Consider the following 57,190-nt stretch of genomic DNA (forward strand, 5'->3'; position numbering starts at 1 on the left):
GACGCGACAGCCGGGCCACTGGCTTGCCCGCACCCCATCCAACAAGCCGAAACGGCCCACCAGATGAAGCGGCAAGCCGTCACGAAAGATCGAGGCTAGTGAACAGGCACAAGAGACCGGGGTATCGATGATGAGCGAGTCTTTGAGGGAAGTCGAGAAGTACCTGCAGGCGCTCTCTCGGGTGCGCGGCACTGTTCAGCTCCGCTACCCGGGGCCCCAAGGGCTGGCCGTTCTCCTCCACATGTACCGGTCGCGCTCCATCGACAAGTCTGGGCTTATCCTCGACGGGCTCGGATACAGCGTGCATGGCTCTGGGTGCCTCTTCGTTGAAGGAAATGGTGCCGAGGTTGATGTCGATTTCCTTGAGGGAGGGGTGGAAGTCTTTGATTCTTGGAGAATCAGACGGCTTTCAATGAGTGCTGGTGAAGAGTATTCGGGAAGCCTTGAAGAAATCACTGCTGCATGCAGAGATTTGGTTTCTCAAGGGTGCTTGACGGAGCCGCGTAGTGGATGGTTCTCGCGGGTCAGATAGTGCTCCCTGTTGCCCATGCGATAGTCAACTAAATAGCCATCATGAAAATGCGGTGGCGTAGTGAGGCCCCCTCTCCTCGATTGCTTGGGGAGGGGGCCTCGCGACGAATTCGAACGGGCACGGGCTTCCACTCTGCCCGCAAGTCGACGGTTCGCGCGTTTCGCCCCGCTGAATTGCTGGCACAGGTGATACAGCGGAGCTGGTCCTCAACAGCAACGGTGACGGCAACGTCATCCCGTGCCGTGGCGTGGCACGGCGTTCCTGCTTAGGGCCAACTCCCCTGGGACCAGTGTCCCTGCGGGTGAAGTAGGCCGATCTTCGTGCCTCATGTGACCTCGCGCCATACTCTGCCTTTGACGTGGGTTGCACACAGAGAGGCAAGGCCATGCCGTCCGATGTCACCCCTGCCCCCTTCACCGAGCCCATCGCATTCGGCCAGCGCATGCAGGTCCTGCGTACCCGCCGTGGCATGAGTCGCACCGTGCTCGCCGGACTGGTCGGCAAGTCTCCTAGCTGGGTGAAGCAGGTGGAGGGTGGGCAGTTGCAGATGCCCAAGCTCCCCATGGTGCTGCGGGTCGCCGAAGCGTTGCGCGTACGGGATCTCTCCGAGCTCATGGGTGATCAGACTGTGCCCGTCGCTTTGTTCGTCGGTCCGGGCCATGCGCGGCTTCCTCAGGTGCGTGCGGCTATCGATGCGTATCCGTTCACAGCTGACCACGAGGCCCCGCCTGTCTCCCACTTGGAGGCTCGTCTCGTGCGTGCCTGGCGGGCTCGGCACTCGGCTCCGAACCACCGAGAGGTCATCGGCTCTCTGCTGCCCGAGCTGATCCGCGACGCGCAGCTTGCCGTGCGGCAGTCCGAGACGGCGGCTGAGCGGCGCGTCGCACAGGCGTTGCTCTCGCAGGCGTACAGCCTGTGTCAGTTCTTCATCGCCTACCAGCCCGACGCCGCACTGCTCTGGCGCGTGGTCGAGCGAGGGATGGTCGCGGCTCTGGAATCGGAAGACCCTCACACGCTTGGTGTGGCTGCGTGGCTCACCGCGCAGGCGCACCGTGACAGCGGCCCGGGTCATTTCGACGCGGCTGATGCGGTGACCCTGGGGACCCTCCGCTACCTCGAACCACTGCTGCCGGAGTCGGGCGATGATGTGCTGGCGATCGCGGGGGCCCTCCAGTTCGAGGCGGGGTACACGGCAGCACGACGTGGCGACACAGGCTCCGCTTGGGGGTATTGGGACATGGCACGTGCCACGTCCGAGCGGCTGCCGGCCGACTACTACCACCCCGTTACGTCGTTCTCACGGGCCATCATGGGCGCGCACGCGGTGACCGTCGCTGTTGAGTTGCACGCGGGCGGGGAGAGCGTCCGTCAGGCCGTTGTGGCTGATGCGTCGACGATTCCTTCCCGCCCCCGACACGCTCGGCACCGCATCGAAGAGGCCCGTGGGTATCAGCTGGACAGACAGCCTGAAGCGGCTTTGGCGGCTCTGGACAAGGCGTACGGAGCTGCCCCGGAGACCATGCGCTACAACGGCTACGCGCGCCGAATCCTCCTCGAGGAGGCGGAGTCGAAGAGCCCGTACCAGCGGCGGCGCGCCAGCGAACTCGCTGTGAAGGTCGGCATGTTGGCGGCCTGACGGATGGGGCAGGCACTCTGCCCCTCCCCCCTGCCCAGGGAGCCTACGGTCGGTGGTCGTACGACTACCGAAGACCCCCGCGGCCGCTGTCACGGCCCGGGGGCGTGGTCCACCTGAAGAGAGCAGGTCGACGTGCCGCACTGTATCGCCCGTATCTTCGAGCAGTTGCTGATTCTGCTGTTACCCGCCCATGGCCGACACCGGGGCTGCTGCTCGATGCCCAACGACGTACCCCCGGCCGCCCCGCCCCCTCTGCGGGGTGAGGACTGCGCGCTCGTTCGCCCCTATCTCGTTGCTCATGAGCAGCGATTGCGCAAGCAGCGCCGCCGTGTGTTGTTGTTCGCGTCGTTCGGGATTGATCTCGACACCCGGAACATCCACTCGCTGGGGGCGATCTGATGACCGGGGATTCCGCAGTCCGGCTGCTTCCTTGGCCCGGCCCTGAGGGCAAGCCTTGCTATGTGCTGACTGACGGCAACGGAGGGTTCGTCTCTCGGGTCGCCGACCAGATCGAGTGTGTGCAGCTCGGTATGGGTGCCGAACTGCTCGGCCATGCCGAGGCATTGCTCGACGAGCCCCGGGCCGACAGCAGTGAGCTCCGTTTTCTCTCGTCCCGACTGGTTGAGGCGCTGCGGGACGCCTTGCGCGTCGCCGAGAGCCGTGGCGCTCGACTACCGAAGCATGCTTCTGTGCCGTCACCCGAAACCTGATGGCCCCAGGGGCGGCTCATCCGAGTCGCCCCTCACGAAGTCGGGACCCAGCAGGCCGGACCGCGAGGAGTCCCTATGGACGCCAAGACCTACGATCGTCTGCGCACCGTCGCCGACGAACTGCCCATCGAGCCCCCGGTCTGGGCCATCGAGATCGATGACGCGGGCATCACGTTGATGAGGAGTCTGGGTAAGCGCCACGAGCTCATCACCCTGCGGCTGCGTCGACAGTTGGACGCCCAGTTGCTCGCCACCCACCCTGGGGTGGTCGCTCACAGTGGGCCGGAGATCGAGTCGCCGGCCATACAGCGCATGCGGCGGCCCGACCTGCTTGTGCTCCCCGAGTCCGCCCTGGACGAGGGCGACGCCTACGTGGATCCGGCCGATGTGCTGATGGTGGCGGAGATCGTTTCGCGCTCGAATCCCGATAATGACTACGAGGACAAGGCTCGGGACTACCCGGCCATGGGGATCCCTGTCTACGTGATCATCGACCCCCGGAAGGGCACGGCTGCGGTTCTCATTGACCCCGGCCCCGGGCGGAGGGCATCCGGTACCGGTCCAGGCACGACTACGTCTTCGGCGACACGATGACCGCCGGAGCCTGGGTTATCGACACCGGACAGTTCCCGACCTACGAGAGTCCGTAGTACCGGAAGCAGGACAGGGCCCCTCCGCTAGGGGAGGGGCCCTGTCACTGCCAGCTACTTTGACAGATTCGCCGACGGCGCGATCGGCGTCGCCGCCATCGACTGCGGCGACGTCGCCGACGCGTACGCCGACGGTGCCGCCATCCCCGCCGTCGGGTCGAGCGCCGACGCCTCCTCCGTCGCCGGCGGCAGGCCGCCCACGATGCGGATGCCCGCCGCGTCGAAGGCCTGCTTGATGCGCCAGCGCAGTTCCCGCTCCACGCCCAGCGCCTTGCCCGGCATCGTCTTCGCCGAGACCCGGATCGTCATCGAGTCCAGCAGCACCTCGTTCAGGCCCAGCACCTCCACCGGGCCCCACAGCTGCTCGTTCCACGGCTCGGACTTCGCCAGGTCGTCCGCGACCTCGCCGATCACCGAGCGGACGTGGTCCAGGTTTTCCGAGGAGCGGACCATGACGTCGACCGTCGCCGTCGCCCAGCCCTGGCTGAGGTTGCCGATGCGCTTGATCTCGCCGTTGCGTACGTACCAGATCTCGCCGTTGTCGCCGCGCAGCTTCGTCACACGCAGGCCGACCTCGATCACCTCGCCGGAGGCGACGCCCGCGTCCACACTGTCGCCGACGCCGTACTGGTCCTCCATGATCATGAAGACGCCCGAGAGGAAGTCCGTCACGAGATTCCGCGCGCCGAAACCGATCGCGACTCCCGCGACACCCGCCGAGGCGAGCAGCGGGGCCAGGTCGATCTTGAAAGCGCCGAGGATCATCAGGCCCGCGGTGCCGAGAATCACAAAGGAAGAGACCGAGCGGAGTACGGATCCGATGGCCTCGGAGCGCTGCCGGCGTCTCTCGGCGTTGACCAGCAGACCGCCGAGGGCGGTGCCCTCCACGGCCTGGGCGGAGCGGTTCATCCGCTCTATCAGCTTGGTCAGGGCACGGCGGAGGAGCATGCGCAGCACCAGCGCGACCACCAGGATCAGCGCGATGCGCAGACTGGTGTTCAGCCAGGTGGACCAGTTCTCCTCCACCCAGCCCGCTGCGTCGCCGGCCTGCTTGGCGGCCTCGTCGAGCGAGACGGGCTCGGGTGACGGATCGGCGGCCAATAGGACGGACCAGGACACGGGGGGAACCTCCAGGCATTGCGGTAGCAGACCAACCACCCTAACGGGGCATCCGGTGTGTTCCGGTGCGCTGTTCGAGGGAGAGACGAGGCTCACCTGGGGATGAACCTGTCGAAGGCATGTCGAGGCACGTCGCGGCACGTCGAAGGCATGTGGTCGAAAACACCTCGAGCCCGTTACCTGCACGTGGTGGCGCTCGGACCTGGCATGAGGAGAGACTGAGAGCAGATCGTCCCGGCGCGAGCCACGCGCCGCCGGCGTACAAGGAGGCATCCACCGTGCCGCACGTCCTGGTCCTCAATGCGTCGTACGAGCCCCTCGGTGTCGTACCGCTCCGCCGCGCGCTCATCCTCGTCCTGGAGAACAAGGCTCTCTGCCTCGAGGAATCCGGCGCCTTCATGCACAGCGCGACCCGTGTCATCGCCGCCCCCAGCGTCGTACGTCTGAAACGGTTCGTACGGGTCCCCTACCGGGGGCCTGTTCCTCTCACCCGCAAAGCACTCTTCGCCCGCGACGGCGGGCGCTGTATGTACTGCGGTGGCGTCGCAACCAGCGTCGACCATGTCATTCCGCGCAGTCGCGGCGGACAGCACGTCTGGGACAACGTGGTGGCGGCCTGCCGCCGCTGCAATCACGTCAAGGCGGACCGGCATCTGCGGGAGCTGGGGTGGCGGCTGCGCCATCAGCCCGCCCCGCCGAGCGGGCTCGCGTGGCGCATCATCGGGACCGGGCATAGGGATCCGCGCTGGCTGCCATACCTGCAGCCGTACGGCGCGGACGACGCGATGGCCCGGATCGACGGCATTTCTGCCTAAGATCCGGGCCTTCGTCGTCCCTTGTCCGGGCTGTAACGGCTCGCTCACTCTGCGACGGCGTATGCCTCCACCGACCAGAGTGAGTAGCCGTACTGCGTTGCGCGCCCATCGCCCTGGACGCGGATGAAGCGGGTGTCGCGGCTGTCCATGCGGACCGCCTCGCGCCCGCCCCTGCCGTCGGTCACCGTCGCGGCCGTACGCCAGGTGCGGCCGTCCGCCGACGCCTGGACGCGGTACTTCGTCGCGTACGCGTCCTGCCAGTGCAGCACCACCTGGCCGACCCGGGCGGGCCGCTGCAGCTCCAGCTGCCACCAGGCGCCGTCCTCGGCGGGCGAGGACCAGCGGGTCTTCGGGTCGTCGTCGAGCGCCGAGGCCGCCGGGAAGTCGGCCGTCTCGTCGCCGGACGAGGAGGCGACGGAGCCCGCGGCGCGCGCGAGGTCGGGGCCCGCGGTGCGCGGATAGGCACGCACCGTGAGCGTGCGCTCCTGGCCCCCGAAGGACAGCGGCACCTGATACTCCCCGGCCGGCGTGCCTGCCGGGACGGTGACCTCGACCGGCACGGTCGTACGCAGTCCACGCGGCACCGTCGTCTCCTTCGGCACCGACACCTTGATGCCCGCGGGAGCCTTCGCGGTGAGCGCGCCGCGCACCTCGGCGGGGCGGCGCGGGGTCAGCCGGATGCCCGCCCGCTGCGGACCGCCGCCGATCTCGGCGTCCGTCTCGCCCTGTACGAGATCGAGGCCGGCCGGCGGCTCGTCGGCGAACCAGGGCACCACGGACCGTACGGCGACGGGCTCGTCCCCGTCGGACGCGACCCGCACCGCGTCCATCCGCAGGCCCTTGGCGTCGGCGTGGGTCCAGCCGCTTGCCGAGAGAGGGCCGAGCGTGCGCCAGCCCTCGCCCGGGACGTGCGCCTCAAGGCGGCCGGCGGAGCCCGAGCCTCCCCCGGAGCCCGAGCCTCCGCCGGGGGTCCCGCTCGCGCCCCTGCCCGGGGTCCCGCTCGCGGCCCCGGAGACCGCCGCCCGGCGCGTCGGCTCCGACATCACCGTCACCGCCGCCACCGGCCTCGCCCGGTCCAGCCACACCGTGTCGTCGCCCGCCGTGTCCTTGACGCGGTCCGCGCCCGTCCAGGCCGCCGACTCCTTCGCCGCCCGGTCCAGGAACGGGTTCAGCACGCCCTTGCCGACCGTCGCCCGGCTCGCCCCGAGCCTCTTGCGCAGCGGCTCCAGGTCCAGCGAGGCCCGCCAGCCCCTCTCGCCGTCGCCGCGGGCCTGCGCCTGCAGCATGTCGACGGACAGCTCGCCGGCCCGGCCGTACCGTGCCAACTGCTCGAGCCATGGCCGTACTTCGTCGCCCAGACGGCCGTCGGCGGGCCCCTTCAGCCGCTGCGGTGCCTCGCGCATCACGGTGAACGCGGCGCGCAGCGAGGCCGCGGCCCGGTCCCTGGCCGCCACGTCCGTCGTCGTACGCGACCACCAGAAGTCCTTCAGCAGCGGCTGCAGATAGCCGGACTCGGCGGGGCTGAGGATCGAGGAGGCGTGGTTGCCGGCCAGCGCGCGCAGCGCCTCACGGGTCGAGGCGTCACCGCCCGCGAGGTCGTTTATCGCGGCCTGCCAGGACTCCTGGGGGCGGTAGCTCCTCGGGTTCCAGGCGTAGTCGGCGGCCGTGAACAGCGGGATGCGGGAGGCGGACGCCTGCTCCATGGCGTTGGCGAGCAGGGCGGCCGAACCGCTCGCCACGGCGGGCTCGCGGCCCGTGTAGGGGCCGAGGAACATCCGGTCCTGTGCGTAGTCGTTGACCGGGTAGTTGTCCATGGTGACCAGCGGGTGCTTGAACACGTCCCGCGCACCCACCAGTTCGCGCCCGGTGATCGTGCGCGGCACCACGCCCACGCCCGTCCACGCCACCTGGACCCGGCTGTCCAGCTCGCTCGCGAGCGCCTGCCGGTAGTCGGTGGCGCCGTCCTGGTAGAACTCCGTCGGCATCAGCGACAGGGGCTCGGCCCCCGGATACCGGTCCGCCAGGTGCCGGGCCACCGCGCCCGCGACCCTGGCATGTGCCCTGGCCGCGGCCTCCGGGCCCGAGCCGAAGGCGTCCGCGTCCTTGTCGCAGTGCGACTCGCTGTAGCTGACGTCCTGGAACTGCAGCTGGAAGGCGCGCACCCCCAGCGCCCACATCGCGTCGATCTTGCGCGTCAGCGCCTTGACGTCGCCGTTCTTGGCCAGGCACATCTCCTGCGCGGGTGCGACGGCCCAGGCGAGCGTGACGTGGTTCTGCCGGGCACGCTCGGCGAGTTCGCGGAACTCGGCGCGCTGCGCGGCGGGGTACGGGTCGCGCCAGCGGGCCTGCCGGAAGGGGTCGTCGCCGGGCGCGTAGAGGTAGCGGTTCTGCTTGGTACGGCCCATGAAGTCCAGCTGCGACAGACGCTGTTGATGGCTCCAGGGCTGTCCGTAGAAACCCTCCGTCAGGCCGCGGACGGCCGTGCCCGGCCAGTCGCGTACGAGAACTCCAGCGACAACTCTGGCGACGGTCTTCTGGCCGGTCCGGGCGGCGGCGTTCCGGTCGGTGATCAGCTGGCGCAGCGTCTGGACGCCGTGGAACAGCCCGTCCTCGCCGACGCCGTCGAGCGCGACCGTGTCACGGCCCTCGACCTGGCCGACAGCGATCCGGTAGCCCCCGGAGGGCAGGTCGGCGCGTTCGGGCGCGCGCAGGGCGCGCAGCGCGTTCTGCGCGCCGGTGCCGCCGATGCGCAGGACGGGGCCGCGGCCGGGCAGTTCGGTGTGCACGGTCCGTACGCCGGACTCGCGCAGCAGCTCCTTCAGCCGCTCCACGGCGTACGGATCGGCGGTGCGGTCCGCGACGACGGTCACCTCGTCGCCGAGCGGCACGGCGGAGCCGGCCGCACGCATCGACTGCGGGCGCGGCCACACGGACGGCAGCGCGGCCTCGCCCTCGGGGTCCTTGGCGGTGCTGGGTAGGGAGACGGGGTCTTCGGGGGCCGCGACAGCGCCGTGCGCGCCGCCGAGCAGGCTGCCGATGACAGCGACCGCGACGGCTGTCGCGGTGCGCCTCCTGCGCGCGAGCCGCACGCCCGTCTCCCCTCGTTCTCCCCGTGCCGTTCCGGTCGGTTTCGAGCCCACCACCACCACACTGAGGGTGTCAATGCGCATGGCCGTTGTGCACCTTTTGCCTGAGGCGATGGGTGGTTTGCCGCAATGCGACTCAACTGCTTGGCGAGGAAGGGAATGTGGGGAACGGAATGTGATGCGGAACACGTTGACTGATCGTGTACGTCTGCCGTCGCGCCCGCTGGGTAGGGCGTCTGTGTCCCACTACCGTCAGCTTGGAGTGACCCCCATGGCCGCATCCGCACATCTGCTGCTCTCCGCCCTGTCCAAACAGGTCCCGGGCCCCGGCCCGCTGACCAGCGAACCCCCGCTCGCCGACGCCGCCCCGCTGACCAGCGAGCCGCCCCTCGCCGACACCGCTCCCCTCACCAGTGAGCCGACCGCGCCCGGCATGGCCGGCGGCACGGAGTCCCCAGGAGTCTGAATGGGCCTTGCCCGGCTCGCCGCGCTGCACGGAGTCGCCACCGCCTACGCGCCTTCGGAGGGCGTCACGGTCCCGGTCCCCGACGCCACGGTCGTCGCGGTCCTCGCCGCGTTGGGCGTCGACGCGTCGACGCCCGCGGCGTTACGCGACGCCTTGAACCACGCCGAGTCCGCGGCGTCGGCCCGCCTGCTGCCGCCGACGGTGGTGCTGTGGCGTGAGGGCGCCCAGGAGCTCCCACCTGTCCTGACGGCGCTCCCCGCGGGCACGAGTGTGCGGGTCGAGACGGAAGGGGGCGTGGCGGTCGAGTGGACCAGCCCGGGTCCGGCCGACGCTGCCCAGCAGGACGGGGCGGAGCCGAGCACCACGGCCGATGCGACGCCTCCCGTCGATGCGACGCCTCCGGCCGATGCGACGCCTCCCGTCGATGCGACGCCTCCGGCCGATGCGACGCCTCCCGTCGATGCGACGCCTCCGGCCGATGCGACGCCTCCCTTCGACGCGGCGACTCCCGCCGATGAGTCCCGCGTCTGGTCGCAACTGCCCCTCGGCGTGCACCAGTTGTCTGCCCGCGCCCACGCCCCCGACGAGCGCGTCGCACACTCCACCCTCATCGTCGCGCCCGCCCGTGTGCCGCAGCCCGACCGGCGTTCGTACGGCTTTCTCGTGCAGCTCTACTCCCTGCTCTCCGCCCGGTCCTGGGGCATGGGCGACCTCGGTGATCTGGCTGAGCTCGCCACCTGGTCGGGGCGGGCGCTCGGAGCCGGGTTTGTGCAGGTCAACCCGTTGCACGCGGCTGTGCCCGGGACGCCCACCGATCCCTCGCCGTACCGGCCGTCCTCACGGCGGTTCCCCGATCCCGTCCATCTGCGGATCGAGGACATCCCCGAGTACGCGTACGTCTGCGCCCGCGACCGGCAGCGGCTGGACGAGCTCCGTGACGAGGCCGCGCGGCTGCGTGAATCCGTGCTGGAGAAGGGCGCGTTGATCGACCGGGACGCCGTGTGGGCGCTGAAGCGCGCGGCCCTGGAGATCGTGCACGGTATCCCGCTCGGGCCCGGCCGCCGCGCCGCGTACTGCGACTTCCTGGCCGAGCAGGGCCAGGCCCTGGAGGACCACGCCACCTGGTGCGCCCTCGCAGAGGTGCACGGGCCCGAGTGGCACTCCTGGCCCGCCGCGCTGCAGGACCCGCGCTCGCCCGAGACCGCGCGGGCCCGGCGCGAGCTGATGGACCGGGTCGACTTCCACGGGCGGCTCGCCTGGCTCACCGACCAGCAGCTGGCCGCCGCCGGGCAGGCGGCGCGCGAGGCGGGCATGGGCGTCGGCATCGTCCATGACCTGGCCGTCGGCGTGCATCCCGGCGGCGCGGACGCCTGGGCGCAGCGGAAGGCATTCGCCGCCGGGATGTCGGTCGGCGCGCCCCCGGACGCCTTCAACGCACGCGGTCAGGACTGGGGCCTGCCCCCGTGGCGGCCCGATGTGCTGGCCGCGTCCGGTTACGCCCCGTACCGCGGACTGCTCCGCGGCCTCCTCCGGAACGCGGGCGCGCTGCGCATCGACCATGTCATGGGCCTGTTCCGCCTCTGGTGGGTCCCGGAGGGCACCCCGCCCACCGACGGCACGTATGTGCGGTACGACGCGGAGGCGATGCTCGCGGTCCTCGTTCTGGAGGCTCACCGCGCGGGCACGGCCGTCATAGGAGAGGACCTCGGCACGGTCGAACCGGGTGTGCGTGAGGCACTGACCCACAGGGGCGTTCTGGGCACCTCCGTGCTCTGGTTCGAGCGCGACTGGGCCGGCACGGGCCGCCCGCTGCCGCCCGAGCGCTGGCGCGAGGGCTGCGTGGCCACCGCGACCACGCACGATCTCCCGTCCACCGCGGCCCGCCTTACCGGCGAGCATGTGGCGCTGCGGCACCGCCTCGGTCTGCTCACCCGCCCCCTGGAGCAGGAGCGTACGCAGGACGCGGCGGATGTCGCCGAGTGGCTCCGCCTGCTCACCGGCCTCGGCCTGCTGCCCGAGGGCAGGGGCGACGAGGAGGGCCAGATCCGCGCGGCCTACCGCTTTCTGCTGCGTACGCCCGCCCGCATGGTCGGCGTCTGGCTGCCGGACGCGGTGGGCGACCGCCGACCGCAGAACCTCCCGGGCACCTGGGACCAGTACCCGAACTGGCGCCTGCCGGTCGCGGACGCCGAAGGCCACCCGGTCACCCTGGAGGAGCTGGCCGCCTCGCCCCGCCTGCACGAGCTGATGGGGGTCTTCGGGCCCCGTACGGCACCCCCGGACGCGCGGCCGGGATAGCCGTTCGCTACGTTGGCACCGTGGACAAGAAGAACGCTTTGCGCGCCGGCGCCGTCGCGGCCGGTACGACGCTGATGATGCTGCTCCTGTCGTCGCCCGCGCTCGCCGCTGCCCCCGGCGCCGACGACGGCTCGGACCCGGGCCCGGGTCTGAGCGTGATCGAGACGCTGGGCCTCTATGTCGCGGCGCCGCTGGTCCTCTTCCTGGTGATCGCGGGCCTGGTGATGGCTCTCGACAAGTCCAGGAAGCAGAGCTGACCGGCTCCGAGCTTCACCTGCTCCACTAGCTCCACCGGCTTTCCAAGGGCGCCTTGGGTGTGTACGCACCCCCAGGCGCCCTTGCCATGCCTGCTGCCCCTCGCTCCTCGACCTTTCAGTTTTGCTTCAAATAATCGTCGAACCTAAGGGTTCACTCGCCGCGACGCTGGCTCCACAAGCTCGCGTCCGCAGCAGTGAGACGACCACGGCGGGGAAGTTTCGGCAGGCTTCCGGCCTCGGGCTGCTGCTCGCCGTCGTCGCCATGGTCGTCCGGTCGGGGAGCTTCGTCACCCTACGAGCGTCTGACAGGTTGACGGCGGACGCCGCGTCACGCGTCCCGGGGCTCGACCGTCATCGGCATACGGTCCGGGTGCGCCACCGCCGAGGCCACCTCCCGAGGCGTGTGGCCCGGGACCGGGCGCAGTTGCCAGCGCGCCAGGATCGTCGCCAGCGCGATGGTCGCCTCCGTCCAGACGAACGCGTCCCCGATGCACTTACGGTTGCCCGCCCCGAACGGGATGTAGGCCTGCCGCGCGATGTCCGTCCGGCGCTCCGGCAGCCACCGGCCGGGGTCGAAGCGGTCGGCCTCGGCGTACAGGCTGGGGTCCCGGTGCAGCGCGTACAGACTGAACGCGACCTCGGTGCCGGCCGGGAAACTGAACCCGCCGAGCTCCACCGGCACGGTGGCCCGGCGCATCAGCATCGTGACCCCGTGGAGCCGGATCACCTCGTCGAGCACCCGCCGGACCGCTTCTAGGCGGGGGACGTCCTCGATGGCCACCGGCCGGTCGCCGACGACCTCCTTGATCTCGGCGACCAACTGCTCCTCGACCTCGGGATGGCGGGCCAGTTCGTGGAAGGTCCAGGAGAGCGTGGAGGCCGTGGTCTCGGCGCCGGCGAAGAGAATGGTGCTGAGCTCGTCCCTGACCTCCGTGTCGCTCAGCGACTCGCCGGTCTCGTCGTCCTGCGCGGCGAGCAGCACCGACAGCAGGTCGTTCCGGTCGGTCTTCCCGGACCGGCGGGTGATGGCGACCACCTCGTCGATGACCTCGCGCAGATTCGCCGCCGCGGCGTCGAAGTCGCGGTTGGCGCGGATCGGCAGCCTGTCCAGGAACTTGGGGGACGCCGCCCGTATCAGCATGTTCTTCAGCACGACAGGCAGGTTCCTGCGCACGGCCTCCACGGCCGGCAGCCCGATGTCCGTGGAGAACATCGTCGACGCCAGCGTCTCGATGGCGTACTCATCGAGATGCGCTGCGGGTGGAACATCGGCTGGATCAGCCTGCGGTGCACTTCACCGTTGGCCGTCGCCAGACCGTTTCCCGCGAGCGGCCGCAGACGGTCGAACAGCCGGCCCTTCTCGAAGCTGCGTGCCTGCTTGACGGTCACCTCATGGACCAGCTCGGCCGAGGTGACGACGTACATGGGCATCGTTCCGAGGTCGACCCGGACCAGATCGCCGCTGTCCCGCAGCGACTTGAGAAAGCCGAGCGGGTCGCGCCACAGCTTCAGGGCGTGCCCGAGAAGCGGTACTGCTCCGGGCGCGCGGGGAACCGACTGCAAAGCAGCCGCACCTGACACTGACACCGAAGAATCCATTGTTCTAGGCCGCGGTCTCTTGCACCGGCCGGCGCAGTGCGCGTGATGCGGTCTCGTCGGCCACGAGGCCGGGCACATGGTCGGGCACCAGGTCCCACCACCAGGACACGGCGGGGATGTCCAGCGGCTCTCGGCTGTCGTCGGTGGGCGTATCGCGGAACACCGAGGGGAAGTCGGCCGGATCGTCCGGCGTCGTGTACCGCACGGAGCTGATGCCCCAGTCCTGGGCGCCGCGTATGAAGCAGGCAAGGCTGTGCAGATACCGCCGCAGCTGCGGGCTGGCCTCCGGCTGCAGGTGTGCGCTCAGGCGCATGAAGAGAGTCATCACCCGGTCCCGCTGGGAGATCGCCGTGTCCAGCGCCTGGGCGGGGGTGAGGCCGTGCTGCTGCTCCAGCACCCGCAGAGCGTTGAGGTAGTAGCCCGACCCGTTGCGTTCCTTGTGGTACGAGAAGATGTCGTTGTCCCACGTGATGATGAAGGACGCCATCTCGGCCGTGGCACGCACGGCGGTGTGGTCACGCTCGTGCGGCTGGAGCTCGTAGCCGTGTCCCATCTCCAGCAGCGGCAGCACCACGGACGTCGCGCCGTCGTAGAGGCGCATCAGGGTGTAGTCGTTGAGGTCGGGCACGGTGTCCGCCCTGCGGTGGGCCGCCTCCCACACCACGGAGAAGAAGTACTCCCGCAACGCGTCCACCCAGCGCGCTGCCTGCCCCGCAGTGCCGTGGCGGCTGACCCGGAGCCGCAGGTCCCGCAGTCCTGCGGCCAGCGGGTCGTCGAGCAGCATGGGGACTTCCGGGTTCTGGGCGACGCGCAGCAGACGGTGGAGCAGGCCTGCCAAGTCGCCCGGCCGGTGGCCGAGTTCCCCCTCTTCGCAGTGTCCGTCGTCCACGCCGAAGAGCCACAGCACGAAGTCCGCGAGGAGAGAGACGACCTCCTCACTCCCTTCCGGCAGTATCCGGGCGGAGAACGTGCCGATGTCCTGCATCACGAGTCTGCCGCGCAACTCGTCGGACCCGATGCGAAACGTTTCGGCCCAGGCCGCGGTCTGCACGTCTATGTCCGCATGGCGCGGATGGATCGCCGGCGGAATGGGAGAGAAGATCGGTGGAACTATCAGCTCGGGCCCCACTGCGGCCTCCCTCTCGTTGGGGGGCGACGCGAACTCTGCTTTCACAGACGCCACTTGCACCCCATAGTGATCAACTATGGCGCATAGTAATGACTCCGAACGGATGGTCCAATAGGACAATCCCTAAGGTATGCGGCATTGCGGCACTGCTCATCGCCGTGACCGGAACAAGCGGCCTCCGCCAGGACGTACAGGCCGGACGCCACGGCGAAGCCGCAGGCGCCGCCGCCGGAGCAGTAACCGGAGCAGTAACCGGAACCGTGTCCGCAGCGGCCCGGGCATCGCCGACGCGCAGTCGACGCACAGTCGAGGGGCAGTCGACGGGCAGTCCAGGGCGCCTTTACGCCACCCGGCCCTCTCCGGTCCCGGGCGTGCTCACGACGCTTCCTGCGTCGTGGCAAGTCTCTGCAGATAGCGCATCAGCGTCATCAGTACGTCCCGGCTGGACGCGCGCTGCCGGGCGTCGCACATCACGATCGGCACCGCCTCGGGCAGATCCAGGGCGGCCCGCAGCTCATCCACCGGATGGCCGGGCGCGTCCGGGAAGGAGTTCACCGCCACCACGAACGGCACCCCGCGCTCCTCAAGGCGCCCGATGACGTCGAAGCTGACCTCAAGGCGGCGGGTGTCGACCAGTACCACCGCACCCAGCGCGCCCTCGAACAGACCGCGCCACAGGAACCAGAAGCGCTCCTGCCCGGGCGTGCCGAACAGATAGAGCACCAGCTCCTCGTTGACACTGATGCGGCCGAAGTCCATCGCGACCGTCGTCGACGTCTTGCCGCCGATGCCCGCCGTGTCGTCGACGCCGACCCCGGCCTGGGTCATCGTCTCCTCGGTGGTCAGTGGCCGTATCTCGCTGACCGAGCCGACCAGGGTCGTCTTGCCGACCCCGAAGCCGCCCACGATGACCACCTTGACGGCGGCGGTGGCGGTCGCCGGCAGCGCATCCTCGCTCCGCGGCCCGGCGGTGCGCGCCGGCTGCTCAGAGCCTTTGAAGTCCATCGATCACTGCCTCAATCAAAGCGCGGTCGGGAAGTCGGGCGGGTGGGACGGGCGCGCGGGCGACGACCCGGTTCTCGGCGAGCAGATCGCCGATCAGGACGGTGACGACGCTGAACGGGAGACCGGTGTACGCGGAGACCTCGGCGACGGACAGCGGCGCTTCGCAGAGCTCGATGATCGCCGCGTGCTCCGGCTGCATTCCGGGCTTCGGCCCGGACCTGGCCACGATCAGGGTGACCAGGTCCAGCGTGGCGGGGACGGACGAGCCGCTGCGGCCGCCCGTGATGACGTAGAGCCGCTCGGGACTGTCCTCCCAGTCCCCGCCGCCCGCGTCGCTCACCTCGGCTGTCCATCCTGACGCGGCGGGGTGCTGAGGTGCTCACCGATCCGCAGAACGAGGTCCCGCATCCGCTGGCCCATCAGCCCGGCGTCGACACCCTCGTCGGCGAGCACCGCGAGGAAGGCCCCGGAGCCCGCCGCCATCAGATAGAAGAAACCGCCGTCCATCTCGATCACGACCAGCCGCATCCGGCCGTCGCTGTGCGGGAGTTCGGAGGCGACCGCGCCGGCCAGGGACTGCAGCCCGGCACAGGCGGCCGCCAGCCGGTCGGCGGTGTCGGTGTCGGTTCCGTACTGGGCCATGCGCAGACCGTCGGCGGAGAGCACGACCACATGCCGGGTCTGCGGCACGCCCTCCGCGAGGTCCTTGAGCATCCAGTCCATGTTCGTCTGCTGCTGAGTCATGGCTGGTTGTTCTCTCTGTTCGTCTCGGGGGTCTCGCCGGTCACGCCGCTCTGGAAGGCGGCCAGCCACATGCCGGGCTGCACCGCGGATGGGGAATCCCGCCCGGACTCCGGCTCCGGCGCGGCAGCTGCGGCGAGGGCGGCCGGTGCCGCGACGGGCGTCTTGCGACGCCGCTGCGGCAGACCGTTCAAGGTCCGCTCGGTCACCACAGGGAGCTCCTCGTCCGCCGTCATGGGGCCGGTGGCCGGCCTGGGCGGCCGCTCGGCGGGAGCCTGCGGCAGGGTCGGGCGGGGACCGGAGGAGGCGCCGATGCCGTGCGCGAGACCGGTCGCCGAAGCGGCCGTGGTGATCAGCGCCTGCGGGACGACCAGGACGGCGCGCACACCGCCGTACGCGGAGGAGCGCAGCGAGACCTGGAAGCCGTACGCCTGCGACAGCCGGCCGACCACGGCGAGGCCGAGGCGCGGCGTCTCGCCCAGGTCGTTGACATCGATGCCCTGCTGGGCCTGGCGGAGCATGCGCTCGGCCCGCTTGCGGGCCTCCTCGCTCATGCTGACGCCGCCGTCCTCGATCTCGACGGCGATGCCCGACTGCACGTCGACGGCGGTCAGATGGACTTTGGTCTGCGGCGGCGAGTAGCGGGTGGCGTTGTCGAGCAGCTCGGCGAGTGCGTGGATCAGCGGCTCGACGGCGGTGCCGAAGACGGCGACCTCGGTGACCGAGTGCAGCTCAACCCGCTGGTAGTCGATGATCCGGGACATGGCGCCGCGCATCACGCTGTAGAGCGGTACGGCCTTGCTCCACTGGCGGCCGGGCCGCGCACCGCCGAGCACGGCGATCGAGTCGGCGAGCCGGCCGATGAGCGCGGTGCCGTGGTCGATCCGGAGCAGATCGCCGAAGACGTCCGGGGACCGGCCGTGCCGGTCCTCCATCTCACGCAGTTCCTGGGCCTGTTGGTGGACGATGGCTTGAACCCGGCGGGCGATGTTGACGAAGGCGCGCTGTGCGGATTCGCGCAGGTCCTCCTCGGCGACGACGGCGTTGAGCACCGAGTGCAGCACCGCCTCGTGCTCGGCCGGCGCGTCGAGCGAGTCGAGTACGTCCTCCGGGAACTCGCCCTTGCGCAGCCGCTCCACCACCTGCGGCAGCAGTTCGTCGGCGAGATGCCTGGCCTCGGCCTGCTGCCGCGCCACCGCCGCATCCCGCTCCGCGAGTCTGCCCCGCAGCTCCTGGACCAGCCTGCCCCGGCGCGCCGCTTCGGCACAGGCGACCGCCACCATGACGACCGCCACGGCACCGATCCAGAGCACGGGGGTGCGGGCCGACTCGGAGACCAGTGCGGCAGCCGCCGCAGTGGCCGCGCCAGTTACGGCGACGGGCAGCAGCCACACGGAGGAGGCCGCAGGCCGCGGACTTCCGGTCGACGTTTCCTGTCGAACCATCAGCACCCTCAAACCATCGAACGGAGATCACATGACGACGGTCGGGAGCATATCCGGGTAGTGCGAAGGGGTTTGACGGCGGGTCACCAAAATTGGCGCGTTGTTTTCGCCCACGCGAGGGCGCCCCGAGCCGCTGTGGCCCGGGGCGCCCTCGCGCGAGGTCGTTACGCAGCGGCCGCGTCAGCCGCCTGCGCCTTCAGCGCACGCTCGACGCCCGAGCGCGACTCCGAGATCAGCCGCCGCAGCGCCGCGTTCGGCTCGGCCGATGCCAGCCATGCGTCCGTCGCGTCCAGCGTGGCCTGCGAGACCTGGAGCGAGGGGTAGAGCCCGACCGCGATCTGCTGCGCGATCTCATGGCTGCGGGACTCCCACACGTCCTTGACCGCCGCGAAGAACTTATCGGTGTACGGGGCGAGCAGCTCGCGCTGGTCGGTCTGGACGAAGCCCGCGATGACCGCCTCCTGCATGGCGTTCGGCAGCTTGTCGGACTCGACGACCGATGCCCAGGCCTCCTCCTTCGCCTCCGCCGTCGGCCGGGCCGCGCGCGCCGTCGCCGCGTGGCGCTCGCCCGCCGCCGTCTTGTCCCGCTCGTACTCTGCCGCGATCTCGTCCTCGTCGAGCTGGCCGACCGCCGCAAGACGCTCCACGAACGTCCACCGCAGCTCGGTGTCCACGGCCAGACCCTCGATCGACTCCGTGCCGTCGAGCAGCGCCTGCAGCAGGTCCAGCTGCTGCGGCGTCCGCGCGGTCGCGGCGAACGCCCGTGCCCACGCCAGCTGGTGGTCGCTGCCCGGCTCCGCCGCGCGCAGATGCGCCAGCGTCGCGTCCGTCCACTGCGTCAGCCCCGTCTCGCGCCACTCCGGCGCCGCGTACAGGTCGATCGCCAGCTTCACCTGGCGTTGCAGCGACTGCACGACGCCGATGTCCGACTCCTTGCCGATGCCGGAGAGGACCAGGGACAGATAGTCCCGCGTCGCCAGCTCGCCGTCGCGGGTCATGTCCCAGGCGGAGGCCCAGCACAGGGCACGCGGCAGCGACTCGGTGAAGTCGCCGAGGTGCTCGGTGACGACCCGCAGCGACTCCTCGTCGAGGCGGACCTTCGCGTACGACAGGTCGTCGTCATTGAGCAGGATCACCGCGGGGCGGCGGGTGTTCTGCGGGAACGGCACATCGGTGTGCTCGCCGTCCACGTCCAGCTCGATCCGGCTCGTACGGACCAGCTTGCCGTTCTCGTCGAGGTCGTAGCAGCCGATCGCGATCCGGTGCGGGCGCAGCGTCGGCTCACCCTTGGCGCCGGCGGGCAGGGCGGGGGCCTCCTGGCGTACGGAGAACGAGGTGACGTACCCGTCCTCGGAGACCTCGATCTCCGGGCGCAGGATGTTGATGCCGGCCGTCTCCAGCCACGCCTTCGACCAGGTTTTCAGATCACGGCCGGAGGTCTCCTCCAGCGCGCCCAGCAGGTCGGACAGCCGGGTGTTGCCGAAGGCGTGTGCCTTGAAGTACGCCTGCACACCGCGGAAGAACTCGTCCTGTCCGACATACGCGACGAGCTGCTTCAGCACCGACGCGCCCTTGGCGTAGGTGATGCCGTCGAAGTTGACCAGGACGTCGTCCAGGTCACGGATGTCGGCCATGATCGGGTGGGTGGACGGCAGCTGGTCCTGCCGGTAGGCCCAGGTCTTCATCTGGTTCGCGAAAGTGGTCCAGGAGTGCGGCCATTTCGAGTCCGGGTGGTACGCCTGGCAGGCGATCGAGGTGTAGGTGGCGAACGACTCGTTCAGCCACAGGTCGTTCCACCACTCCATGGTGACCAGGTCGCCGAACCACATGTGCGCAAGCTCGTGCAGGATCGTCTCGGCGCGCGTCTCGTACGCCGCGTCCGTCACCTTCGAGCGGAAGACGTACTGGTCGCGGATGGTCACCGCGCCCGCGTTCTCCATCGCGCCCGCGTTGAACTCCGGCACGAAGAGCTGGTCGTACTTGGCGAAGGGGTAGTCGTAGTCGAACTTCTCCTGGAACCACTCGAAGCCCTGCCGGGTGACCTCGAAGATCGCGTCCGAGTCCAGGAACTCGGCGAGCGAGGGCCGGCAGTAGACGCCGAGCGGGACGCTCTGCCCGTCCTTCTCGTACGAGCTGTGCACGCTGTGGTACGGACCGACGATCAGCGCGGTGATGTACGTGGAGATCCGCGGCGTCGGCTCGAAGTGCCAGACGTTGTCCTTGGGCTCCGGGGTGGGGGAGTTCGAGATGACCGTCCAGCCCTCGGGGGCCTTCACGGTGAACTGGAAGGTCGCCTTGAGGTCCGGCTGCTCGAAGGAGGCGAAGACACGGCGCGCGTCCGGCACCTCGAACTGCGTGTAGAGGTAGGCCTGCTGGTCCACCGGGTCGACAAAACGGTGCAGACCCTCACCGGTGTTGGTGTACGCGCAGTCCGCGACGACCTTCAGCTCGTTCAGGCCCGCGAGCAGATGCGGCAGCGCGATCCGCGAGTCCCTGAAGACGGCGGCGACGTCCAGTGCCTTGCCGTTCAGCACGACTTGGTGCACGGCCGGGGCGACCAGGTCGATGAAGCTCTGCGCGCCGTCCTCTGCGGAGTCGAAGCGCACGGTGGTCACGGACCGGTAGGTCCCGCCCTCTTGTGCCCCGCTCAGGTCGAGGTCGATCTCGTACGAGTCGACAGTCAGCAGACTCGCCCGCTGCTGCGCCTCTTCGCGGGTCAGATTCGTGCCAGGCACGCTGTCATCTCCTCGGTTCGTGACGTTTGCGGCCATCCTTCCATGGGGCGCGGGTCCGTCGCCTGCCCTATTTGCCTGCCCTGATCGAAGGGGCGGAAGCAGCACGAGGGCGGGGCACCCGATGGGTGCCCCGCCCTCGCCGGTGTCCGCAGGCGTCAGCCCTTGAGCTCCTCGGCGACGAGCTCCGCGATCTGCACGGCGTTCAGCGCCGCGCCCTTGCGGAGGTTGTCGTTGGACAGGAAGAGCGCGAGGCCGTTCTCGACGGTCTCGTCCACGCGGATACGGCCGACGTACGAGGCGTCCTTGCCGGCCGCCTGCAGCGGCGTCGGGATCTCGGAGAGCTCGACGCCCGGGGCGTCCTTCAGCAGCTCATAGGCGCGCTCGACGCTGATGGGCCGCTCGAAGCGGGCGTTGACCTGCAGCGAGTGGCCGGAGAAGACCGGGACGCGGACACAGGTGCCGGAGACCTTGAGCTCCGGAATCTCCAGGATCTTGCGGGACTCGTTGCGGAGCTTCTGCTCCTCGTCGGTCTCGAAGGAGCCGTCGTCGACGAGATTGCCCGCCAGCGGCACGACATTGAAGGCGATGGGGCGCCTGTAGACGCCGGGCTCGGGGAACTCGACGGCCTCGCCGTCGTGCGTCAGCTCGCTCGCGCGGCCGGCGACCTCCTTGACCTGCCCGTCCAGCTCGGCCACACCGGCCAGCCCGGAGCCGGACACGGCCTGGTAGGTGGTGGCCACCAGCGCGGTGAGAACCGCCTCGGCGTGCAGGGGCCGCAGAACCGGCATCGCGGCCATCGTGGTGCAGTTCGGGTTGGCGATGATGCCCTTGGGGCGGTCCTTGATCGCGTGCGGGTTGACCTCGGAGACGACCAGCGGCACCTCGGGGTCGCGGCGCCAGGCCGAGGAGTTGTCGATCACGACGGCGCCCTGTCCGGCGACCTTCTCGGCGAGCGCCTTGGAGGTCGCGCCGCCGGCCGAGAAGAGCACGATGTCCAGGCCGGAGTAGTCGGCGGTGGAGGCGTCCTCGATGGTGATCTCCTGGCCGTCCCAGTGCAGGGTGGAGCCCGCGGACCGGGCCGAGGCGAACAGTCGCAGCTCGTCGACCGGGAACTTCCGCTCGGTGAGGATCTTGCGCATGACTCCGCCGACCTGACCGGTGGCTCCGACGATTCCGACCCTCACGGACGACTCCTTCGTACTGATTTGTGCTGATCTGCTGGCCTGGGTGCTGCTCCATGATGCGTATGTCCCCGGCCGACTTGTCCAATCCATTGTCCGATGGCCGGGACGTGTGACGCAGGACATGCCGGCGGGGCGGGTGCTCCGAAGAGCGCCCGCCCCGCCGTCGTACAGATCAATCCGCTACGGGAGTGCTACGGCGTGACCTTCTCGATCACTACGCTGCCGGCGCCCGCGACCGTGCCGCGACCGTTCAGCAGCTGCACCTCGCCGAAGAACTGCCGTCCCTCGGGAGCCGCGCCACCGACCAGAACCTCGGCGCTGACCTGCGCCGACGCCCCGTTGGCGAGCTTGACGGGCTTCGTCGAGTCGACCTTGACCGAGCCGAGCGACGCCGCGAAGAACACATCGCGGTAGTTGTACTCGGTGGTCCCGGCCGGGACGGAGTAACCGTCGACCACGATGGTGTAGGTGCCGGCGGCCGGCTTGAGCAGACTCACCGCCTCCTCGGAGTCGCCGTCCGCCGCCTGGCCGACCAGCACGTTGTTCAGGTAGACCGACAGGTCCAGGTCCGCGCCGTTGTCGGAGACCCCGCCGATGGCGACGTCGAGACGCTCGACGCCCTCACCGATGGTGACCGTCGACTCCTGCGACTCACCGTGCTTGATCGACGGGCGGGTGACCTTCGCCGAGCCCAGCGAACCGCCGGCGAGCTTGCCGTCGATCGCGGCGAAGCCGTTGGTGACCTTCCACTCGACGGGGGCCGGCGTGCCGACCTTCGCCTCGGGGAGCGTCTTGACGGCCGGGTCGAAGGAGGCGCCCAGCAGGCTGACGTCCAGCTTGTACGGGTTCTCGAGCAGCGGAGACGTACGCCGCGACTCGACCTCGATCTCCCAGACACCGGGCGTCGGCTCGGCATACGAGCGCAAGTCCGGGCGGCAGGTGTTCGCCGGATTGTTGTAGTTCGGGTAGCAGAAGATCGTCGAGCTGTCGTCGACCGGGACGCCGTAGGGGTGGATGCCGATGAACCGCGTCTGGCTGTCCTTGGCGAGCCCGCCGAGCGCGACCTCGAGGTTCTTCGCGCCCTCCGGCACCGTGACGAAGTACGACTTGTGGCTGTTGCGGTCCACCGAGCCGGACGCCGAGAAGGTGTACGAGGGCTTCGCCAGCTCCTTGGAGACGACCACGGTGGCGAGGATCTGCTTGTCCACACCCTCGGTGCGCTCGTCGTCCGCCTCCAGGATCGCGCTGTGCACCCCGGCCGAGCCGGGCTTCGCCTCGACCTTGACGGTGACCGGCTTGTTCAGCGGCAGCGAGACCGCGCCGGAGCCCGGCAGGTCGAAGGTGCCGTCGTTGTACTTCCAGTCCAGCTCGTGCCGTACGGGACGGTCCGGGCCGGTCGTACGCGTGATGGTGACGTCGTACGTCTTCTTCTGGCCGGCCTTGAGACCGCCCTCGCGGTCGTACAGACCGGTGCCGAAGCCCGGGGTCTTCAGCGCGAAGTCGATCGCGGTGTCGACCGGTGCCTTGACGCTGTACTCGTGGGCGGTGGCGCCGTCCTCGATGGCATCCCAGGCGTCCACGATGTTGATCAGGCCGGAGCCCTGCTCATGTGCCTGCACTCCGGCGATACGGTGCGCGGTGCTGGTCAGCGCCGTGCGCAGCTTCGCCGGGGTCAGCTCGATGTTCCGCTGCTTGGCGGCCGACAGGAGCAGCGCGCTCGCGCCCGCGGCCTGCGGCGAGGACATCGACGTGCCCTGCAGCATGGAGTAGCCGGCCGGGAGCTGGTAGCCCGCCTCCTTGACCGGGCCGCCGGGGGCCCAGGTCTGGGTGGTGTTGATCGACGCGCCGGGCGCGGTGATGGTCGGCGTGAAGCCGCCGTCCTCGCGCGGGCCGCGGGAGGAGAACGGCAGAAGGTTGTACTTCTTCCGCACCTCGGAGCCGTAGTTGGCGGCCCAGGTCTCCTTGGAGATGGAGGCGCCGACCGAGATGACCTTGTCGGCTACGGCCGGGTCACCGAGGGTGTTGGTGCCGGGGCCCTCGTTGCCGGCCGAGATGACCAGCTGGACGCCGTAGGTGTCGATGAGCCGGGTGTAGAGCTCGGCGCGGGCGTTGTTGCCGTCGTTCAGCGGGGGCAGACCGCCGATGGACATGTTGACGATGTCCACGCCGCGGTTGATGACCAGGTCGGCCATGCCTTCGGTGAGCGCGATGTTGGTGCAGCCGCCGCTCCAGGTGCAGGCGCGCGAGGAGACCAGCTTGGCGCCGGGCGCCGCACCGTTCATCCTGCCGCCGAAGAGGCTGTTGGCGGCGGTGATGCCGGCGACGTGCGTGCCGTGCGAGCCCTCGATGACGCCGATGTTGACGTAGTCGGCCTTGGCGCCCGCGGCGTTGTAGACGACGTCCTTGCGGACCTCGATGACGAACGGGATGCGTTCGACGACCTCGGTGGCCGGGTTGTCGGTGCCGAAGTAGCCGATCTGGAAGCCGTTCTTGTACGGCTTCATCACGGTGTCGTTGGAGAAGTCCGCGTCGTTGTTGAGGTCGACGCGGGCGGTCCTGGTGCCCGCGTCGTACAGCACGCCCCAGACGTCGGTGGTGTCGCCGTCCCGGTTGAGGTCACCGGCCATGTCGCCGCCCTTGGTGGCGGCCTCGGCGAAGAGGTTGAACTTGTACGCGCCCGCCGGGGCGGAGTACGTACGGCCGCCGGCGGTGAACGTCGGGCCGCTCACATCGAGCGACATCCGGCGCCAGGTGCCGTCGCCGTCCGCCACCGGGTCGGTCGCGGTGACCCAGTCGACGATCTTGCGCTCGCCGGTGGTGGTCTTCTGCAGTGCCGGGTGGCCGACGTCGACGCCCGAGTCGAGGATGCCGATGGTCACACCGCGGCCGTCGGCCTTGGGGTGCTCCTTGACGAAGTCCACCGCGCCGGTCTCGAAGGACGGGTTGTACGGGTTCTTCGCCGGGGTGTTCTTCCCGGGCGCCGGGTACTGCGCGGCCTGGGCGCCGGCCGTGCCCGCGCCCTTGGCGGTGTCGCCCGCCGGGGTGGGGTCGTCCAGCTTGATCTCGTGCTTGAGATCGATGCCGTGGACGCTGGAGAGCTTGGCGGCCGCCTTGAGCGCGGCCTCCGCCCGGCCGGTGGGGAGGGTGGCCCGTACATAGCCGAGCTGGTCGTACGTCTTGCCGACCACGGCTCCCTCGACGGCGTCGAGCTGGCCCGCGACCTGCTCGGTCGCACCGGGGGCGGTGGCGACCATGACGGTGACGCTCTTCGCGCCCTTGGCCTCGGCCTCGGCGAGCAGTTCGGCGTCGGCCGAACCGAGCTTGTCGGACGAGGACTTGGCGGCCTTGACGCCGGCGGTGGTGCCGGGGTCGTCGGCGGGCGCGTCGGAGAAGGCCGGTACGGCGCCCGCGGCGACCAGCGCGGCCACCATCGATGCGGCGGCCGCAATACGGGCCACGCGTCTGTGACCTGGTACGGAGCGCCCTGATATGGGGCTCTGGGATTCGGGGGTCATCAGCATCCCTGTTTTGTGAAAGAGAGGGTCCGGAATTCGGTGCCGGATGACCGCTCAGCCTTTCGTAAGTGACAGGGGTTTGTGGAGAGTTGCCGGAGGCGGGATGTGGTCATGGCGGACATCCGCCATCGCGGGCGATGTGCCATGAGGGGCAAAGGGGAAATTCAGGCTTCGCGGCTGCGGGCGTAGTGCCGGGACGCCTTCGCGCGGTTGCCGCACAGCGCCATGGAGCACCAGCGGCGGGTGCCGTTCCGCGACGTGTCGAAGAAGTGCAGGATGCACGCCTCGTGCGCGCAGGCGCGGATGCGGTCTGGCGTGGTGCGCAGTAGATCGAGATGGCCGCGGGCGGCGATCCAGCCCGGGCCCCAGGACGGGTCCGCGAACTCCGCCTCTTCGCCGGGGCCTTCGGTGGTGAGAGTGGCGCGGATGCGCCCATGGTCGAGCACGGCGTCGACGCGGGCGGCCGCGGTGGCGTCGCCGGGGCTGTCGACGAGGACGGCGAGCGCCTCGCGGGCGGTCAGTGTCCGCTCCAGGGTGGCCGCGTCGGCGGTGAACCGGTCGGCGAGGCCGTTGGCCGTCAGCCAGATGTGCAGACCATCGATGCCGGTCAGCAGATCCTGGCGTACGCCGTCCTGCATCCAGCGGGTGTTGAGCAGGTCGAGGGAGACCGGCTCGCCGGTGAGCGGCCGCGGGTCGGACAGGGCGGGCATCCCTTGGCTCCTCTCGTAGCTAACCCCTGAAGGTTACGTGACCGGTTGCACACCTTGATTCTAACCTCTAAGCTCAAATTAAGTGGTTAGTGGATATCGACCTTCCGAGAGGTGTGCCATGACGGCGACCAGCACTCTGCGTACCGGCCATATCGGCCTCAATGTCACTGACCTCGACCGGTCACTCCCCTTCTACGGAGACGTCCTCGGCTTCGACGTCCTCGGCCAGGGCAAGGAGGAGGGCCGCCGCTTCGCCTTCCTCGGCCGGGACGGGCAACTCGTCCTCACGCTCTGGCAGCAGGCGGACGGGGCGTATGCCCCTGGTCTCGCCGGGCTGCACCATCTCGCCTTCGAGACCGAATCCATCGAGCAGGTCCGCGCCGCCGAGGCGCGTCTGAAGACCCTCGGCGTCGACTTCGCCTACGAGGGCGTGGTCGCCCACGGCGAGGGCGCGGCCTCCGGCGGGATCTTCTTCCACGACCCCGACGGCACCCGGCTGGAGATCTACGCCCCCTCCGGCGCCGAGGGCGCTCCTGCGCCGACCGCCGAGGCGCCCACCTGCGGTTTCTTCTGAGAGGGCTGATCCCCTGTGGACCCGGACCTGGACCCGGACCTGGACATGAAGCAGGACCCGGAGCCGTACCACCGCGGCTCACTCGCCGTGCAGAGCCGCGTCGGCGTACGCGACCAGGCCGCGCACGTCGGCCGCTCCATCGGCCAGGGCATCAAGCCGGTCGCCGCTGCCTTCCTCGGGCTCCAGCCCATGCTGGTGCTCGGCGCGGCGGACGCGGCGGGCCGGACATGGGCCTCGCTGCTCACCGGCGCGCCGGGTTTCGTCCGGGCCACGGGGGCGCACTCCGTCTCGGTCGCCGGCGGCGTGCACCAGAGCGACCCGCTCGCCGGCGCCCTCGCCGCGGGCCCGCTGCCCGTCGGCACGATCGCACTCGACCCGCGCACCCGCCGCCGGATGCGGATGGGCGGCACGGTCCGCCCGTCCGCCCGCGGGCTCGCGATCGAGGCCGAGCGGATCTTCGCGAACTGCCCGAAGTATCTGCAGAAGCGGGAACTGTACGCACCCGATGGTGGCGGTGACAGCACCGGTGGCGTGCGGCGCGGCGGGCGACTCACCCCCGACCAGGAGGAGTTCGTCCGCGCCGCCGACACGTTCTTCATCGCCACCGGCACGCCGGAGGGCGTCGACGCCAGCCATCGCGGCGGCAACCCCGGCTTCGTACAGGTCACTTCGCCCACCACGCTCAGCTGGCAGGACTATCCGGGCAATGCGATGTTCCTGACGCTGGGCAACCTCGAGACCGACCCGCGCGCCGGACTGCTCTTCCTCGACTGGAGCAGCGGCACCACGCTTCAGCTCACCGGTACCGCGCGCACCGACTACTCCGACAGCGGCCGTACCGTCCGGTTCACCGTCGAGCAGTTCGTCGAGACCGAGGGGGCCAGCCCGCTTCGCTGGTCCGCGCCCGAGTACTCGCCCGCCAACCCGCCCCTCGAACAGGGCGCTTGAACGTGCGTCTACCCTCACCGCATGAACAAGCAGTTGCGGAACGGTGAGTTGAGGGTTGCGGCCTACGCCGTGTGCGTACGGGAGGAAGAGATCCTGCTCGCCCGCTGGGTGGCCCGCGACGGCGTCAAGAAGTGGACGCTGCCCGGCGGCGGAATGGACCACGGGGAGGACCCTCTCGACACGGTCGTCCGCGAGGTCGAGGAGGAGACCGGCTACACGGCCGAGATGACCGAGCTGCTCGGCCTCGACTCCATCCGCCGCCGGTATCCGCGCAAACTCGGTGCGTTCGCCGACTTCCAGGGGCTGCGCATCGTGTACGAGGGCCGGATCACCGGAGGCGAGCTGCGCCATGAGACGAACGGGTCCACGGACCTGGCCGCCTGGCACCCGCTGGCCGCGGTGACCGGACTGGAGCGGGTCGAACTCGTCGACATCGGGCTGGAGTTGTGGCGCTCCAGGCCCCCGGTGGGCCGGATCGCCGGAAACGGCCGATAGCCGCTCAACCCTTCTGCCCCGGGCAACGCCGCACGCTCCCCCCGAGTCCTGTCAGCCGACCTCAGCCGTAGAGCAGTCGGAGACAGGAGACTGGCATGTCAGTGCGTATGGTCCGGACGGCGTTGACGGGAGCGGTGGCGATGGCGGCCGTGGCCACTGCCGCCCTCGTGACCCCCGCCGCGGCGGACAGCCGGACGGGCGAGCCCCGTCACGGCAGCCACCGCAGCACCCAGCAGGCGATCGAGGCCGCCGTGCGCGACGGAGTGCCCGGAGTCGTCGCCCAGGCGCACGACCGCGACGGCACCTGGAACGGCACGGCCGGCGTCGCGAACCTGCGGACCGGGCGCGAGCGCCTGCCGCAGGACCGCTACCGCGTCGGGTCCATCACCAAGACCTTCGTCGCCACGGTCGTGCTCCAGCTGGAGGCCGAAGGCAGACTGAGCCTGGACGACACCGTGGACCGCTGGCTCCCCGGCCTGGTGCGCGGCCACGGCCACGACGGACGACGGATCACCCTGAGGCAGCTCCTCAACCACACCAGCGGGATCTACAACTACACCGACGACCAGGGCTTCCTGGAGAAGGTCTTCGGCGACGGCTTCTTCCAGCACCGCTACGACACATGGAGCCCGCGGCAGCTCGTAGGGCTCGCGACGGAGCACGAACCCTACTTCGCGCCCGGCACGGGCTGGCACTACTCCAACACCAACTACATCCTTGCCGGGATGATCGTAGAGAAGGTGACGGGACGTTCGTACGCATCCGAGATCGAGCGCCGGATCCTGCGCCCGCTCTCGCTGCGCGCCACCTCCGTGCCCGGGACCGACGCCCGGATGCCACGCCCCAGCGGCCGGGCCTACTCGAAACTGTCCGAGGACCCGAAGGCGAAGGTCCACGATGTGACCGAACTGAACCCGTCGGCCGCCTGGTCGGCCGGCGAGATGATCTCCGACTCCGCCGATCTGCAACGCTTCTACCGGGCGCTGCTGAAGGGGAAGTTGCTACCGCGGAAGCAGCTGCGGGAGATGACCAGCACCGTCCCGGTGCACCCGCAGGAACCGGACATCCGCTACGGCCTCGGCCTGATGCAGGTCAAGACGGGCTGCGGCACGGACGTCTGGGGCCACGGGGGCGGCATCCACGGTTCCTCGTCAGAGGCGCTCACCACGCGGGACGCGAGCCACTCACTCGCGCTGAACTTCAACGGCGACTGGTCGGGGGACAGTTGGGCGATCGTGGAGGCGGAGTTCTGCGGCTGACGCGGCTGACGCGGCCGATGCGGCTGACCGCTCAGCGCGGGAGCACCATCACATAGGCGGCGGGATCGCGGTCCGGCGCCGCCATCAGGGCCGTGCGGACCACGGTCGCCTGCTGCTCCGGCGACTCCCGCAGTCTCCTCGGCGTGAGGTGTACGACGGTGATGCCGAGCCGCTCCAGCTGCTCGCGCTTGCGGACGTACTCCGACCAGAGGGCGTCCCCGTCGTTGCGCGGCGCACGGGTGTCCAGCTCGACGGCGACGGCCTGCTCGGGCCAGTAGGCGTCGACGCTTCCGAGGTGCGGGCCGCCGGGGAGGCGCAGGTCGACGTTCCACAGGGGGTTGGGGAGCCCGTGCGTACGCACCAGGTCGTACAGCCGTTGCTCGGCGATGGTCCGCGCCTCGGCGAGCAGCGAGTCGACGGCGTCCGCGACATGAGGGAGGGACAGCAGCCGCGCGCGGCTCAACTCCTTGAGTACGGCGGCGGCTTCGCAGTGCCTGCCGCTGACCGCCTCGGTGAGCAGCCGGCGTACGGCACCGGCGTCGGCGAGCTGCGCGACGGCGTCCGCGAGGGCGCGGGGCACGGGCGCGACGGGCACGCCGGTGATCTCTTCCGGTCTCGGCAGCGTGTGCGTCCGTACGAGCCGGGCACACCCGGTCGACCGCAGCCGCCGGGTTCGGGGCACGAGTACGTCGATCCGGTCGAGGGAGAGGAGCGGCGGGGCGGAGGAGAACCGGTGCAGGGCGAGGGCGGCGAGTCCGGTGACCATGGCTTCGCCGTAGGGGGGCGCGGCGGGCGCCCCCTGGGGCTCGCCCTGGGCGGGAAGGGCCGGCCGCCCCGCGTAGAGGAGGGCGCCGTGCAGCCGCTCCTCACTGGTGGGCGGCCCGGGGTGCAGAAGGTACACACCGGGCAGCAGCGACTGCCAGGGCCCGCCCGGCAGGCACTGCGAGGTGATGCGGGCGGTGGAGATCCCGTGCGCACGCAGCTGGGCTGCGGTCAGTACGCGGCGCTGCACCTCGGAGAGGTGGCTGAGGGGGAGGGGGGAGAGCGGGGTGTTGTGGTTCATGCGACGGGGATGCCCGCGGGGGACCGGGTGGCTAACCGCTGTTACAAGCCCGTCGACAATTCGGGACAAGCTCGCCCTAAAGTACGGACGTTCGACTGCCGATCAGCCGCGCCGACGATCAGGGTGCGGGGAGTTCCTTTCCCCGCCCCGCCCCTTCCCGTAACTGGGGCTCCGCCCCGGACCCCGCGCCTCGAACTCCCCCAGACTTCGTCCGGGGGGACCCCCACGGGGCTGGTTTTCGGGGCTCCGCCCCGGACCCCGCTCCTCAAACGCCGGAGGGGCTGCAAATGCAGCCGCACCCGCACCCGGCCCCGGTGACCCCTACACGCCCGCACCCCCATCGCACGCCTGGGCCCGCAGCGCCCGTGCCAGGTCGTCCCTTGCCTCCAGTACCAGCCGCCGCAGCGCCGGCGGCGCGTCCGCGTGGGACGCCAGCCACTCGTCCGTCGCGGCCAGCGTCGACTCGTCGTCCTGGAGGCTCGGGAACAGGCCCTTCACCACGTCCATGCCGATCTGGATCGACCGCTCCGCCCACACCCGCTCGATCGCGTCGAAGTACTTCGACACGTACGGCGCGAGCAACTCCCGCTGCCCCGGCTGCACAAAGCCCGAAATCGTCGCCTCCACCAGCGCGTTGGACAGTGAGTCCGACTCGACGACCTGCGCCCACGCCTGAGCCTTCACCGCCGCCGACGGCCGCGCCGCCAGGCAGCGGACCTGGTGGCGCTTGCCCGACGCCGTGTCGTCGCGGGCCAGTTCCGCCTCGATGACGGACTCGTCCGCGACCCCGTGCGCGGCCAGCGGCAGCAGGTACGCCCAGCGCAGCTCCTGGTCCACCTCAAGGCCGTCGATCTTCGCGGTACCTTCCAACAGCCCCTGCAGCAGCTGCAGATCCGCCGCCGACGTCGCCGTCGCCGCGAAGAACCGCGCCCACGTCAGCTGGTGCTGGCTCCCCGGCTCGGCCAGCCGCAGCTCACGCAGCGCACCCTCCGCCAGCAGCCGTCCGCCCTCCTCGCGCCACGCGGGCGCGGCGTAGTGCTCCAGCGCGGAACGCGCCCACGCGTGCAGCATCTGCAGCACCCCGATGTCCGACTCGCGCCCCGCGAACCGCAGCACCAGGTCGATGAAGTCCCGCGCCGGCATCAGCGCGTCCCGCGTCAGATTCCACAGCGCCGACCAGCACAGCGCCCGCGGCAGCGGGTCCGTGATGTCGCCAAGGTGCGCGCGCAGCGTCGCCAGCGAGCTCTCGTCGAAGCGGATCTTGCAGTACGTCAGATCCTCGTCGTTGACCAGGATCAGCTCCGGCTTCTCCGCCCCGGTCAGCCCCTCCACGACCGTCCGCGGCCCGGCGACGTCCACCTCGGCCCGCGCGTACCGCACCAGATCCGTGTCCTGGCGCCGGTACAGGCCCACCGCCACCCGGTGCGGCCGCAGCTCCGGATGGGAGGCGGCGGCCTCCTGGACGACCGCGAGCTCCGTGATCCGGTCACCTGCGTCATACGTGACCACCGGAGTCAGGGAGTTGACCCCCGCCGTCTCCAGCCAGGACCGCGACCACGCCGCCATGTCCCGCCCGGACGTCTCCTCCAGCACCGCCAGCAGATCGCCAAGACGCGTGTTCCCGTACGCATGGCGCTTGAAGTAGCGCTGCGCGCCCTCCAGGAACGCGTCCTGCCCGACGTACGCCACGAGCTGCTTCAGCACACTCGCCCCCTTCGCGTACGTGATCCCGTCGAAGTTGAGCTTCGCGTCCTCCAGGTCACGGATGTCGGCCGTGATCGGATGGGTCGAGGGCAGCTGGTCCGCGCGGTACGCCCACGACTTGCGGTTGTTGGCGAAGGTGATCCAGCCGTTGGTGAACCGCGTCGCCCCCACCATCGAGAACGAGCCCATGAAGTCGGCGAAGGACTCCTTCAGCCACAGGTCGTCCCACCACACCATGGTGACCAGATCGCCGAACCACATGTGCGCCATCTCGTGCAGGATGACGTTCGCCCGGCGCTCGTACGACGCCTGCGTCACCTTCCCCCGGAAGATGAACTCCTCGCGGAAGGTCACACACCCCGGGTTCTCCATCGCGCCGATGTTGTACTCGGGCACGAACGCCTGGTCGTACTTCCCGAAGGGGTACGGGTAGTCGAAGTGGTCGTGGAAGAAGTCCAGCCCCTGCTTCGTCACCAGGAAGATGTCGTCCGCGTCGAAATGCCTGGCGAGCCCCTTGCGGCACATCGCCCCCAGCGGGATCTTCAGCGTCGAACCGTCGTCGAACGTCCGCGTGTAGACATCGGTCTCGTAGTGGTACGGACCGGCCACGACCGCCGTGATGTACGTGGAGATCGGCTTCGTCTCCGCGAACCGCCACACCCCGTCCTCGCCCATCGCACCCTCGCCGTTGCTCCAGACACTCCAGCCCGCGGGCGCGGTCACCTCGAAGCGGAACGGCGCCTTGAGGTCCGGCTGTTCAAAGTTGACGAAGACCCGGCGCGCGTCGGCCGGCTCGTACTGCGTGTAGAGGTAGACCTCGCCGTCCTCCGGGTCGACGAAGCGGTGCAGCCCCTCACCCGTACGGCTGTACGCGCACTGTGCGTCCACGACCAGCACGTTCTCCGCGGCCAGGCCGTCCAGCGCGATCCGCGAGCCGTCGAAGACGGCGGCCGGGTCCAGCGTCTCGCCGTTCAGCGTCACGGCCGTCACCGCCGGGGCCAGCAGATCCGCGAAGGTCGGGGTGCCCGGCGCCGCGCAGCGGAAGCGGATCGTCGTCACCGAACGGAAGGTGCGCGGCCCGGCGCCCTGTGGGGCCTCCCCGACCGCGGAACGCAGATCGAGGGCCACCTCGTACCCGTCGACGGATACCAGCTCGGCCCGCCTACGGGCCTCGTCGCGGGACAGATTCTCACCGGGCACGGGCACTCCTTTGTGTCTCGTTCGAACAGGACCGATCCTCCCATGTGCACCTGGCACGCGATATCCGGGAATCGGCCGGTCACCGGTGGGCGTTGCCCGTTCGAGGCACACGCGACGTTCCCCACGAGGAGAGACATGTCCGAGAACGGCAAGCCCGGCAAGACCCCCGTCGACTTCTGGTTCGACCCCCTGTGCCCGTGGGCCTGGATGACCTCCCGCTGGATGCTCGAGGTGGAGAAGGTCCGCGACGTCGAGGTCCGCTGGCATGTGATGAGCCTCGCCGTGCTGAACGAGCCCAAGCTGGACGAGCTCCCGGAGCAGTACCGCGAGGGCATGAAGCAGGCGTGGGGCCCGGTCCGGGTCGTGATCGCCGCGCAGCAGAAGCACGGCGACGAGGTCCTCGGCGAGCTCTACACCGCGCTCGGCACCCGCTTCCACAACCGCGGCGAGGGCGCGACCCGCGAGGCGATCGCGGCGGCGCTGGACGAGGTCGGCCTGCCGGCCGAGCTGATCGAGTACGCCGACTCCGACGCGTACGACACGGAGCTACGCGCCTCCCACAAGGAGGGCATCGACAAGGTCGGCCAGGACGTCGGCACCCCGGTCATCGCGGTCCCTGGCTCGGACGGGCAGCAGATCGCCTTCTTCGGCCCGGTGGTCACACCGGCCCCGAAGGGCGAGGAGGCGGCGAAGCTGTGGGACGGGACGCTGATGGTGGCGTCCATCCCGGGCTTCTACGAGATCAAGCGGACCCGCACTCAGGGCCCCATTTTCGACTGACCCGACCCGACCCGACCCGACCCGACCCGGGTGCGGGCCGAGGGGCGCGCATGGAAGGACCCCCGCGAGTCACGTCCCCGCGGGGGTCTTTCGCTACTCCGCCTGCAAGTGAAGGTTGAGAAGACGATCACGAGCAGGACGCTCACAGGGTGCTACCGGTGCTACCGGTGCTACGGGGCTACGGCACGAGCAGAAGGTTGTGCGCGCGCTGCTTGGCGGACGCGTAACGCTTCGCCACGTCCTGCCAGTTGACGACCTTCCACATCGCCTCGATGAAGTCCACCTTCTGGTTCTTGTACTGCAGATAGAAGGCGTGCTCCCAGGCGTCGAAGACCAGGATCGGGACCGAGCCCTGTCCGACGTTGCCCTGGTGGTCGTAGATCTGCTCGACGATCAGACGGCCGCTGACCGGCTCGTAGGCGAGAACGCCCCAGCCCGAGCCCTGCGTGGTGGCGGAGGCCTTCGTCAGCTGCGACTTGAACTTGGCGAAGGAGCCGAAGGACTCGGCGATCGCGTCCGCGAGCTCGCCGACGCCGTCCTTCTCCAGCGGTTCGCCGCCGCCGTCGCCCGTCATGTTGTGCCAGTAGATCGAGTGCAGGATGTGGCCGGAGAGATGGAACGCGAGGTTCTTCTCCAGGCCGTTGATCGCGCCCCAGGCTGCCTTGTCTCGCGCCTCCTCGAGCTGCTCGAGGGTGTCGTTGGCGCCCTTGACGTAGGCGGCGTGGTGCTTGTCGTGGTGGAGCTCGATGATCTGCGGGTTGATGACCGGTTCGAGCGCCGCGTAGTCATAGGGGAGTTCAGGAAGTGTGTAAGTGGCCATGTCTGTCCGGTCCCTCCGGCTGCTTATTGCACATCATATGCAAGTGCACGCTAGCAGCAGGAGGGTCGGGTCGTGATCAGGCACTGGTCCTAGGACCTCGGGTCGCTCCCGGCCTCGTTTCTGGCGATCACCGCGAGGTCCGGGAAGTCCGTGACGACCGCGTCCACACCGAGGCCGTAGTGCAGGGCGTACTCGGCGAAGGCGTCACCGAACTCGCTCGGGTCGGTGCCGCGCCGCAGCGCGGCCGGCAGGAACTGGTTCTCCGCGCGGAAGGTGTACGCGCCGACCTTCAACCCTGCCGCGTGCGCGTCCGCCAGCAGCGGGGACGGCGGAACCACCGAAGACTTGTCCGGGCCGATCCAGTCCGCGTACTCGGCGATCTCCCGCAGCCCGGCCGGGGTCATCATCTGCGCGTACGTCGTGGTGTGGCCGTACGGGCCGCCGGACGTGCCCAGCGCCTGCCAGAGCGGGAGGCGCAGCCGCGCGTCGGCGATGCGCAGCAGGCTGGAGGGCTCGAAGGACTGGACGACGCACTCGCGGGCGTCGAGGCGGCCTTGACGCACGACGCGTACGAGCTCCGGCTCCAGCGGGAGGCCGATGGAGCGGAAGTACGTCGGGTGCTTGGTCTCCGGAAAGACGGCGATCCGGCGGCCGTGCTGCCGGGAGAGCCTACGGGCCAGGTCGACGACCTCCTGGAAGGTCATGATCTGCTGGGTGCCGTCGAAGACGGTGTTGCGGTTACGGACCAGCGGCAGCCGCTCCACGGCCCGCAGGGTCTTCAGCTCGGCGAGCGTGAAGTCCTCGGTGAACCAGCCGGTCACCGCGCGCCCGTCGACTGTCTTCGTGGTGCGGCGCTCCGCGAACTCCGGATGCTTCGCGACGTCCGTCGTCTGCGAGATCTCGTTCTCGTGCCGGACGACCAGCACATGGTCCTTGGTGGGGACGAGGTCCGGCTCGATCCAGTCGGCGCCGGCCTGGACGGCGAAGGTGTACGAGGCCGCGGTGTGCTCGGGCCGCCAGCCGGCCGAACCACGGTGGCCGATCACCAACGGCCGTGCGAAGTCGGGCTGTTGACGGACCTGGGCCGCCGCGGCGGGCAAGGCGGACACGGTGGTCGCGGCGGTCGCCGCGCCGGCCGCGAGAAGGATCGAGCGGCGTCTCGGCAGTGCGGGCATGCGGGTCTCCCTCGTCGGTTCCCGGTCGTGGGGGGCGCTGTGCACCACGCTCCCGACGACGGGTTGCGGCAGAGGGGACTCAGGGTGTCAGGGACATGTCCTGCGTGCGCGTCCGGTGGGGTGTCCGCAATCTCCCCCGGACGAAGTCTGGGGGAGATTGCGGACAAAACGGCTGCCGGACGGCCCCGACTACCCCTTGCCGACCTCCGCGTCGACCACCTCGGGCTCCGCCTCCCCCTTCGCCGCCGCCGCGACCTGGCGGATGTACCCCACGACGGCCAACGCCAGCACCAGCCCACCCGTGTAGTACAGCTGCGTACGCGTATCCGCCTCCCGCGCCATCAGCACGAACACCGCCGCCATGCCCGCCAGCGCCACCCACGTCAGCGCCGGGTACAGCCACATCTTCACGACCAGCTTCTCCGGCGCCTCGCGCTCCAGCTTGCGGCGGAGCACCAGTTGGGAGACGGCGATGAAGATCCAGACGACCAGGATCACCGCGCCGATCATGTTGAGCAACCACATGAAGACGTCGTTGGGCCGCCAGTAGCTGAGCAGCACGCAGGCGAAGCCGAAGACGGAGGACACCAGCACGGCGATGCGCGGGACGCCGCCGGAGACCTTGCCCAGCGCCTTCGGGCCCTGGCCGCGGGCCACCAGCGAGCAAGCCATGCGGGAGGCGCCGTAGACGTTGGCGTTCATCGCCGAGAGCAGGGCGACCAGCACGACCACGTTCATGATCTGGCCGGCGGCGGGGATTCCCAGGTGGTCGAGGGTCGCGACGTACGGGCCCTTCTCGACGACCTTCGGGTCGCCCCACGGTACGAGGGTCACGATGACCGCCATCGAGCCGATGTAGAAGAGCGCGATACGCCACATCGCCGTACGCACGGCCTTGGCGACACCCTGGACCGGCTGCTCGGACTCGGCCGCCGCGATGGTGACTGTCTCCAGGCCGCCGTATGCGAAGACGGAGGCGAGCAGACCGACGACGAGGCCCTCGGAGCCGTTGGGCATGAAGCCGCCGTCGCCCGTGAGGTTGGCGGTGCCGGGGGCGTCGGTGCCCGGCAGGATGCCGAGGATCGCCAGTACGCCGATGCCCAGGAAGAGGGCTATCGCGCCGACCTTGAGGGCGGCGAACCAGAACTCGAACTCGCCGAAGTTCTTCACAGCCGCCAGGTTGGTGCCGCAGAACACCAGCATGAACAGGGCGACCCACGCCCACTCCGGTGTGCCGGGCAGCCAGCCAGCCATGATCTTGGCGGCGCCGATGCCTTCGAGGCCGACGGCCACACAGAGCAGGAACCAGAACGCCCAGCCCGCGGTGAAGCCGGCCCAGGGGCCGATCGCCCGCTCGGCGTGCACGGAGAAGGAGCCGGATGCCGGGTTGGCCGCCGACATCTCGCCGAGCATGCGCATCACGAGCATGACGAGCAGGCCCGAAATCGCATAGGCGATGACGATCGAGGGTCCGGCAGCGGCGATGCCCGCGCCGGATCCGACGAAGAGTCCGGCGCCGATGACGCCGCCGAGAGCGATCATCGAAAGATGGCGTTGCTTGAGTCCGTGCGAGAGCGGCGTGTCGACCGGCTGGTCGACGGGCGCGGGCGCGGAAGTCCGAGACATGGGCGTGCCCTGTTCAGTAGCTGAGAGAGGGAGTGAGAACAGTCTGGGCACGCGTCCGGTTACAGGGAGCGGATGTCCGCTATACGGGCACGATGCTCACACAAGGTGAACACTCACACACTTCGCGCCGGTACCTCTCTCACCCGGATGGTTTGGTGGGACCCCACAGTCTCCCCAAGTTCGGCCCCGCTGCGAAAAACGGGCCGACTCGGCTCCGACCTCAGTGACGAGCGTCACGCCAACTCGTGCATGACGGGCCACCTTTGTGTGAACCCGACCAAGCAGCAGAGTCGGCCTTTGTCGCCGGCTGACGGTGATCGAGCGATTCCCGGTCGGCTACCGTCGGCCTGTCCTTACCTGCCCTCACCTTTCGCGGAGTCCCGATGAGCACTGCTTCCGTCATCTCACGCCCGGGAGCGGTCCTCGCCGACCTGCTGCCTGCATCTCGTACGAAGGACATCGCGCTGGTCGTCGGGGGCGCCGCGCTCACCGGCATAGCGGCCCAGATCGCCGTCCCGGTCCCCGGCTCCCCGGTCCCCGTCTCCGGCCAGACCTTCGCGGCCCTCCTCGTCGGCACCACGCTCGGCGCCCGCCGCGGATTCCTCTCCCTCGCGCTCTACGCGGTCGTCGGCATGGCGGGCATGCCCTGGTTCGCCCAGGGCGCTTCGGGCTATGCGATGCCGTCCTTCGGCTACATCCTCGGCATGGTGCTCGCCGCCACGGCCGTCGGCGCCCTCGCGCGCCGCGGCGCCGACCGCTCCATGCTGCGCACGGCGGGCGCGATGGCGGCCGGCTCCGTGATCATCTACGCGGTCGGTGTCCCGTACCTGGCGCTGGCCACCGGCATGACGCTGTCGCAGGCCGTCGCCGCCGGTCTGACGCCCTTTCTGATCGGTGACGCGCTGAAGGCGGCACTGGCGATGGGCGCGTTGCCCACGGCGTGGAAGCTCATCGACCGGCGGGGCTGACAAACGCCGTGTTGAGGACTGGGGCCCGCGACCGACGACGGTCGCGGGCCCTACCTGCTTACCGTTCGCTCCGGGTCGTCCACCAGATCCCCGTGCCGCCGATCACGAGGAGCGCGAGTGCGGCCAGTCCGAGCGGCAGGGTGCCGTCCGGCGTACCGGTGCGCGGCAGTTCGGCGGCCGGTGGTTTCTGCGGCCCGAAGGGCACATTCTCGGTGCCGAGCAGCAGGGGAGTGTCGGGGGCGTTGGGCGTCGGCTGCGATGCGCCGAAGGGGACGGGGCCCTGCTGCCAGATCAGCTTCTCGCTGGTGCCGACAGTGACCGGGAGGCAGATCTTGCCGGTCTTCTGCAGATCGAACGTCGCGGCGACCTGATACGAACGGTCCTTGCCGGCGGCGAGGTTGTCGATGACGCAGGCGAAGCCGCTGTTGGAGCCCTGGGGGAGGCGCGCCTCGGGGATGGGCATGCAGCCCTCGACGCCGGTGATCCGCATGCCGTCGAACCCGACGACGGAGAGGGTGATGGGTCCGCTGTCCTTGCTCCCGCTGTTCTTGACCTTCGCTGTCACGGTGGTCTGCTCGCTCTTGTTCTTGACGGTGATCTTCACCGGCAGCTCGGTGGTGATCTTCACGTCCGCGGGTGCGGCGGGCCCGGGGGAGCCCCCCTTGCTGCTCCCGGGCGTGGGGTCGTCGGCGGCGTGCGCGCTGACCGGAAGAGTCAGTACGACCGCCGCAATGAACGCGATGAATGCCCCCGAGGATTTTCCTGACCTTTTCAATACCTGCATTTCCCAGCCCCCTTGATGCACATCGGACAGTGCGTACAAGAAGGGTTCCACAAGATTGCGGCGAACTATGCTGTCATGGGGGAAAGTTCATGCTTCTGTCCTGGTCGCAGCAGGGTCTGACGGGGAGGAAGGGAATGCCGGGTATCCCAGGGCTATTGGTGGCGGGGCGTTACCGGCTGGACGAAAGCATTGGGCAGGGGGGAATGGGGCGGGTGTGGCGGGCGGCCGATGTAATTCTTGACCGGCCGGTCGCGGTCAAAGAGATGCGGATGGACGACGCGGACGCGGAGGACACCCGTATCCGCCGCGAACGCACCCTGCGCGAGGCGCGTGCGACCGCGCGTATCGACCACCCCAATGTGGTGCGGGTCTACGACGTGGTCGAGGAGAGCGACCGGCTGTGGATCGTGATGGAGCTCGTCGAATCCCGGTCCCTGGAACGCCTGTTGGTGGAGGACGGCCCGGTGTCCTCGCGCGAGGCCGCGCGCATCGGTCTCGGTGTGGTGGCGGCGCTGCGCGAGGTCCACGCGGTGGGAGTGCTGCACCGTGACATCAAGCCCGGCAACATCCTGCTGGGCCGGTCCGGCCGGGTGGTCCTGACGGACTTCGGCATCGCCGCGATCCAGGACGCGAAGGCGCTGACGGTGGTGGGGATGCTGGTGGGCTCCCCGGACTACATGGCCCCGGAACGGGTGGGCGGCCGCCCGCAGGGCCCTGCGTCGGACCTGTGGTCGCTGGGCGCCACCCTGTGCGCGGCGGTGGCGGGCCAGTCCCCTTTCGCCCGCCCGACGACGCTGGCGACGCTCCACGCGGTGCTGTACGAGGAGCCCGAACTCCCGCCGGACGCGGGCCCGTTGAGCCCGGTGCTGGCGTCGCTGCTGGTGAAGGACCCGGAGGCCCGCCCGACGCTGGACGCGCTGGAGACGATGCTGACGAGGGCGACTTCGGCGTACGTCCCCACACTCCTCGTCCCGCCCCCACCGCCGCCCTTGGAGCCCGTGCCCGCGGAGCCTGAGCAGGAGCCCGCGCCTGTTCCTGTTCCTGTTCCTGTTCCACAGCCTGCTCCTACCGGCGCGGACCCCGCCCCGGCGCCCGCACCTCCGGCGGACGGCCCGACACCCGGGCCCGCGCCCGCTGCGGACCGGTCGCCCTCCGGGGCACCCGCGACCAGGCCGGGGCCCGCTCCCAAAGATGCGGACCCGCCCGCGTCCGCGGAGGGTGAGGCAGAGCCCGCCGCGGGGCTCGCGCCGCCGGTGCCCGCGCCTGCGCGCCCGGAGGGCCGCGCAGGCTGGGGGCCCGGAGGCATGCCTCCGGTTCAGGGAAGGGGCGGGGTGGGGGAACAAACTCCCCGCACCGAGCCCGGCGCAACCCAGGGGCCCGAAGCCCGGCCCCCCAAGCGCACCCCCATCCCCAGCCGCGCCCTCATTGCCACCGCCACCGCCGCCCTCGCCGCCGTCACCCTCGTCCTCGTCCTCACATCCCAGGGCCAGGACCCGCACCCCGGCACCCGCCTCGAAGCCACGTCGCCGCCCCCCACCGTGGCCGGCACCTCCCAGGCACCCCCCACCACCCCACCCCCCACCACCCCACCCCCCGGCACCCGCAGCGAGACCGGCTTCGCCTGGGCGCCCCCCAAGGCCTGGACCCGCAGTGCGAAAAGCCCCTCCAACGTCCACTACCACTCGCCGGACGGGACACAAGAAATCGCCGCCTCGTACGCACTCGCACGAGGCGGCGATCTCCTCACCCAATGGCAGCAGTTCGAACGCGACAGCCACGACGCCCCCGGCTACCGCAAGCTCCGCCTGGAACGCACCACCTTCCGCGGCAACCCCGCGATCATCTGGGAGTACGTCTTCACCCAGGACGGCGCACCCTGGCGCGCCAGCCAGCTCGGCTTCACCGCCGGCGGCAAGTCGTACCAGCTCAACATCTGGTACGACGCCGCCGTCCGGCGCACCGCGCTGACCACCTACGACCGGGTGACCGAGTCCTTCACACCGCTCTGATCCAGCTCGATGTCCGCGCCGCGGCGCCCGAACTTCGAACGGCCGACCGCGATCGCGATCACCACCGCCGCCACCAGCAGAGACAGCAGCACCTGATCCCGTGCGTCGCCCCCGTCGTAGACCATGTAGCCCAGCACGAACAGGATCATCGCGATGGTCAGCCAGGTCAGATACGGGAAGAGCCACATCCGCACGACGAGCTTCTCCGGCGTCTCGCGCTGGATGATCCCGCGCATCCGCAGCTGGGTGACGCAGATGACCAGCCACACGAACAGCGCGACCGCGCCGGACGAGTTCAGCAGGAACGCGAAGACGGTGTCCGGCCACTTGTAGTTGAAGAAGACGGCGAGGAAGCCGAAGATCACGGACCCGAGAATGGCCGCCTGCGGCACGCCACGCGAGTTCGTACGGGCGAAGGACTTCGGAGCATCGCCACGCTGCCCGAGCGAGAACGCCATCCGGGAGGCGGTGTAGAGCCCGGAGTTGAGGCACGACAGCACTGCAGTCAGCACGATCACGTTCATGATCTGGCCGGCGTGCGCGATGCCGATCGAGTCGAGGGCGGCGACGTACGAGCCCTTGTCGAGGATCGACTTGTCGTTCCACGGCAGCAGCGTCAGCACCACGAAGATGGAGCCCAGGTAGAAGACGCCGATCCGCCAGATCACGCTGTTCGTCGCCTTGGTGACCGCGCGCTGCGGGTCCTCGGACTCACCGGCGGCCAGGGTCACGATCTCGCTGCCCATGAAGGAGAAGACGACCATCAGCACACCGGTCAGGATCGCGCCCGCGCCGTTCGGCAGGAATCCGCCGGCGTCGGTGAGGTGCGCGAAGCCCGCACCGGGGTTGTCCGAGCCGGGCAGCACCCCGAAGACCGCGAGCACACCGATCAGTACGAACGCGCTGATCGCGACGACCTTGATGCCCGCGAACCAGAACTCGAACTCTCCGTACGACGACACCGACGCGAGGTTCGTCGCCGTCAGCACGACCATCACGATCAGCGCCCAGCCCCACTGCGGGACCGCCGGCATCCAGCTTTCGAGGATCTTCGCTCCGGCCGTCGCCTCGACGGCCAGCACCACGACCCAGAAGAACCAGTACAGCCAGCCGATCGAGAACCCGGCCCAGCGGCCGAGCGCCCGGTCCGCGTAGGCGGAGAAGGAGCCGGAGGTCGGATTTGCGGCGGCCATCTCACCGAGCATCCGCATCACGAAGACGACCAGCGCGCCCACGAGTGCGTATGACAGAAGGATGGCCGGGCCTGCCGCGGCGATACCGGAACTGGAGCCGACGAACAGGCCCGCGCCGATCACGCCGCCGATGGCGATCATGGACAGATGGCGGTTCTTGAGACCGGCCTGGAGACCGTCGGAGGGCTGCGGATTCCCGGGTGTTTCGGGCTTTCCGCCTTCCTTCGTGAGGGTCTGCTGCGAGGTCATGGACGATTCCTTAGGTTCGAGAGCACTCGGGTTACGAGCCCCCGCATTCAAACCTGCGACACCTGATGACGGAAGACCCGTCTCCGTATCGTTAGGTCGATGCGGTAACCGGAAGGCCCGCGACCGCTGACAGGTCCGGACCCCGCTGGCCGCTACCCAGCCCCGCGCGTGCCACACTTTGACCATGCGCGTGTACCTCGGCTCCGACCATGCCGGCTTCGAACTCAAGAACCACCTCGTCGAGTGGCTCACGGCCCATGGCCACGAGCCCGTCGACTGCGGCCCCCACATCTACGACGCCCAGGACGACTACCCGCCGTTCTGCCTGCGTGCCGCCGAGAAGACGGCCGCGGACCCGGACAGCCTCGGCATCGTGATCGGCGGCTCCGGCAACGGCGAGCAGATCGCCGCGAACAAGGTCAAGGGCGTGCGTGCCGCACTCGCTTGGAGCGAGCAGACGGCCGCACTCGGCCGTGAGCACAACCACGCCAACGTCGTCGCCATCGGCGGCCGGATGCACACGCTGGAGGAGTCGACGAAGTTCGTCGAGATCTTCCTCACAACGCCGTACTCGGGTGAGGAGCGTCACACCCGGCGCATCGAGATGCTCACGGCGTACGAGACGACCGGCGAGCTCCCCCCGATCCCCGCGCACCACCCGCAGCAGGGCTGAGCGTGCCCGAGGGTCACACGATCCACCGACTGGCCGCCGACCAATTCGAGAGGTTCGGCGGCCGGCCTGTGCGGGCGACCAGCCCGCAGGGGAAGTTCTCCGACAGTGCGGCGCTGCTCGACGGCCAGGCCATGGAGAGCACCGAGGCGCACGGCAAGCACCTCTTCCTCGGCTTCGGCCCGCTCGGCTGGGTCCATATCCACCTGGGCCTCTTCGGCAAGGTGAACTTCGGCGACGCGCCCGCGCCCCCGCCGACCGACACGGTCCGGCTGCGGCTGGCCTGCCCCACCGCGTACGTCGATCTGCGCGGCCCCACCGCCTGCGCGCTGATCACCGACGGCGAGAAGCAGGCGATACACGACCGCCTCGGCCCCGACCCGCTGCGCGCGGACGACGATCCTGACGGGGCCTGGGCCCGCGTCTCCCGCTCCCGTACCACCATCGCCGCGCTGCTGATGGACCAGAAGGTCATCGCGGGCGTCGGCAATGTCTACCGCGCCGAGGTCCTCTTCCGGCACGGCATCGACCCCTACCGCGCGGGCAAGGACCTCCGCCGCGCCGAGTGGACCGCGATCTGGACGGACCTCGTGGAGCTGATGCGCGAGGGGGTACGCAACAACCGCATCGACACCGTCCGGCCCGAGCACACCCCCGAGGCGATGGGGCGTCCGCCGCGCGTCGACGACCACGGCGGCGAGGTCTATGTCTACCGCCGGGCGCAACTGCCCTGCCATGTCTGCGGCGGCGAGATCCGCACCGCCGGTCTCGCCGCGCGCAATCTTTTCTGGTGCGCGTCCTGCCAGCAGGGTTAGTTCCCCACCCGCCCCTTCCCGTGACTGGGGGCTGCGCCCCCAGACCCCCGTACGCCCTTCGGGCGTTGTCCTCAATCTCCCCCCGGACTTCGTCCGGGGGGACCCCCAACGGGCTTGATTTCAAGCCCGTTCGGCGATTGAGGACCGGGGTCCGGGGCAGAGCCTCGAGAACAAGCCTCGTCGGCGATTGAGGCGCGGGGTCCGGGCGGAGCTCCGAGGGTCCGGTCAGAAGCCGTGCGGCAGCCAGGGCGCGACATCGCTGATGAAGGCCGACGATGCCTCGGCCAGCGCCCCCTGCCGCAGCTCCCGCACCCGGCCCGCGCCCGCCAGCGCCGCCAGCGACACCCCGCCCAGGTAGGCCGAGCCCAACTCCCGTACGGACAGCGCCAGATCGGCGTCGTCCTCGGTCCGCTTGCAGGACGCGCCCTTGCCGTCGCCGGTCAGCCGCCAACGTCCGCCGTTCCAGGGACAGAAGGCGTCATCGACGTCGAAGACCACATCCACCGGCGTCCGGTACGTACGCGCCTCAAGCGCTGCGCCCAGATCCACCAGCCGTACGAACAGCCCGTCCCGCACCCGCATTTCGAGCCGCCGCACATCGTTGACGAGATGCAGCAGCGGATCGTCCACGGGCCGGTTGCGAGCCACCACCTTCACCGTCAGGTCGATGTCGAAGAGGAAGCGCCACAGCACGGCGTACGTCACGGGGTCGAGTGCCTCGATGTGCCGCAGCGTGATGGTGCCGCTCGGCCCGCGGGGCTCCCACTCCGGCTTGTTGTGGTAGCGGACGAAGCCGACGATCTCGCCCTGCCGCTCGGCGACCACACACTGCATCGGCGACGCGCCGTCCCGCTCTCCCGGCAGGTCGAGCAGCGGCAGCCGCTCCCAGCCGGGCTTGCGGGCGAGCATGCCCGGCCGTGAGCCGATGCTGCGTACGTACACCGCCTCGCACTCCGCGGCGACATCCGCGACTTTGGCGAACCGCAGCCGGACGGCGTCGGAGCCCTCCGGGACGGTGATCCGCCCCCGGACCGTGTCGATCTGCGCGGACATCTGCTGGGTCGCGATCCCGTAGCCGAACCGTCCGTAGATCTCCGGCTCGGAGGCCGTCAGCACGGCCAGCGGCTCACCCCAGCCGCGTACGTCGTCCAGTTGGCGGCGCATCATCGAGGTGAGCACCCCGCGCCGCCGGTGCGTCGCCGCCACGCTGACCATCGTCACGCCCGCGGCCGGCACCATCGCGCCGCCCGGCACCGAGACCCCGAACGAGAACGCCCCGGCCGTCCCGACACAGTCGTCGCCGTCCCAGGCCCCGATCGACCGCTCGTGCTCGGTCAGCGAGTCCCACAGCTCGCGCTCCTCCTGCGGCTCCACGGCTCCGCCGAAGGCGAGCATCAACTTCCCGTACCAGTCTTCCCATTCGGATGGCCGCAGCACCCGCAGCTCGATCGTCATATGCCATGCCTACCAGGGCTACGGCAACAGGGCGACCCGATTTCGAACACATTGTCACAGGGGTCCCCCTGCACGGAACGCGGGCGGGTGGATAGGGTCCACGGCAATGGCCCGCGGCTCTGCAGCAGACTCGTACACGGCCCGGTTGCGCAAGGCAGTGCACCGGGCCCGTATTGCGCTGCGCAAATCCGGGGTCGACTACTTCCGCGGCGACGGCTCCGACTGGATCGCGCTGGCCGGGCTGCTGCTGACCATCCCCGCCTTCACCTGGGGCACGGTCGTGATGCCCGTCTGGGTGTCCCCGGCGGCGCTGGTCCTGCCGATCGTGGCCGGTGGTCTGCTGCTGCGCCCGGCGAACCTGCTGGGTCTGTACGCGGCGGCCGCGGCGGCTCTGATCCTCGAGTCGGTCGTGCTCGGCCCGTACACCGAGGGCCCGGCCAGGGTCACCCCGGGCACGGTCCTGGTAGTCGCCGCGTGCGGCTTCTTCGGCTTGCTGATCGCGCAGTTCCGGGCCCGGGTCGGCGTGCCCTGGCGGCGTGGCGGAACGATGCTCTTCGACCTGCGCGAACGCATCCGAATACAGAGCGCTCTGCCGCGGCTGCCGAAAGGCTGGCACCGCGAGATGTCGCTGCGCCCGGCCGGCGGCCAGTCCTTCTCCGGCGACTTCGTGGTCGCGGCCCGTACGAACGGCGGACGCACCCTCGAGGTCGTCCTCACCGACGTCTCGGGCAAGGGCATGGACGCGGCGTCCCGCGCGCTGCTGCTGTCCGGCGCCTTCGGCGGGCTGCTCGGCTCGCTGCCGCCGCACGGCTTCCTGCCCGCGGCCAACGGCTATCTGCTCCGCCAGGACTGGGACGAGGGCTTCGCCACCTCCATCCATCTCGTCCTGGACCTGGACTCCGGGGACTACGAGCTGCTGTCGGCGGGCCATCTGCCGGCGCTCCAGCTGAACGCGGGCAGCGGCCGCTGGGAGGAGAAGTCCGCGGAGGGGCCGCTGCTAGGCGTCTACGACCGGGCCCAGTTCGACCCGGTCAAGGGCTCCCTGCGCCCCGGAGACGTGCTGATGCTCTTCACCGACGGCCTGGTGGAGGCCTCCGGCCGTGACATCAGCGAGGGCATCGACCGCCTCACCGGCGAGGCCGACCGCTACGTCGCCTCCGGCTTCGAGGGCGCGGCCTGGCATCTGATCGAGGCGGTCGCGAAGGACGTCAACGACGACCGGGCGCTGCTGCTGCTCTGCCGGGACGCGTGAGCGCGGGGTGGGGTTGCGCCCCCACCCCCGATCCGTCGGCCCCGCGGACACCTTCCCGCCCGAACTCGGCGCGGATCGCCGCGCGTTGACCGCCCCGACCACACCCGCCTTCGCCGGAGCACCTGCGTAACGGCGCACCGTACGCCCGTACAGTCGTCCCATGCCGTATCTCACGCTCACCGAGGTCGAGGCCATCGCCCGTGAGGCGCACGCCGCCCAGAAAGACAAGTCGGGACGCCCGTACACCGAGCATCTCGCCGCCGTGGCCGAAGGCGTACGCGCCCGCGGCGGGAGCGAGGAGCAGATCGCCGCCGGGTGGCTGCACGACGCCGTCGAGGACGAGGTGCTCACCCGCGAGTGGCTGGACGCGGCCACGCTGCCGCAGTCCGTCAAAGACATGGTCCTGGCCCTCACCAAGGGCGAGGACGAGGACCCGGAGGACTACGCCCGGCGCATTCTCGCCACGCCCGGCGCCCGCCTCGTCAAGGAGGCCGACCTCGCGCACAACGCCAACCCGGCGCGCCTGGCCGCCCTCGACGAGGCGACGCGGACCCGGCTGACGGCGAAGTACGCGAAGATGCGCGGCCTGCTGGGCCTGCCGGACGAGCAGCCCACCGACTGATTCAGCGGGTAAGCGCGACTGATTCAGCGGGTCAGCGCCGGGGTCCCAGCTCCGTCGCGTCCCGCCGGAACGCCCACGCCATCTCCGGCTCGGTCACACACCGCATCACCCGCCGCACCGGCGGAGTGCACAGCAGCGTCACCACGGCCGCGGCGACCAGCGTCACCACGATCTCGCCGCCCGGCGTGCTCAGCCAGGCGTTCACCTCGAAGACATGCCCGTAATCCGCGGCCTTGATCAGCAGGCCGTGCAGCAGGTAGCCGCAGATCGTGCCCGCGCCCAGCACCGTGAACCACATCCTGCGGCGCGGCACCCACGCGAGGAACCCGGCCATGAGGAGCACCGCGCACCCGAAGAACGCGAGGGTCATCACAATCCCCGACCACCACGGCACACCCAGGTCCTGTGCGCTGCTGGACCGGTAGAACCAGCCCAGATCCATCCGGGGAGCGGCCCAGTACGCGAAGAGGCCCGCGCCCGCGAAGAGCGGCAGCGCCAGCAGCCGCACCTCGCGCCGCCGCACCAGTTGGAAGTGCTCGGGCTTCAGACACAGCCCGAGCACGAAGAACGGCAGGAACTGCAGCACGCGCTGGAGATTGAGGTCCGCCCCGATGTTCGGCGTCAGCGCGGCGAGCGAGGCCAGGGCGAGCGCGACCGGCAGCGGCCACCGGATCAGTCGCCACAGCGGCGTCGTCAGCCGCCAGATGAACAGGGCGACCAGGAACCAGGTCAGATAGAAGGGGTCGAGCAGGCTGATCGGCTGCTCGGGGGCGTGCTGCGCCCATCGCCGGAAGAGGGAGTAGACCACCTCGAAGACGATGTACGGAACGGCGATCCCGGTCAGCATGCGTCTGAGCTGGTCGGGCCTGCCGGTGTAGCTCCGCGAGAAGTACCCGGAGACGAGGATGAAGGCCGGCATGTGGAAGGTGTAGACGAGCATGTACAGCGCCCGGGAGGCGCGGCTGCCCTCCATCACCGGCTCCCATGCGTGGGCGACGGCCACGAGCACCATGGCCAGATACTTCGCGTTGTCGAAGTAGGCGTCTCGCCTGGTGGACTTCGCGGCAGCCTTCTCGGCAGGCGCCGTGACGGCCGGTGTGGCCGTCTTCTGCGTCGTAGGGACGGGCTCCGACTCCCGGGCCTGGGGGAGCGGGGCCCTCTGATATTCATGCGGAGCGTGGAACATCTGAGGCACCCTAGCCTCGCCGATTCGATTTCGTAAAACCCCCTACGGACGCCCCCCCATTCGAATCTGAAACGGCCACCAACCGCCCACTATGCCCCAATTAATCCCCCTTAAATGGTGCATATCGTCACGACCTTGTGACCACGTGAATTTCCTCACCAATTACCTTCGAATTTCTCGTGTGCGACGTGTGGGGGCATGGCAACGATCAGGCCGAATTCCTTCCCGCATTTCACCCCGGCGGCCGAGTCGCCCCTTCGTCCCTGGCGTGCGCGGGCGCGCGGATGGCGTGATCCCGTCATCGATGATTCGTCAGCGGGCAGCATGTACAGGGCTGTTGGTGGCACGATGGTCAAGGCGGGGGTGTGCTGGGCCGCACGCTCCCAGGCCGGCAAGGCGGACCGACCCAGGGGTGTGATCAGTTGTGGCCATTTCGCTGTCTGTGGTGCTTCTGTTGGCGATCATCCTCGTGGTGCTGATCCGCGGCGGCTCCATCAAGGCCGGACCCGCGATAGTCGCGGTGCTGTTCGGCTTCTTCCTCGCCTCGACGGGCATGGCGCCGTCGATCAACAGGTTCCTCGACTCGATAGCCGACACCATCAACCAGATCAACTTCTGACCTGGAGCTGGAAACGCCTCAGGCCCGGCTCGGTTGAACAACAACCGAGCCGGGCCTGAGGCCTGAAGAGAGCGGGCGACGGGAATCGAACCCGCGTAGCTAGTTTGGAAGACTAGGGCTCTACCATTGAGCTACGCCCGCAAGCATCGCACCGCAGGTCACGAGGGCCGCGGTTACGAAGAGCATCGTAGCGGGTCCGGGGCCGGTGCCGCACACCCCATTCCGCCCGCAACGCCTCCCTGAAAGCCTCACGGAGAATGCGGCAGCCGCATGGCCTGCGGGCATGTACCCTACGTGTCGCACCGACGGGGTGTGGCGCAGCTTGGTAGCGCGTCCGCTTTGGGAGCGGAAGGTCGTCGGTTCGAATCCGGCCACCCCGACCATCAGCACGATCGCCCTTCAAGATCGCATTGTGGGGCTCATCCTCCTTGCGGCTACTATGCAAACTGCGTGCCCGTGTGTCCGACGCGTCCGACGAAGAGCCGGCGAGTGGGACGGAGAGCCGGGCCGATCCGCTGAGCCGCCTCCAGTGCGGCGGACGCAGCAGAACCCCAGAATCAGCCACCAAGGAGACCGAACCGTGAAGAGCGCCGTGGAGACCCTGAACCCGACTCGGGTTCGGCTCACTGTCGAGGTGCCCTTCGAGGAGCTCAAGGACAGCCTCGACGCGGCGTACAAGAAGATCAACCAGCAGGTCACGGTCAAGGGCTTCCGTAAGGGCAAGATCCCGGCCCGAGTGATCGACCAGCGGTTCGGCCGTGGTGCGGTGCTGGAGGAGGCGGTCAACGACGCCCTCCCGAAGTTCTACACCGAGGCGGTCAACGAGGCCGCGGTCAACCCGCTCGGCCAGCCCGACGTCGACATCACGGAGCTGAAGGACGGCGAGACGCTCGCCTTCACCGCCGAGGTAGACATCCGCCCGGCCATCGAGATCCCGGACTACTCCGGCATCGAGGTCACCGTCGACGCCGTCGAGGTCAGCGACGAGGACGTCGAGAAGTCGGTTGAGCAGCTTCGCGAGCGCTTCGCCTCCACCAACCCGGTCGAGCGTGCCGCCGCCGAGGGCGACGTCGTGACGATCGACCTCGAGGCCAAGGTCGACGGCGAGGTCCTGGAGGACGGCGTCGCGAGCGGCGTCCAGTACACCATCGGCTCCGGCGAGCTGCTCGACGGCATCGACGAGGCCGTCACCGGCCTCGAGGCCGACGGCGAGGCCACCTTCACCTCCGAGCTCAAGGGCGGCAGCGCCGAGGGCAAGGCGGCCGAGGTCACCGTCAAGGTCACCGCCGTCGCCGCGCGCGAACTCCCCGAGCTCGACGACGACTTCGCTCAGATGGCGAGCGAGTTCGACACCCTCGAGGAGCTGAAGGCGGACAGCCGCAAGCGCCTCGAGAACATGAAGCAGTACGACCAGGCCACCCAGGCCCAGGAGCGCGTCCTGGACGAGCTGCTGAAGCTGGCCGAGGTGCCGATCCCCGAGAAGCTCCTCGAGGACGAGGTCAACACCCGTAAGCACAACCTGGTGAACCACCAGCTCGCCCAGATGGGCCTCGACCTCGCCAAGTACCTGGAGATCCAGGGCAAGACCGAGGAAGAGTTCGATGCCGAGACCAAGGAGCAGGCGGTCAAGGGCATCAAGACCCAGTTCATCCTCGACGAGCTGGTCAACAAGGAGAAGCTGAACGTCAACCAGGAGGAGCTCACCGAGCACCTCATGCGGCGTGCTGCCTCCTCCGGCATGAGCCCCGACCAGTTCGCCCAGGCGGTCGTCGAAGGCGGCCAGGTGCCGATGCTCGTGGGCGAGGTCGCCCGCGGCAAGGCGCTCGCCGTGGTCGTCGAGTCCGTCAAGGTCATCGACACCAACGGTGAGGCCGTCGAACTCGAGGACGACGAGGACGAGGCCGAGACCGCCGCCGAGACGGTCGAGGCCGCCGCCGAGGGTGACGGGGACACGGAGAAGACCGAGGCCTGAGCCTCGCGCTGACCCCTACGCCGGGCCCCGGACGCACCCTGCGCCCGGGGCCCGAGTCGTACTGCTGTGCCCCTCAGTACCTTGCGCTCCGAGCGAACAGTTCGGGAACCGGGATGGCGTTGTCCCACCTGCGCGTTAGGGTCCATGAATACGAGGGCAGGGGAGTCCCCGCCCCCAGTACGAAGACGCTGAGACGGCCGCAGCCGTCAGAGACGAGCAGGTGGATACGTGACGAATCTGATGCCTTACGCCGCGGGTGAGCCGTCCATCGGTGGTGGCCTCGGCGACCATGTCTACAACCGGCTGCTCGGTGAGCGGATCATCTTCCTCGGCCAGCAGGTCGACGACGACATCGCCAACAAGATCACGGCGCAGATGCTGCTCCTTGCCGCCGAACCGGACAAGGACATCTACCTCTACATCAACAGCCCCGGCGGCTCGGTGACGGCCGGCATGGCGATCTACGACACCATGCAGTACATCCCGAACGACGTGGTCACGATCGGTATGGGCATGGCGGCCTCGATGGGTCAGTTCCTGCTGACCGGCGGCACCGCGGGCAAGCGCTTCGCGCTCCCCAACACCGACATCCTCATGCACCAGGGTTCTGCCGGCCTCGGCGGTACCGCCTCGGACATCAAGATCCAGGCCGAGTACCTGCTCCGCACGAAGAAGCGCATGGCGGAGATCACCGCCCATCACTCCGGTCAGACCGTCGAGACGATCATCCGTGACGGTGACCGCGACCGCTGGTACACCGCTGAAGAGGCCAGGGAGTACGGCCTCATCGACGAGATCATGGCCTCCGCATCGGGCGTTCCGGGCGGCGGCGGCACCGGCGCCTGAGCCCTGAGCTCCGAGCTCCGAGCCAGGCAGTCCACGCCCCGGTCACCCCAGCCCACAGAACGCCACCAGGATGGTGAACACCGACATGAGTAACTTCCCCGGCGCCTCCGCCAGCGGCCTCTACACCGGCCCGCAGGTGGACAACCGCTACGTCGTCCCGCGCTTCGTCGAGCGCACCTCGCAGGGCGTGCGCGAGTACGACCCGTATGCGAAGCTCTTCGAGGAGCGCGTGATCTTCCTCGGCGTGCAGATCGACGACGCTTCCGCCAACGACGTCATGGCGCAGCTGCTGTGCCTGGAGTCGATGGACCCGGACCGCGACATCTCGATCTACATCAACAGCCCCGGTGGCTCCTTCACCGCGCTGACCGCGATCTACGACACGATGCAGTTCGTGAAGCCGGACATCCAGACGGTCTGCATGGGCCAGGCGGCCTCCGCCGCGGCCGTGCTGCTCGCCGCCGGTACCCCCGGCAAGCGGATGGCCCTGCCGAACGCCCGCGTGCTGATCCACCAGCCGTCCTCGCAGACCGGCCGTGAGCAGCTCTCCGACCTGGAGATCGCGGCCAACGAGATCCTGCGGATGCGTACGCAGCTGGAGGAGATGCTGGCCAAGCACTCCACCACGCCGATCGAGAAGATCCGTGACGACATCGAGCGTGACAAGATCCTGACCGCCGAGGACGCCCTTGCGTACGGCCTCGTCGACCAGATCGTCTCGACCCGTAAGAGCACGGCCGCAGCGGCCGCCTGACCGGATCGGCGCCCTTGGCGTGGTGCACGACAATGTGAACCGCGCCAAGGGGGGCCCGAACGGGGGGCCCGGCAAGGTACCGTCGGATATGAGGCACCAGGAGCTGGCTGAACCAAGCTGCTCCCAGGCGAAGGGGAAGCACCTCGTGGCACGCATCGGTGATGGCGGCGACCTGCTCAAGTGCTCGTTCTGCGGTAAGAGCCAGAAGCAGGTGAAGAAGCTCATCGCAGGCCCCGGTGTGTACATCTGCGACGAGTGCATCGACCTCTGCAACGAGATTATCGAGGAGGAGCTCGCCGAGACCTCCGAAGTGCGGTGGGAGGAACTGCCCAAGCCGCGCGAGATCTACGAGTTCCTCGAGGGGTACGTCGTCGGGCAGGAGCCCGCGAAGAAGGCCCTCTCGGTAGCGGTGTACAACCACTACAAGCGCGTCCAGGCCGGCGAGAACGGCGGCGGGGCGGGCCGGGACGACGCGATCGAACTGGCCAAGTCGAACATCCTGTTGCTCGGCCCGACCGGGTCCGGCAAGACGCTGCTCGCCCAGACCCTGGCCCGGATGCTCAACGTCCCGTTCGCCATCGCCGACGCGACGGCGCTGACGGAGGCCGGGTACGTCGGCGAGGACGTCGAGAACATCCTGCTGAAGCTCATCCAGGCGGCCGACTACGACGTCAAGAAGGCCGAGACCGGGATCATCTACATCGACGAGATCGACAAGGTCGCCCGCAAGAGCGAGAATCCGTCGATCACCCGGGATGTGTCGGGCGAGGGCGTCCAGCAGGCCCTGCTGAAGATCCTGGAAGGCACGACTGCCTCGGTCCCCCCGCAGGGCGGCCGGAAGCATCCGCACCAGGAGTTCATCCAGATCGACACGACGAACGTGCTGTTCATCGTGGGCGGCGCCTTCGCCGGCCTGGAGAAGATCATCGAGTCGCGGGCGGGCGCGAAGGGCATCGGCTTCGGCGCGACGATCCGCTCCAAGCGCGAGATCGAGGCGAGCGACCAGTTCCAGGAGGTCATGCCGGAGGACCTGGTGAAGTTCGGGATGATCCCGGAGTTCATCGGCCGCCTCCCGGTCATCACCTCGGTCCACAACCTGGACCGCGAGGCCCTGCTCAAGATCCTGGTCGAGCCGCGCAACGCACTGGTGAAGCAGTACCAGCGCCTGTTCGAACTGGACGGCGTGGAGCTGGACTTCGACCTCCCGGCGCTGGAGGCGATCGCCGACCAGGCGATCCTGCGCGGCACCGGCGCGCGTGGCCTGCGGGCCATCATGGAAGAGGTCCTCATGTCGGTGATGTACGAGGTGCCGTCCCGCAAGGACGTCGCGCGCGTGGTCATCACGTCGGATGTCGTCCACAACAACGTGAACCCGACGCTGGTTCCGCGGGAGCCGCGGATTGTGAAGAACGACGGCCGTCACGAGAAGTCGGCGTAACTCAGCCACACGAATCAGCTAGACGAAAGGGGCGCCCGGCCAGTCAACTGGCCGGGCGCCCCTTTCGAGTTGGGCTCTTGGGGATCAGACCTTGGTGCGCGAGGTCTTGTAGAGCTTGGCGGCAAGCTCGGCGACCTGGTCCTGCGACATGGCCTTGCCACCCTTGCCCATCATCTGCGCCACGTCGATGACGTTGACGGAGGCGATGGTGCTGTAGTCGGCCCAGACGCAGATCGGGATCTCCATCTCCTTCGGACCGGTGGCCGACGAGCCGGAGTCACTGGTGTTCTTGAGCTTGGCGTTCTGGCACTTCATCAGGGCGCCCTCGAAGCCGGAGGGCGTGACCGAGGTGGGACTGCCGATGAGTTCGACGTCGACGTCCTTGTCCTCCTCGTCGTCCTTCTTGATGCTCGCGAAGTAGCCGTCGACCGCCTTCTCGGGGTCGGTGACTTCTCCCCACAGCCCGCCGAGGGTGAGAACCTTGCCGCCCTTGAGCGGATCGCTCGCGTCGCCGGCCTTGTAGGAGGCGGCCACCTCGGTCGGGTTCTTGATCCCGAGTGCCTCAGCCTCCTTCTTGTCCTTGCCGGTCGAGGGCTTCGACTTCTCGGCGCCGTCCCTCTTGTAGTCGTCGACCGACGCCGCCGGTGTGAGCTTGTACCCCTTGGTGTCGTCCGCGACGTCACCGTTGCCGCCACCACCGCCCAGCAGGTAGAACGCGCCACCGCCGATCACCGCGAGCGCCACGACCACCGCACCGATGATCAGGCCCGTCTTCTTCTTCGGCGCGGGAGGCGGGGGCGGAACCTGGCCGGGGTACTGGGGCTGCTGGCCGTACGGGCCCGGCTGCTGGGGCTGGCCCCACTGATCCTGCTGCGGCGGTACTCCCTGCGGGGCCTGCTGCGGGTAGCCGTAACCGGGCTGCGGCTGCGGAGGCTGCTGCGGGTACCCGTAGCCGGGCTGCGGGGCCTGCGGCGGCTGCTGGCCGTAGGGACCCGGCTGACCGTACGGTCCGGGCTGCTGAGGCTGGCCGCCGTACGGGCCCGGCTGGTTGTAGCTCATTACGGGGTTCCCCTCCAGATACTTATGTGGTTCGAACATCCTGGCCCAAGCGCCCGGGCCATGGGGCGGCGGGGGTCACACCGTTACCGAAGAATCCCGTTTCAGTACGGCCCTGTGACACCTCTAAACTGAGCCCGTGACCGAGAACGCTCAGCAGCAGCCGCCAGCCAGCAACCCCGAACTGCCGACCCAGTACGCGCCGGCCGAGGTAGAGGGGAAGCTCTATGAGCGCTGGGTAGAGCGCGGTTACTTCACGGTGGACCCCAAGAGCGAGAAGCCGCCGTACACCATCGTCATCCCGCCGCCGAACGTCACGGGCTCCTTGCACCTGGGCCACGCCTTCGAGCACACGCTGATCGATGCCCTCACCCGCCGTAAGCGGATGCAGGGTTACGAGACGCTGTGGCAGCCCGGCATGGACCACGCCGGTATTGCCACCCAGAACGTCGTCGAGCGCGAGTTGGCGAAGGAAGGCAAGTCCCGCCACGACCTCGGCCGTGAGGCGTTCGTCGAGCGTGTCTGGCAGTGGAAGGCTGAGTCCGGAGGGCAGATCTCCGGCCAGATGCGCCGCCTCGGCGACGGCGTCGACTGGAGCCGCGAGCGTTTCACCATGGACGAGGGCCTCTCCCAGGCTGTCCAGACGATCTTCAAGAGGCTCTATGACGACGAGCTGATCTACCGCGCCGAACGCATCATCAACTGGTGCCCCCGCTGCCTGACGGCCATCTCGGACATCGAGGTGGAGTACCAGGACGACGACGGCGAGCTGGTCTCGATCCGCTACGGCGAGGGCGACACCTCGGTCGTGGTCGCGACGACCCGAGCCGAGACGATGCTCGGTGACACCGCCGTCGCGGTCCACCCCGAGGACGAGCGCTATGCCCACCTCGTCGGCACAGAGATCGAACTGCCGCTCACCGGCCGCCGAATCCCTGTCGTCGCCGACGCGCACGTCGACCCCGAGTTCGGCACGGGCGCCGTCAAGGTGACGCCCGCCCACGACCCGAACGACTTCGAGATCGGCCAGCGCCACAATCTGCCCTCGCTCGCCGTCCTTGACGAGCGCGGAGTCATCACGGCCCACGGCCCGTTCCAGGGCCTGGACCGTTTCGAGGCCCGTTCCGCCATCGTCGGCGCGCTGCGTGCCGATGGCCGGATCGTCGCCGAGAAGCGTCCGTACACGCACTCCGTCGGCCACTGCTCGCGCTGCAAGACGACGATCGAGCCGCGGCTGTCCATGCAGTGGTGGGTCAAGGTCGGCCCGCTCGCCCAGGCCGCGGGTGACGCGGTCCGCGACGGCCGCGTGAACATCCATCCGAAGGAGATGGAGTCCCGGTACTTCGGCTGGGTCGACAACCTGCACGACTGGTGCATCTCGCGCCAGCTGTGGTGGGGCCACCGCATTCCCGTCTGGTACGGGCCGAACGGCGAAGTCGTCTGCGTCGGACCGGACGAGCAGCCGCCGACGGGCGAGGGCTGGACCCAGGACACCGATGTCCTGGACACCTGGTTCTCTTCCGGCCTGTGGCCCTTCTCCACCCTCGGCTGGCCCGAACAGACCGAGAGCCTCGAGAAGTTCTATCCGAACTCCGTCCTGGTCACCGGGTACGACATCCTCTTCTTCTGGGTCGCCCGGATGATGATGTTCGGCCTGTACGCGATGGACGGTACCCCGCCGTTCCACACCATTGCCCTGCACGGCATGGTCCGCGACCAGTTCGGCAAGAAGATGTCGAAGTCCTTCGGCAACGCGGTCAACCCGCTGGACTGGATGGACACTTACGGCTCCGACGCCGTGCGGTTCACACTGGCCCGTGGTGCCAACCCGGGGGTGGATGTCCCGATCGGCGAGGACTGGGTCCAGGCCTCCCGTAACTTCGCCAACAAGATCTGGAACGCGACCCGCTTCGCGCTGATGAACGGCGCGACGGTGGAAGGCGAACTGCCGCCCGCCGAGCAGTTGTCGGCGGCGGACCGGTGGATCCTCTCCCGGCTCAACGCGACCGTGGCCGAGGTCGACGCG

At 69.4% G+C, this 57,190-nt stretch carries 49 protein-coding genes and 2 tRNA genes (1 of these 51 cut by a window edge); 27 read left to right on the forward strand and 24 right to left on the reverse strand.

Annotated elements, in window-relative coordinates; all coding sequences use genetic code 11:
• Positions 1-130 precede the first annotated feature (130 nt).
• The 5 genes from ACZ3H8_RS33245 to ACZ3H8_RS33265 all read left to right on the forward strand — a co-directional run bounded on the left by ACZ3H8_RS33245 (position 131) and on the right by ACZ3H8_RS33265 (position 3,472).
• A complete protein-coding gene (locus tag ACZ3H8_RS33245; protein ID WP_467408086.1) occupies positions 131-532 on the forward strand; it encodes a DUF6896 domain-containing protein in 402 nt (133 codons plus the stop codon).
• A gap of 385 nt (positions 533-917) precedes the next feature.
• Positions 918-2,168: a helix-turn-helix domain-containing protein gene (locus tag ACZ3H8_RS33250; RefSeq protein ID WP_467408088.1), complete on the forward strand. Its 1,251-nt coding sequence runs from the start codon at positions 918-920 to the stop codon at positions 2,166-2,168.
• Positions 2,169-2,300: 132 nt separating this feature from the next.
• The gene (locus tag ACZ3H8_RS33255) at positions 2,301-2,567 is read left to right on the forward strand and encodes a hypothetical protein (RefSeq protein ID WP_467408089.1); all 267 of its coding nucleotides are present in this window, start codon (positions 2,301-2,303) and stop codon (positions 2,565-2,567) included.
• A 62-nt stretch (positions 2,568-2,629) separates the two neighbouring features.
• The gene (locus ACZ3H8_RS33260) at positions 2,630-2,878 is read left to right on the forward strand and encodes a hypothetical protein (protein ID WP_467408091.1); all 249 of its coding nucleotides are present in this window, start codon (positions 2,630-2,632) and stop codon (positions 2,876-2,878) included.
• Between the two features lie 75 nt (positions 2,879-2,953).
• Positions 2,954-3,472 (forward strand): Uma2 family endonuclease, encoded by a 519-nt coding sequence (locus ACZ3H8_RS33265; RefSeq protein WP_467408092.1) that lies wholly within the window; start codon positions 2,954-2,956, stop codon positions 3,470-3,472.
• A gap of 110 nt (positions 3,473-3,582) precedes the next feature.
• Here ACZ3H8_RS33265 and ACZ3H8_RS33270 read toward each other — a convergent pair whose 3' ends face one another.
• Positions 3,583-4,647 (reverse strand): mechanosensitive ion channel family protein, encoded by a 1,065-nt coding sequence (locus ACZ3H8_RS33270; protein ID WP_467408093.1) that lies wholly within the window; start codon positions 4,645-4,647, stop codon positions 3,583-3,585.
• Between the two features lie 278 nt (positions 4,648-4,925).
• Here ACZ3H8_RS33270 and ACZ3H8_RS33275 point away from each other — a divergent pair, with 278 nt between their 5' ends.
• A complete protein-coding gene (locus ACZ3H8_RS33275; protein ID WP_356226193.1) occupies positions 4,926-5,462 on the forward strand; it encodes an HNH endonuclease in 537 nt (178 codons plus the stop codon).
• Between the two features lie 44 nt (positions 5,463-5,506).
• Here ACZ3H8_RS33275 and ACZ3H8_RS33280 read toward each other — a convergent pair whose 3' ends face one another.
• Complete coding sequence (locus ACZ3H8_RS33280; protein ID WP_467408253.1) at positions 5,507-8,551, reverse strand: beta-N-acetylglucosaminidase domain-containing protein; 3,045 nt, start codon at positions 8,549-8,551, stop codon at positions 5,507-5,509.
• Between the two features lie 268 nt (positions 8,552-8,819).
• Here ACZ3H8_RS33280 and ACZ3H8_RS33285 point away from each other — a divergent pair, with 268 nt between their 5' ends.
• From ACZ3H8_RS33285 to ACZ3H8_RS33295, 3 genes are read left to right on the forward strand one after another with little or no spacing between them, the layout of a single operon-like run.
• Positions 8,820-9,014 (forward strand): hypothetical protein, encoded by a 195-nt coding sequence (locus tag ACZ3H8_RS33285; RefSeq protein WP_307663483.1) that lies wholly within the window; start codon positions 8,820-8,822, stop codon positions 9,012-9,014.
• A complete protein-coding gene (gene malQ / locus ACZ3H8_RS33290; protein ID WP_467408095.1) occupies positions 9,015-11,312 on the forward strand; it encodes a 4-alpha-glucanotransferase in 2,298 nt (765 codons plus the stop codon). It abuts the gene before it with no gap.
• A gap of 20 nt (positions 11,313-11,332) precedes the next feature.
• Positions 11,333-11,569 (forward strand): hypothetical protein, encoded by a 237-nt coding sequence (locus ACZ3H8_RS33295; RefSeq protein WP_467408097.1) that lies wholly within the window; start codon positions 11,333-11,335, stop codon positions 11,567-11,569.
• A gap of 328 nt (positions 11,570-11,897) precedes the next feature.
• Here the strand turns inward: ACZ3H8_RS33295 and ACZ3H8_RS33300 are convergent, their stop codons facing one another.
• The 11 genes from ACZ3H8_RS33300 to ACZ3H8_RS33350 all read right to left on the reverse strand — a co-directional run bounded on the left by ACZ3H8_RS33300 (position 11,898) and on the right by ACZ3H8_RS33350 (position 25,632).
• A complete protein-coding gene (locus ACZ3H8_RS33300; protein ID WP_467408098.1) occupies positions 11,898-12,782 on the reverse strand; it encodes a cytochrome P450 in 885 nt (294 codons plus the stop codon).
• Entirely contained in the window at positions 12,716-13,132 is a 417-nt protein-coding gene (locus ACZ3H8_RS33305) for a cytochrome P450 (protein WP_467408100.1), read from the reverse strand. The genes ACZ3H8_RS33300 and ACZ3H8_RS33305 overlap by 67 nt, the downstream gene beginning before the upstream one ends.
• Before the next feature lie 40 nt (positions 13,133-13,172).
• On the reverse strand, positions 13,173-14,297 hold the full coding sequence (locus ACZ3H8_RS33310; RefSeq protein WP_467408101.1) for a selina-4(15),7(11)-diene synthase: 1,125 nt from the start codon (positions 14,295-14,297) through the stop codon (positions 13,173-13,175).
• A 375-nt stretch (positions 14,298-14,672) separates the two neighbouring features.
• The gene (locus tag ACZ3H8_RS33315; RefSeq protein WP_356226325.1) at positions 14,673-15,302 is read right to left on the reverse strand and encodes a GTP-binding protein; all 630 of its coding nucleotides are present in this window, start codon (positions 15,300-15,302) and stop codon (positions 14,673-14,675) included.
• Positions 15,283-15,642, reverse strand: a complete 360-nt coding sequence (locus tag ACZ3H8_RS33320) for a DUF742 domain-containing protein (RefSeq protein ID WP_307663489.1) — start codon at positions 15,640-15,642, stop codon at positions 15,283-15,285. The genes ACZ3H8_RS33315 and ACZ3H8_RS33320 overlap by 20 nt, the downstream gene beginning before the upstream one ends.
• Positions 15,639-16,046, reverse strand: coding sequence for a roadblock/LC7 domain-containing protein (locus ACZ3H8_RS33325; RefSeq protein ID WP_467408103.1), 408 nt, complete (start codon positions 16,044-16,046; stop codon positions 15,639-15,641). Before ACZ3H8_RS33325 ends, ACZ3H8_RS33320 begins: the two co-directional genes overlap by 4 nt.
• A complete protein-coding gene (locus ACZ3H8_RS33330) occupies positions 16,043-17,488 on the reverse strand; it encodes a sensor histidine kinase (RefSeq protein ID WP_467408104.1) in 1,446 nt (481 codons plus the stop codon). The genes ACZ3H8_RS33325 and ACZ3H8_RS33330 overlap by 4 nt, the downstream gene beginning before the upstream one ends.
• A 164-nt stretch (positions 17,489-17,652) precedes the next feature.
• Positions 17,653-20,223 (reverse strand): aminopeptidase N, encoded by a 2,571-nt coding sequence (gene pepN / locus ACZ3H8_RS33335; RefSeq protein WP_467408105.1) that lies wholly within the window; start codon positions 20,221-20,223, stop codon positions 17,653-17,655.
• 155 nt (positions 20,224-20,378) lie between these two features.
• Positions 20,379-21,407, reverse strand: a complete 1,029-nt coding sequence (locus ACZ3H8_RS33340) for an aspartate-semialdehyde dehydrogenase (protein WP_467408107.1) — start codon at positions 21,405-21,407, stop codon at positions 20,379-20,381.
• Between the two features lie 191 nt (positions 21,408-21,598).
• Entirely contained in the window at positions 21,599-24,928 is a 3,330-nt protein-coding gene (locus tag ACZ3H8_RS33345) for a S8 family serine peptidase (protein ID WP_467408108.1), read from the reverse strand.
• Between the two features lie 158 nt (positions 24,929-25,086).
• A complete protein-coding gene (locus ACZ3H8_RS33350; RefSeq protein ID WP_467408109.1) occupies positions 25,087-25,632 on the reverse strand; it encodes a CGNR zinc finger domain-containing protein in 546 nt (181 codons plus the stop codon).
• 118 nt (positions 25,633-25,750) lie between these two features.
• Between ACZ3H8_RS33350 and ACZ3H8_RS33355 the strand changes: the two genes are divergently transcribed.
• From ACZ3H8_RS33355 to ACZ3H8_RS33370, 4 genes are all read left to right on the forward strand, one after another.
• Complete coding sequence (locus ACZ3H8_RS33355; protein ID WP_467408111.1) at positions 25,751-26,206, forward strand: VOC family protein; 456 nt, start codon at positions 25,751-25,753, stop codon at positions 26,204-26,206.
• 45 nt (positions 26,207-26,251) lie between these two features.
• Complete coding sequence (locus ACZ3H8_RS33360; RefSeq protein WP_467408254.1) at positions 26,252-27,154, forward strand: pyridoxamine 5'-phosphate oxidase family protein; 903 nt, start codon at positions 26,252-26,254, stop codon at positions 27,152-27,154.
• 21 nt (positions 27,155-27,175) lie between these two features.
• Positions 27,176-27,649, forward strand: coding sequence for an NUDIX hydrolase (locus tag ACZ3H8_RS33365; protein ID WP_467408112.1), 474 nt, complete (start codon positions 27,176-27,178; stop codon positions 27,647-27,649).
• Positions 27,650-27,744: 95 nt separating this feature from the next.
• Positions 27,745-28,908, forward strand: a complete 1,164-nt coding sequence (locus ACZ3H8_RS33370; protein WP_467408114.1) for a serine hydrolase domain-containing protein — start codon at positions 27,745-27,747, stop codon at positions 28,906-28,908.
• Positions 28,909-28,939: 31 nt separating this feature from the next.
• On the opposite strand, the gene ACZ3H8_RS33375 is transcribed toward ACZ3H8_RS33370, so the two are convergent.
• Both ACZ3H8_RS33375 and pepN (ACZ3H8_RS33380) read right to left on the reverse strand, forming a co-directional pair.
• A complete protein-coding gene (locus ACZ3H8_RS33375; RefSeq protein ID WP_467408115.1) occupies positions 28,940-29,971 on the reverse strand; it encodes a hypothetical protein in 1,032 nt (343 codons plus the stop codon).
• A gap of 321 nt (positions 29,972-30,292) precedes the next feature.
• Positions 30,293-32,875, reverse strand: coding sequence for an aminopeptidase N (gene pepN, locus ACZ3H8_RS33380; protein ID WP_467408116.1), 2,583 nt, complete (start codon positions 32,873-32,875; stop codon positions 30,293-30,295).
• A gap of 135 nt (positions 32,876-33,010) precedes the next feature.
• Here pepN (ACZ3H8_RS33380) and ACZ3H8_RS33385 point away from each other — a divergent pair, with 135 nt between their 5' ends.
• Positions 33,011-33,655 carry a mycothiol-dependent nitroreductase Rv2466c family protein gene (locus ACZ3H8_RS33385; protein ID WP_467408118.1) on the forward strand — a complete coding sequence of 215 codons (645 nt, stop codon included), beginning with the start codon at positions 33,011-33,013 and terminating at the stop codon, positions 33,653-33,655.
• 178 nt (positions 33,656-33,833) lie between these two features.
• On the opposite strand, the gene ACZ3H8_RS33390 is transcribed toward ACZ3H8_RS33385, so the two are convergent.
• From ACZ3H8_RS33390 to ACZ3H8_RS33400, 3 genes are all read right to left on the reverse strand, one after another.
• Positions 33,834-34,475: a superoxide dismutase gene (locus tag ACZ3H8_RS33390; RefSeq protein WP_467408119.1), complete on the reverse strand. Its 642-nt coding sequence runs from the start codon at positions 34,473-34,475 to the stop codon at positions 33,834-33,836.
• A gap of 89 nt (positions 34,476-34,564) precedes the next feature.
• Complete coding sequence (locus ACZ3H8_RS33395; protein WP_467408121.1) at positions 34,565-35,650, reverse strand: glycerophosphodiester phosphodiesterase family protein; 1,086 nt, start codon at positions 35,648-35,650, stop codon at positions 34,565-34,567.
• Between the two features lie 189 nt (positions 35,651-35,839).
• Entirely contained in the window at positions 35,840-37,276 is a 1,437-nt protein-coding gene (locus ACZ3H8_RS33400) for an amino acid permease (protein WP_467408122.1), read from the reverse strand.
• A gap of 383 nt (positions 37,277-37,659) precedes the next feature.
• On the opposite strand from ACZ3H8_RS33400, the gene ACZ3H8_RS33405 reads away from it, so the two are divergent.
• Positions 37,660-38,244, forward strand: coding sequence for a biotin transporter BioY (locus ACZ3H8_RS33405; protein ID WP_467408123.1), 585 nt, complete (start codon positions 37,660-37,662; stop codon positions 38,242-38,244).
• 58 nt (positions 38,245-38,302) lie between these two features.
• Here ACZ3H8_RS33405 and ACZ3H8_RS33410 read toward each other — a convergent pair whose 3' ends face one another.
• Positions 38,303-39,028, reverse strand: a complete 726-nt coding sequence (locus ACZ3H8_RS33410; RefSeq protein ID WP_467408125.1) for a hypothetical protein — start codon at positions 39,026-39,028, stop codon at positions 38,303-38,305.
• Positions 39,029-39,240: 212 nt separating this feature from the next.
• On the opposite strand from ACZ3H8_RS33410, the gene ACZ3H8_RS33415 reads away from it, so the two are divergent.
• Positions 39,241-41,037: a serine/threonine-protein kinase gene (locus ACZ3H8_RS33415; RefSeq protein WP_467408256.1), complete on the forward strand. Its 1,797-nt coding sequence runs from the start codon at positions 39,241-39,243 to the stop codon at positions 41,035-41,037.
• Here ACZ3H8_RS33415 and ACZ3H8_RS33420 read toward each other — a convergent pair.
• Positions 41,001-42,479, reverse strand: a complete 1,479-nt coding sequence (locus ACZ3H8_RS33420; protein WP_467408126.1) for an amino acid permease — start codon at positions 42,477-42,479, stop codon at positions 41,001-41,003. The two genes, ACZ3H8_RS33415 and ACZ3H8_RS33420, sit on opposite strands and share 37 nt — an antisense overlap.
• Before the next feature lie 184 nt (positions 42,480-42,663).
• Here ACZ3H8_RS33420 and ACZ3H8_RS33425 point away from each other — a divergent pair, with 184 nt between their 5' ends.
• Positions 42,664-43,152 carry a ribose-5-phosphate isomerase gene (locus tag ACZ3H8_RS33425; RefSeq protein ID WP_467408128.1) on the forward strand — a complete coding sequence of 163 codons (489 nt, stop codon included), beginning with the start codon at positions 42,664-42,666 and terminating at the stop codon, positions 43,150-43,152.
• Positions 43,153-43,154: 2 nt separating this feature from the next.
• Positions 43,155-43,964, forward strand: coding sequence for an Fpg/Nei family DNA glycosylase (locus tag ACZ3H8_RS33430; protein ID WP_467408129.1), 810 nt, complete (start codon positions 43,155-43,157; stop codon positions 43,962-43,964).
• A 225-nt stretch (positions 43,965-44,189) separates the two neighbouring features.
• On the opposite strand, the gene ACZ3H8_RS33435 is transcribed toward ACZ3H8_RS33430, so the two are convergent.
• Complete coding sequence (locus ACZ3H8_RS33435) at positions 44,190-45,419, reverse strand: GNAT family N-acetyltransferase (protein WP_467408131.1); 1,230 nt, start codon at positions 45,417-45,419, stop codon at positions 44,190-44,192.
• 106 nt (positions 45,420-45,525) lie between these two features.
• On the opposite strand from ACZ3H8_RS33435, the gene ACZ3H8_RS33440 reads away from it, so the two are divergent.
• Positions 45,526-46,671: a PP2C family protein-serine/threonine phosphatase gene (locus tag ACZ3H8_RS33440; protein WP_467408132.1), complete on the forward strand. Its 1,146-nt coding sequence runs from the start codon at positions 45,526-45,528 to the stop codon at positions 46,669-46,671.
• 160 nt (positions 46,672-46,831) lie between these two features.
• The gene (locus tag ACZ3H8_RS33445) at positions 46,832-47,293 is read left to right on the forward strand and encodes an HD domain-containing protein (protein ID WP_467408134.1); all 462 of its coding nucleotides are present in this window, start codon (positions 46,832-46,834) and stop codon (positions 47,291-47,293) included.
• Positions 47,294-47,324: 31 nt separating this feature from the next.
• Here ACZ3H8_RS33445 and ACZ3H8_RS33450 read toward each other — a convergent pair whose 3' ends face one another.
• Positions 47,325-48,479 carry an acyltransferase family protein gene (locus ACZ3H8_RS33450; protein ID WP_467408136.1) on the reverse strand — a complete coding sequence of 385 codons (1,155 nt, stop codon included), beginning with the start codon at positions 48,477-48,479 and terminating at the stop codon, positions 47,325-47,327.
• A 424-nt stretch (positions 48,480-48,903) separates the two neighbouring features.
• Here ACZ3H8_RS33450 and ACZ3H8_RS33455 point away from each other — a divergent pair, with 424 nt between their 5' ends.
• Positions 48,904-49,098 (forward strand): hypothetical protein, encoded by a 195-nt coding sequence (locus ACZ3H8_RS33455; protein WP_215097656.1) that lies wholly within the window; start codon positions 48,904-48,906, stop codon positions 49,096-49,098.
• Between the two features lie 70 nt (positions 49,099-49,168).
• Here ACZ3H8_RS33455 and ACZ3H8_RS33460 read toward each other — a convergent pair.
• Positions 49,169-49,239, reverse strand: a tRNA-Gly gene (locus tag ACZ3H8_RS33460).
• A 165-nt stretch (positions 49,240-49,404) separates the two neighbouring features.
• On the opposite strand from ACZ3H8_RS33460, the gene ACZ3H8_RS33465 reads away from it, so the two are divergent.
• The 5 genes from ACZ3H8_RS33465 (at position 49,405) to clpX (ending at position 54,108) form a co-directional block, all read left to right on the forward strand.
• Positions 49,405-49,481 (forward strand) — tRNA-Pro (locus tag ACZ3H8_RS33465).
• 197 nt (positions 49,482-49,678) lie between these two features.
• The gene (tig, locus tag ACZ3H8_RS33470) at positions 49,679-51,070 is read left to right on the forward strand and encodes a trigger factor (RefSeq protein ID WP_467408138.1); all 1,392 of its coding nucleotides are present in this window, start codon (positions 49,679-49,681) and stop codon (positions 51,068-51,070) included.
• A gap of 228 nt (positions 51,071-51,298) precedes the next feature.
• Entirely contained in the window at positions 51,299-51,916 is a 618-nt protein-coding gene (locus ACZ3H8_RS33475) for an ATP-dependent Clp protease proteolytic subunit (RefSeq protein WP_467408140.1), read from the forward strand.
• Positions 51,917-51,986: 70 nt separating this feature from the next.
• Complete coding sequence (locus ACZ3H8_RS33480) at positions 51,987-52,670, forward strand: ATP-dependent Clp protease proteolytic subunit (RefSeq protein ID WP_356226350.1); 684 nt, start codon at positions 51,987-51,989, stop codon at positions 52,668-52,670.
• A 145-nt stretch (positions 52,671-52,815) separates the two neighbouring features.
• Complete coding sequence (gene clpX, locus ACZ3H8_RS33485; protein ID WP_307663518.1) at positions 52,816-54,108, forward strand: ATP-dependent Clp protease ATP-binding subunit ClpX; 1,293 nt, start codon at positions 52,816-52,818, stop codon at positions 54,106-54,108.
• Between the two features lie 84 nt (positions 54,109-54,192).
• Here the strand turns inward: clpX and ACZ3H8_RS33490 are convergent, their stop codons facing one another.
• On the reverse strand, positions 54,193-55,167 hold the full coding sequence (locus tag ACZ3H8_RS33490; RefSeq protein ID WP_467408142.1) for a hypothetical protein: 975 nt from the start codon (positions 55,165-55,167) through the stop codon (positions 54,193-54,195).
• A gap of 136 nt (positions 55,168-55,303) precedes the next feature.
• Here ACZ3H8_RS33490 and ACZ3H8_RS33495 point away from each other — a divergent pair, with 136 nt between their 5' ends.
• A protein-coding gene (locus ACZ3H8_RS33495; RefSeq protein ID WP_467408143.1) for a valine--tRNA ligase crosses the window boundary here: on the forward strand, positions 55,304-57,190 show its 5' portion. 738 nt of this gene lie beyond the right edge of the window; 1,887 of the gene's 2,625 nt are visible here — the first part of the coding sequence; its start codon is at positions 55,304-55,306; the stop codon falls past the right edge of the window.

It is taken from the genome of Streptomyces sp. NPDC002868 (assembly GCF_055563295.1).

Excerpts from the sequence above, each read along its gene's own strand:
- ACZ3H8_RS33245 (WP_467408086.1), top strand. The coding sequence starts at position 131 with ATGAGCGAGTCTTTGAGGGAAGTCGAGAAGTACCTGCAGGCGCTCTCT.
- ACZ3H8_RS33250 (WP_467408088.1), top strand. The coding sequence starts at position 918 with ATGCCGTCCGATGTCACCCCTGCCCCCTTCACCGAGCCCATCGCATTC.
- ACZ3H8_RS33265 (WP_467408092.1), top strand. The coding sequence starts at position 2,954 with ATGGACGCCAAGACCTACGATCGTCTGCGCACCGTCGCCGACGAACTG.
- ACZ3H8_RS33285 (WP_307663483.1), top strand. The coding sequence starts at position 8,820 with ATGGCCGCATCCGCACATCTGCTGCTCTCCGCCCTGTCCAAACAGGTC.
- malQ (WP_467408095.1), top strand. The coding sequence starts at position 9,015 with ATGGGCCTTGCCCGGCTCGCCGCGCTGCACGGAGTCGCCACCGCCTAC.
- ACZ3H8_RS33300 (WP_467408098.1), bottom strand. The coding sequence starts at position 12,782 with ATGTTCTCCACGGACATCGGGCTGCCGGCCGTGGAGGCCGTGCGCAGG.
- ACZ3H8_RS33315 (WP_356226325.1), bottom strand. The coding sequence starts at position 15,302 with ATGGACTTCAAAGGCTCTGAGCAGCCGGCGCGCACCGCCGGGCCGCGG.
- ACZ3H8_RS33325 (WP_467408103.1), bottom strand. The coding sequence starts at position 16,046 with ATGACTCAGCAGCAGACGAACATGGACTGGATGCTCAAGGACCTCGCG.
- ACZ3H8_RS33330 (WP_467408104.1), bottom strand. The coding sequence starts at position 17,488 with ATGGTTCGACAGGAAACGTCGACCGGAAGTCCGCGGCCTGCGGCCTCC.
- ACZ3H8_RS33345 (WP_467408108.1), bottom strand. The coding sequence starts at position 24,928 with ATGCTGATGACCCCCGAATCCCAGAGCCCCATATCAGGGCGCTCCGTA.
- ACZ3H8_RS33350 (WP_467408109.1), bottom strand. The coding sequence starts at position 25,632 with ATGCCCGCCCTGTCCGACCCGCGGCCGCTCACCGGCGAGCCGGTCTCC.
- ACZ3H8_RS33355 (WP_467408111.1), top strand. The coding sequence starts at position 25,751 with ATGACGGCGACCAGCACTCTGCGTACCGGCCATATCGGCCTCAATGTC.
- ACZ3H8_RS33360 (WP_467408254.1), top strand. The coding sequence starts at position 26,252 with ATGAAGCAGGACCCGGAGCCGTACCACCGCGGCTCACTCGCCGTGCAG.
- ACZ3H8_RS33365 (WP_467408112.1), top strand. The coding sequence starts at position 27,176 with ATGAACAAGCAGTTGCGGAACGGTGAGTTGAGGGTTGCGGCCTACGCC.
- ACZ3H8_RS33370 (WP_467408114.1), top strand. The coding sequence starts at position 27,745 with ATGTCAGTGCGTATGGTCCGGACGGCGTTGACGGGAGCGGTGGCGATG.
- ACZ3H8_RS33375 (WP_467408115.1), bottom strand. The coding sequence starts at position 29,971 with ATGAACCACAACACCCCGCTCTCCCCCCTCCCCCTCAGCCACCTCTCC.
- ACZ3H8_RS33385 (WP_467408118.1), top strand. The coding sequence starts at position 33,011 with ATGTCCGAGAACGGCAAGCCCGGCAAGACCCCCGTCGACTTCTGGTTC.
- ACZ3H8_RS33390 (WP_467408119.1), bottom strand. The coding sequence starts at position 34,475 with ATGGCCACTTACACACTTCCTGAACTCCCCTATGACTACGCGGCGCTC.
- ACZ3H8_RS33395 (WP_467408121.1), bottom strand. The coding sequence starts at position 35,650 with ATGCCCGCACTGCCGAGACGCCGCTCGATCCTTCTCGCGGCCGGCGCG.
- ACZ3H8_RS33400 (WP_467408122.1), bottom strand. The coding sequence starts at position 37,276 with ATGTCTCGGACTTCCGCGCCCGCGCCCGTCGACCAGCCGGTCGACACG.
- ACZ3H8_RS33405 (WP_467408123.1), top strand. The coding sequence starts at position 37,660 with ATGAGCACTGCTTCCGTCATCTCACGCCCGGGAGCGGTCCTCGCCGAC.
- ACZ3H8_RS33410 (WP_467408125.1), bottom strand. The coding sequence starts at position 39,028 with ATGCAGGTATTGAAAAGGTCAGGAAAATCCTCGGGGGCATTCATCGCG.
- ACZ3H8_RS33420 (WP_467408126.1), bottom strand. The coding sequence starts at position 42,479 with ATGACCTCGCAGCAGACCCTCACGAAGGAAGGCGGAAAGCCCGAAACA.
- ACZ3H8_RS33425 (WP_467408128.1), top strand. The coding sequence starts at position 42,664 with ATGCGCGTGTACCTCGGCTCCGACCATGCCGGCTTCGAACTCAAGAAC.
- ACZ3H8_RS33435 (WP_467408131.1), bottom strand. The coding sequence starts at position 45,419 with ATGACGATCGAGCTGCGGGTGCTGCGGCCATCCGAATGGGAAGACTGG.
- ACZ3H8_RS33440 (WP_467408132.1), top strand. The coding sequence starts at position 45,526 with ATGGCCCGCGGCTCTGCAGCAGACTCGTACACGGCCCGGTTGCGCAAG.
- ACZ3H8_RS33445 (WP_467408134.1), top strand. The coding sequence starts at position 46,832 with ATGCCGTATCTCACGCTCACCGAGGTCGAGGCCATCGCCCGTGAGGCG.
- ACZ3H8_RS33450 (WP_467408136.1), bottom strand. The coding sequence starts at position 48,479 with ATGTTCCACGCTCCGCATGAATATCAGAGGGCCCCGCTCCCCCAGGCC.
- ACZ3H8_RS33480 (WP_356226350.1), top strand. The coding sequence starts at position 51,987 with ATGGTGAACACCGACATGAGTAACTTCCCCGGCGCCTCCGCCAGCGGC.
- ACZ3H8_RS33490 (WP_467408142.1), bottom strand. The coding sequence starts at position 55,167 with ATGAGCTACAACCAGCCGGGCCCGTACGGCGGCCAGCCTCAGCAGCCC.